52 protein-coding genes, 1 tRNA gene and 1 pseudogene (1 of these 54 only partly in view) are annotated in these 56,469 nt (G+C 66.2%); 31 read left to right on the forward strand and 23 right to left on the reverse strand.

Annotated elements, in window-relative coordinates; translation table 11 throughout:
- Nucleotides 1–669 precede the first annotated feature (669 nt).
- The gene (locus AC1DXK_RS02080) at nt 670–1,608 is read left to right on the forward strand and encodes a LysR family transcriptional regulator (protein ID WP_457105688.1); all 939 of its coding nucleotides are present in this window, start codon (nt 670–672) and stop codon (nt 1,606–1,608) included.
- 9 nt (nt 1,609–1,617) lie between these two features.
- Here AC1DXK_RS02080 and AC1DXK_RS02085 read toward each other — a convergent pair whose 3' ends face one another.
- On the reverse strand, nt 1,618–3,102 hold the full coding sequence (locus tag AC1DXK_RS02085) for a DUF2252 domain-containing protein (protein WP_477296652.1): 1,485 nt from the start codon (nt 3,100–3,102) through the stop codon (nt 1,618–1,620).
- Nucleotides 3,103–3,369: 267 nt separating this feature from the next.
- Here AC1DXK_RS02085 and AC1DXK_RS02090 point away from each other — a divergent pair, with 267 nt between their 5' ends.
- The 6 genes from AC1DXK_RS02090 (at nt 3,370) to AC1DXK_RS02115 (ending at nt 12,214) form a co-directional block, all read left to right on the forward strand.
- Nucleotides 3,370–5,022, forward strand: coding sequence for an acetolactate synthase large subunit (locus AC1DXK_RS02090; protein WP_457105690.1), 1,653 nt, complete (start codon nt 3,370–3,372; stop codon nt 5,020–5,022).
- 43 nt (nt 5,023–5,065) lie between these two features.
- On the forward strand, nt 5,066–6,241 hold the full coding sequence (locus AC1DXK_RS02095; RefSeq protein ID WP_457105691.1) for an iron-containing alcohol dehydrogenase: 1,176 nt from the start codon (nt 5,066–5,068) through the stop codon (nt 6,239–6,241).
- Between the two features lie 151 nt (nt 6,242–6,392).
- The gene (locus AC1DXK_RS02100) at nt 6,393–7,217 is read left to right on the forward strand and encodes a poly(R)-hydroxyalkanoic acid synthase subunit PhaE (protein ID WP_457105692.1); all 825 of its coding nucleotides are present in this window, start codon (nt 6,393–6,395) and stop codon (nt 7,215–7,217) included.
- Complete coding sequence (gene phaC, locus AC1DXK_RS02105) at nt 7,210–8,355, forward strand: class III poly(R)-hydroxyalkanoic acid synthase subunit PhaC (protein WP_457105693.1); 1,146 nt, start codon at nt 7,210–7,212, stop codon at nt 8,353–8,355. The genes AC1DXK_RS02100 and phaC overlap by 8 nt, the downstream gene beginning before the upstream one ends.
- Nucleotides 8,356–8,736: 381 nt before the next feature.
- Nucleotides 8,737–10,749 (forward strand): acyl CoA:acetate/3-ketoacid CoA transferase, encoded by a 2,013-nt coding sequence (locus tag AC1DXK_RS02110; RefSeq protein ID WP_457105694.1) that lies wholly within the window; start codon nt 8,737–8,739, stop codon nt 10,747–10,749.
- Entirely contained in the window at nt 10,742–12,214 is a 1,473-nt protein-coding gene (locus tag AC1DXK_RS02115; RefSeq protein ID WP_477296655.1) for an NAD-dependent succinate-semialdehyde dehydrogenase, read from the forward strand. The genes AC1DXK_RS02110 and AC1DXK_RS02115 overlap by 8 nt, the downstream gene beginning before the upstream one ends.
- Nucleotides 12,215–14,089: 1,875 nt before the next feature.
- Here the strand turns inward: AC1DXK_RS02115 and AC1DXK_RS02120 are convergent.
- The gene (locus AC1DXK_RS02120; RefSeq protein WP_477296657.1) at nt 14,090–14,497 is read right to left on the reverse strand and encodes a hypothetical protein; all 408 of its coding nucleotides are present in this window, start codon (nt 14,495–14,497) and stop codon (nt 14,090–14,092) included.
- A gap of 141 nt (nt 14,498–14,638) precedes the next feature.
- On the opposite strand from AC1DXK_RS02120, the gene AC1DXK_RS02125 reads away from it, so the two are divergent.
- The gene (locus tag AC1DXK_RS02125; RefSeq protein WP_477296659.1) at nt 14,639–14,977 is read left to right on the forward strand and encodes a hypothetical protein; all 339 of its coding nucleotides are present in this window, start codon (nt 14,639–14,641) and stop codon (nt 14,975–14,977) included.
- A 276-nt stretch (nt 14,978–15,253) separates the two neighbouring features.
- Here the strand turns inward: AC1DXK_RS02125 and AC1DXK_RS02130 are convergent, their stop codons facing one another.
- Entirely contained in the window at nt 15,254–15,511 is a 258-nt protein-coding gene (locus AC1DXK_RS02130) for a hypothetical protein (RefSeq protein ID WP_477296660.1), read from the reverse strand.
- A 142-nt stretch (nt 15,512–15,653) separates the two neighbouring features.
- On the reverse strand, nt 15,654–15,791 hold the full coding sequence (locus tag AC1DXK_RS02135) for a hypothetical protein (protein WP_477296662.1): 138 nt from the start codon (nt 15,789–15,791) through the stop codon (nt 15,654–15,656).
- Between the two features lie 438 nt (nt 15,792–16,229).
- On the opposite strand from AC1DXK_RS02135, the gene AC1DXK_RS02140 reads away from it, so the two are divergent.
- From AC1DXK_RS02140 to AC1DXK_RS02155, 4 genes are all read left to right on the forward strand, one after another.
- Complete coding sequence (locus AC1DXK_RS02140; protein ID WP_477296663.1) at nt 16,230–17,669, forward strand: hypothetical protein; 1,440 nt, start codon at nt 16,230–16,232, stop codon at nt 17,667–17,669.
- A gap of 742 nt (nt 17,670–18,411) precedes the next feature.
- Nucleotides 18,412–18,654, forward strand: coding sequence for a hypothetical protein (locus AC1DXK_RS02145; RefSeq protein WP_477296665.1), 243 nt, complete (start codon nt 18,412–18,414; stop codon nt 18,652–18,654).
- Nucleotides 18,655–18,748: 94 nt separating this feature from the next.
- Nucleotides 18,749–19,045 carry a hypothetical protein gene (locus AC1DXK_RS02150; protein ID WP_477296667.1) on the forward strand — a complete coding sequence of 99 codons (297 nt, stop codon included), beginning with the start codon at nt 18,749–18,751 and terminating at the stop codon, nt 19,043–19,045.
- Nucleotides 19,042–19,638, forward strand: a complete 597-nt coding sequence (locus tag AC1DXK_RS02155; protein ID WP_477296669.1) for a hypothetical protein — start codon at nt 19,042–19,044, stop codon at nt 19,636–19,638. Before AC1DXK_RS02150 ends, AC1DXK_RS02155 begins: the two co-directional genes overlap by 4 nt.
- A gap of 78 nt (nt 19,639–19,716) precedes the next feature.
- Here AC1DXK_RS02155 and AC1DXK_RS02160 read toward each other — a convergent pair whose 3' ends face one another.
- Entirely contained in the window at nt 19,717–20,268 is a 552-nt protein-coding gene (locus AC1DXK_RS02160) for a recombinase family protein (RefSeq protein ID WP_477296670.1), read from the reverse strand.
- Between the two features lie 1,239 nt (nt 20,269–21,507).
- On the opposite strand from AC1DXK_RS02160, the gene AC1DXK_RS02165 reads away from it, so the two are divergent.
- The 4 genes from AC1DXK_RS02165 to AC1DXK_RS02180 all read left to right on the forward strand — a co-directional run bounded on the left by AC1DXK_RS02165 (nt 21,508) and on the right by AC1DXK_RS02180 (nt 23,468).
- A complete protein-coding gene (locus AC1DXK_RS02165) occupies nt 21,508–21,834 on the forward strand; it encodes a hypothetical protein (RefSeq protein ID WP_477296672.1) in 327 nt (108 codons plus the stop codon).
- A gap of 43 nt (nt 21,835–21,877) precedes the next feature.
- The gene (locus AC1DXK_RS02170; protein ID WP_477296674.1) at nt 21,878–22,396 is read left to right on the forward strand and encodes a hypothetical protein; all 519 of its coding nucleotides are present in this window, start codon (nt 21,878–21,880) and stop codon (nt 22,394–22,396) included.
- Between the two features lie 374 nt (nt 22,397–22,770).
- The gene (locus AC1DXK_RS02175) at nt 22,771–23,091 is read left to right on the forward strand and encodes a plasmid partition protein (protein ID WP_477296676.1); all 321 of its coding nucleotides are present in this window, start codon (nt 22,771–22,773) and stop codon (nt 23,089–23,091) included.
- Nucleotides 23,092–23,309: 218 nt separating this feature from the next.
- Nucleotides 23,310–23,468: a hypothetical protein gene (locus tag AC1DXK_RS02180; RefSeq protein ID WP_477296678.1), complete on the forward strand. Its 159-nt coding sequence runs from the start codon at nt 23,310–23,312 to the stop codon at nt 23,466–23,468.
- A gap of 86 nt (nt 23,469–23,554) precedes the next feature.
- On the opposite strand, the gene AC1DXK_RS02185 is transcribed toward AC1DXK_RS02180, so the two are convergent.
- On the reverse strand, nt 23,555–24,940 hold the full coding sequence (locus tag AC1DXK_RS02185; RefSeq protein ID WP_477296680.1) for a hypothetical protein: 1,386 nt from the start codon (nt 24,938–24,940) through the stop codon (nt 23,555–23,557).
- A 255-nt stretch (nt 24,941–25,195) separates the two neighbouring features.
- Between AC1DXK_RS02185 and AC1DXK_RS02190 the strand changes: the two genes are divergently transcribed.
- A protein-coding gene (locus AC1DXK_RS02190) for an IS3 family transposase (RefSeq protein ID WP_477296682.1) occupies nt 25,196–26,307 on the forward strand; the annotation gives its coding sequence in 2 pieces (ribosomal slippage) (nt 25,196–25,445 and nt 25,445–26,307; 1,113 coding nt in all).
- 220 nt (nt 26,308–26,527) lie between these two features.
- Here AC1DXK_RS02190 and AC1DXK_RS02195 read toward each other — a convergent pair.
- Nucleotides 26,528–27,478 carry a hypothetical protein gene (locus AC1DXK_RS02195; RefSeq protein ID WP_477296684.1) on the reverse strand — a complete coding sequence of 317 codons (951 nt, stop codon included), beginning with the start codon at nt 27,476–27,478 and terminating at the stop codon, nt 26,528–26,530.
- 334 nt (nt 27,479–27,812) lie between these two features.
- Between AC1DXK_RS02195 and AC1DXK_RS02200 the strand changes: the two genes are divergently transcribed.
- The gene (locus tag AC1DXK_RS02200; RefSeq protein ID WP_477296686.1) at nt 27,813–28,685 is read left to right on the forward strand and encodes a hypothetical protein; all 873 of its coding nucleotides are present in this window, start codon (nt 27,813–27,815) and stop codon (nt 28,683–28,685) included.
- Nucleotides 28,686–29,070: 385 nt separating this feature from the next.
- Here the strand turns inward: AC1DXK_RS02200 and AC1DXK_RS02205 are convergent.
- A pseudogene (locus tag AC1DXK_RS02205) lies at nt 29,071–29,316 on the reverse strand (IS6 family transposase); the annotation flags it as partial.
- Between the two features lie 299 nt (nt 29,317–29,615).
- Between AC1DXK_RS02205 and AC1DXK_RS02210 the strand changes: the two are divergent.
- Complete coding sequence (locus AC1DXK_RS02210; protein WP_477296688.1) at nt 29,616–30,074, forward strand: hypothetical protein; 459 nt, start codon at nt 29,616–29,618, stop codon at nt 30,072–30,074.
- Between the two features lie 187 nt (nt 30,075–30,261).
- Here the strand turns inward: AC1DXK_RS02210 and AC1DXK_RS02215 are convergent, their stop codons facing one another.
- The gene (locus AC1DXK_RS02215; RefSeq protein WP_477296690.1) at nt 30,262–30,672 is read right to left on the reverse strand and encodes a hypothetical protein; all 411 of its coding nucleotides are present in this window, start codon (nt 30,670–30,672) and stop codon (nt 30,262–30,264) included.
- A 946-nt stretch (nt 30,673–31,618) separates the two neighbouring features.
- Here AC1DXK_RS02215 and AC1DXK_RS02220 point away from each other — a divergent pair.
- Nucleotides 31,619–32,200: a hypothetical protein gene (locus AC1DXK_RS02220; protein WP_477296692.1), complete on the forward strand. Its 582-nt coding sequence runs from the start codon at nt 31,619–31,621 to the stop codon at nt 32,198–32,200.
- Nucleotides 32,201–32,861: 661 nt separating this feature from the next.
- Here the strand turns inward: AC1DXK_RS02220 and AC1DXK_RS02225 are convergent.
- The 4 genes from AC1DXK_RS02225 to leuC form a co-directional block, all read right to left on the reverse strand.
- Entirely contained in the window at nt 32,862–33,257 is a 396-nt protein-coding gene (locus AC1DXK_RS02225) for an HNH endonuclease (RefSeq protein ID WP_477296694.1), read from the reverse strand.
- Between the two features lie 434 nt (nt 33,258–33,691).
- Nucleotides 33,692–35,344 carry a tyrosine-type recombinase/integrase gene (locus AC1DXK_RS02230; RefSeq protein WP_477296696.1) on the reverse strand — a complete coding sequence of 551 codons (1,653 nt, stop codon included), beginning with the start codon at nt 35,342–35,344 and terminating at the stop codon, nt 33,692–33,694.
- A 93-nt stretch (nt 35,345–35,437) separates the two neighbouring features.
- Nucleotides 35,438–35,522, reverse strand: a tRNA-Leu gene (locus AC1DXK_RS02235).
- A 67-nt stretch (nt 35,523–35,589) separates the two neighbouring features.
- Nucleotides 35,590–37,002, reverse strand: coding sequence for a 3-isopropylmalate dehydratase large subunit (gene leuC, locus AC1DXK_RS02240; RefSeq protein ID WP_477296698.1), 1,413 nt, complete (start codon nt 37,000–37,002; stop codon nt 35,590–35,592).
- A 239-nt stretch (nt 37,003–37,241) separates the two neighbouring features.
- On the opposite strand from leuC, the gene AC1DXK_RS02245 reads away from it, so the two are divergent.
- Nucleotides 37,242–38,213, forward strand: a complete 972-nt coding sequence (locus tag AC1DXK_RS02245) for a 2-hydroxyacid dehydrogenase (protein WP_457105697.1) — start codon at nt 37,242–37,244, stop codon at nt 38,211–38,213.
- On the forward strand, nt 38,210–39,112 hold the full coding sequence (locus tag AC1DXK_RS02250) for an AprI/Inh family metalloprotease inhibitor (protein ID WP_457105698.1): 903 nt from the start codon (nt 38,210–38,212) through the stop codon (nt 39,110–39,112). Before AC1DXK_RS02245 ends, AC1DXK_RS02250 begins: the two co-directional genes overlap by 4 nt.
- 31 nt (nt 39,113–39,143) lie before the next feature.
- Here AC1DXK_RS02250 and AC1DXK_RS02255 read toward each other — a convergent pair whose 3' ends face one another.
- The 4 genes from AC1DXK_RS02255 to AC1DXK_RS02270 form a co-directional block, all read right to left on the reverse strand.
- The gene (locus AC1DXK_RS02255) at nt 39,144–39,761 is read right to left on the reverse strand and encodes a cytochrome b (RefSeq protein ID WP_457105699.1); all 618 of its coding nucleotides are present in this window, start codon (nt 39,759–39,761) and stop codon (nt 39,144–39,146) included.
- 67 nt (nt 39,762–39,828) lie between these two features.
- On the reverse strand, nt 39,829–40,416 hold the full coding sequence (locus AC1DXK_RS02260; RefSeq protein ID WP_457105700.1) for an NAD(P)H-dependent oxidoreductase: 588 nt from the start codon (nt 40,414–40,416) through the stop codon (nt 39,829–39,831).
- A gap of 166 nt (nt 40,417–40,582) precedes the next feature.
- Nucleotides 40,583–41,239 carry a class I SAM-dependent methyltransferase gene (locus AC1DXK_RS02265; RefSeq protein ID WP_457105701.1) on the reverse strand — a complete coding sequence of 219 codons (657 nt, stop codon included), beginning with the start codon at nt 41,237–41,239 and terminating at the stop codon, nt 40,583–40,585.
- 2 nt (nt 41,240–41,241) lie between these two features.
- Nucleotides 41,242–42,405, reverse strand: a complete 1,164-nt coding sequence (locus AC1DXK_RS02270) for a glycosyltransferase (RefSeq protein WP_477296701.1) — start codon at nt 42,403–42,405, stop codon at nt 41,242–41,244.
- A 136-nt stretch (nt 42,406–42,541) separates the two neighbouring features.
- Between AC1DXK_RS02270 and AC1DXK_RS02275 the strand changes: the two genes are divergently transcribed.
- Entirely contained in the window at nt 42,542–43,825 is a 1,284-nt protein-coding gene (locus tag AC1DXK_RS02275; RefSeq protein ID WP_457105703.1) for a DNA topoisomerase IB, read from the forward strand.
- A 35-nt stretch (nt 43,826–43,860) separates the two neighbouring features.
- Here AC1DXK_RS02275 and AC1DXK_RS02280 read toward each other — a convergent pair whose 3' ends face one another.
- Together AC1DXK_RS02280 and AC1DXK_RS02285 are read right to left on the reverse strand one after the other, a co-directional pair.
- Nucleotides 43,861–44,547: a LuxR C-terminal-related transcriptional regulator gene (locus tag AC1DXK_RS02280; RefSeq protein WP_477296704.1), complete on the reverse strand. Its 687-nt coding sequence runs from the start codon at nt 44,545–44,547 to the stop codon at nt 43,861–43,863.
- A 212-nt stretch (nt 44,548–44,759) separates the two neighbouring features.
- On the reverse strand, nt 44,760–45,656 hold the full coding sequence (locus tag AC1DXK_RS02285; protein WP_457105705.1) for a GGDEF domain-containing protein: 897 nt from the start codon (nt 45,654–45,656) through the stop codon (nt 44,760–44,762).
- Between the two features lie 73 nt (nt 45,657–45,729).
- On the opposite strand from AC1DXK_RS02285, the gene AC1DXK_RS02290 reads away from it, so the two are divergent.
- Entirely contained in the window at nt 45,730–46,086 is a 357-nt protein-coding gene (locus tag AC1DXK_RS02290; protein ID WP_457105706.1) for a hypothetical protein, read from the forward strand.
- Here the strand turns inward: AC1DXK_RS02290 and AC1DXK_RS02295 are convergent.
- Nucleotides 46,058–46,450 (reverse strand): hypothetical protein, encoded by a 393-nt coding sequence (locus AC1DXK_RS02295; protein WP_457105707.1) that lies wholly within the window; start codon nt 46,448–46,450, stop codon nt 46,058–46,060. The genes AC1DXK_RS02290 and AC1DXK_RS02295 overlap by 29 nt on opposite strands.
- Nucleotides 46,451–46,602: 152 nt before the next feature.
- Nucleotides 46,603–46,833, reverse strand: a complete 231-nt coding sequence (locus AC1DXK_RS02300) for a hypothetical protein (RefSeq protein ID WP_457105708.1) — start codon at nt 46,831–46,833, stop codon at nt 46,603–46,605.
- A 231-nt stretch (nt 46,834–47,064) separates the two neighbouring features.
- Here AC1DXK_RS02300 and ruvB point away from each other — a divergent pair, with 231 nt between their 5' ends.
- From ruvB to ybgC, 3 genes are all read left to right on the forward strand, one after another.
- A complete protein-coding gene (gene ruvB, locus AC1DXK_RS02305; protein WP_457105709.1) occupies nt 47,065–48,120 on the forward strand; it encodes a Holliday junction branch migration DNA helicase RuvB in 1,056 nt (351 codons plus the stop codon).
- Between the two features lie 367 nt (nt 48,121–48,487).
- Nucleotides 48,488–49,213, forward strand: a complete 726-nt coding sequence (locus AC1DXK_RS02310; RefSeq protein ID WP_477296707.1) for a DUF4142 domain-containing protein — start codon at nt 48,488–48,490, stop codon at nt 49,211–49,213.
- Between the two features lie 93 nt (nt 49,214–49,306).
- Complete coding sequence (gene ybgC / locus AC1DXK_RS02315; protein ID WP_457105711.1) at nt 49,307–49,759, forward strand: tol-pal system-associated acyl-CoA thioesterase; 453 nt, start codon at nt 49,307–49,309, stop codon at nt 49,757–49,759.
- Nucleotides 49,760–49,768: 9 nt separating this feature from the next.
- Here ybgC and AC1DXK_RS02320 read toward each other — a convergent pair whose 3' ends face one another.
- A complete protein-coding gene (locus tag AC1DXK_RS02320; RefSeq protein ID WP_477296710.1) occupies nt 49,769–50,557 on the reverse strand; it encodes an HpcH/HpaI aldolase family protein in 789 nt (262 codons plus the stop codon).
- Nucleotides 50,558–50,864: 307 nt separating this feature from the next.
- On the opposite strand from AC1DXK_RS02320, the gene tolQ reads away from it, so the two are divergent.
- The 4 genes from tolQ to tolB all read left to right on the forward strand — a co-directional run bounded on the left by tolQ (nt 50,865) and on the right by tolB (nt 54,782).
- Nucleotides 50,865–51,581, forward strand: a complete 717-nt coding sequence (tolQ, locus tag AC1DXK_RS02325) for a protein TolQ (RefSeq protein ID WP_457105713.1) — start codon at nt 50,865–50,867, stop codon at nt 51,579–51,581.
- 24 nt (nt 51,582–51,605) lie between these two features.
- On the forward strand, nt 51,606–52,052 hold the full coding sequence (locus AC1DXK_RS02330; RefSeq protein WP_244045393.1) for an ExbD/TolR family protein: 447 nt from the start codon (nt 51,606–51,608) through the stop codon (nt 52,050–52,052).
- A gap of 9 nt (nt 52,053–52,061) precedes the next feature.
- Entirely contained in the window at nt 52,062–53,378 is a 1,317-nt protein-coding gene (gene tolA, locus AC1DXK_RS02335; RefSeq protein ID WP_457105714.1) for a cell envelope integrity protein TolA, read from the forward strand.
- A 66-nt stretch (nt 53,379–53,444) separates the two neighbouring features.
- The gene (tolB, locus tag AC1DXK_RS02340) at nt 53,445–54,782 is read left to right on the forward strand and encodes a Tol-Pal system beta propeller repeat protein TolB (RefSeq protein ID WP_457105715.1); all 1,338 of its coding nucleotides are present in this window, start codon (nt 53,445–53,447) and stop codon (nt 54,780–54,782) included.
- Nucleotides 54,783–55,265: 483 nt separating this feature from the next.
- On the opposite strand, the gene AC1DXK_RS02345 is transcribed toward tolB, so the two are convergent.
- On the reverse strand, nt 55,266–56,469 hold the 3' portion of the coding sequence (locus tag AC1DXK_RS02345) for an MFS transporter (protein WP_477296713.1). Its footprint extends 29 nt past the window's final position; 1,204 of the gene's 1,233 nt are visible here — the last part of the coding sequence; its start codon lies beyond the right edge, outside the window; the stop codon is at nt 55,266–55,268.

A 56,469-nucleotide genomic window follows, 5' to 3' on the forward strand; every position in this document is an offset into this window, starting at 1 on the left:
GGTCAGCCACCGCACGGACCCCCGAAGGGTCAGCCACCGCACGGACCCCCGAAGGACGCCCCGGGATCGCTCCCGAAGCGCCGTGGACAGGTCAGGGCTTATGGGCACAAAATAGGAACATTGTCAAGATCGAGGGACGGTGGGACGCCGCGACGACGGGGTGCGAGACGCCGTTCCACTCCCCCGGGCGGGCCGCGATGGTCACGCATCCGAGTCGGACACGGGCGCCGGCGCCGGCGGCGGAGCGCGACGCGCCCCTCTCTCCTGCGGGAGAGGGTTGGGGTGAGGGGCAAGACGCGTCAGATCGAGCACGCGGTCGACGGGCGAGTCCGTCGCGCTTTCTGCGGATGACGCCCATCCCTCACCCTGTCCCTCTCCTGCACGGGAGAGGGGACCCGCGCCTCATCCTCAAGCCGCGTTGCCGCGGCAGATGTTGGAATTCGCCAGGCCGCTCGGGAGAGGGGGCATGGCGCGCCTGACCCGACCGGAAACGCCCGCGGTCCCGGTCGTTGCCGCACCATCGGGATCGGCCGGAGAGCCGCCGTCCGAGCCGGGTCCCGGCCTGGTGGCGCGTCCGGATCCCGGGCTCTACTGTGCGAACCCGGGATGACGGGGAAGCGGCCGGGTCTGCTATGTCGGGCGTCCGAGCCCTCATCGATCGCGACGCCCGTGGCCATCGACCATATCGATCTCAGCCGGATCGACCTAAACCTGCTGGTCGCCCTCGACGCCCTGCTCGATGAGCGCAGTGTCACCCGGGCTGCGGCCCGGATCGGGATCGGCCAGTCGGCCATGAGTTCGAGCCTCGCCCGCCTGCGGCGCCTGTTCGACGACGAACTCCTGACCCGGGCTCCGGACGGGATGCGGCCGACGCCGCGCGCCCTCAAGATCGCCGAGCCGCTGCGCGCCACCCTTCGGCAGGTGCAGGCGCTGGTGCACCGGGAGGAGCGCTTCGACCCGGCCACCGTCGAGCGGACGTTCACGTTGAGCCTGCCCGACAGCGTCGAGGTCCTGCTCGGACCCCGCCTAATCGCGCAGCTCCGCCGGGAGGCGCCCGGCATCCGGCTGCTGCTGCGCTCGGTCGACCGGACGCGCATCCTCGACGAACTCGACGCCGACCGGGTGGACCTCGCCATCGGTCTGTTCTCCGAGGGCCAGCTCCATCACAAGCAGCGGCTGCTCTACCGGGACAGCTACGTGGTGCTGTTCAACGCCGCGTTGATCGGCTTGCAGCCGCCGATCGGCCTCGATGACTACCTGCGGTTCCCGCACGTCCTGACGTCCCTGCGCGAGACCGCCCACGGGGTCGTCGACGACGCGCTGGCGCTCATCGGCCGGTCCCGCACCCTGGCGGTGACGACCCCGCGCTTCCTGGTCGTCCCGTTCATGGTGCGGGCGGCGCCGGTGATCGCCACGATGCATGCGCGGCTGGCGACCGCCTTCGCCAGCGCCTTGGCGCTCAGCGTCAGCCCGGTGCCGGTGGCCCTCGACGACGTGGCCGTCTCGATGCTGTGGCACGCCTCCTACGACCACGACCCGGCCCATCGCTGGCTGCGGGATCTTCTGGTGCGCCTGGCCAACGGGGCGCCGGAATTCGGCGTCCTCTGACGGCCGGCCTCACAGGCACGGATCGTCGGCGGCCGCGAGGCGGCCGCTCGCGATCGCCGCGCGAAACAGGCCGAAATCGGCGGCGTTCCGCTCCGCATAGGCCGCCGCCCAGTCGGCGATCGCCCCGCTCAGGTCGTGGTGCTTGCCGCTGCCGCAATAGCCGGCGATCGCCGCCGCATCGCCGGTCCGGGCATGGGCGCGGGCCAGCAGCGCCCCGTAGGCGTACGAGAAGTTCAGGAGCGGCGCGCCCGACATCCGCGCCAGGGGGATGGCCCCCTTCAGGTTCTTCATCTGCCGCACGTAGAACGGGCGGCCCTCGATGCTGGTCCACCCGAGCAGGGGATCGCCCACCGCCTGGAGGAGGCGCTGGCCGTAGATCACGCGCTCGCCCTCGTGATCGGCAAAGGGGGCGGGCGCGTCCGCCAGATACGGCGCGTGCGCCGGCTTCACCGCTTCCTTCACCTGCAGGAAGAGCGCGTCCGCGTCGGAATTGCCGAAGAGCAGCGCAAGGTAGGCGCGGGTCCCGACGCTGCCGACCCCGACGACCCGGTGGGCCACGTCGACCACGTGGTAGCGGTCGAGCATGAAGCGGCGCTCGCGCGGCAGGGTCTCGGCGTAGCGCTCCAGTCCGGTGACGACGCCCTCGCGAGTCGCATCGTCCACGGGCGTGAGGATCGGCGGATCGGTCTGCAGGCGCCAGCTGCCGTCGGTGCGCCGCTCGGCGACCTGGGCGAGGAGGCTGCGGTTGTTCCGCCGCCGCGCCTTGTCGACCGCCTGCCGAACGACGGCCCGGGCCTCCGCGTCCATGCGCAGCCCGGCGATGCGGGGAACGTCGGCCCGCGTGGTCTGATACCAGACGTCCAGGGAGCCCTGCGGCGCGAGGCGGCGCATGGTGTGCTGGTAGCCGAAGACCGCCTCCATGACGGCCTCGCGCCGCTCGCGCGCCGACGCGCCCGCGTCCTCGATGGCGATGGCGAGGCCGGCGGCCAGCCGCTTCAGATCCCATTCCCACGGGCCGATCGTGACCTCGTCGAAATCGTTGAGATCGAGCACGATGTCACGCTGGGGCGTGCCGAACAGTCCGAAATTGTCGATATGCGCATCGCCGTTCATCACCACGTCGATGCCGCTGCGCGGCCCGCGCGACAGATCCCACGCCATGACGTGCGCGGCCCCGCGCAGGAAAGCGAAGGGCGAGGTCGCCATCCGGGCGACCCGCAGCGGGATCAGCTCGGGCTGCCGTCCCCGATGCGCGGCCTCGATCAGGGCGACCGGGTCGGGCCGGTCCGGATCGGCCGCAAGCGCGGCCTGGCCCGCGTGGGGGACGTCGGCGCGCAGCCGCTTGCCGGCCCTGCGGCGCTTGTCCCAGGCTTCGACGCCCGCGCGGAGGTCGATCCGGGGAAAATCCGCGATCGGCGCAAGCACCGCCTCGACGCCCGGGGCCTCTGTGTCCCCGTCCTCGGGGGCAGCCTTATCGCTTTCGACGCGATCCATCGATGTCCCACCACTGACGTCCGGCCGACCCCGGCCGTCGAAGCCTCGTCCTCGGACCGGGACAGACGGCCGGACGATAGCATCCGCCCGGCTCTGTGACCTATCGAGCCCGAAGCACCCTTGACCACCCTACGGGCGAGCCTTCTAACGAATCGGGTATTCTAAGGCCGCCCGTCCGTCCCGGACCGTGCCGTTTCAGGCCTCACGACGCGCAGGCCGGGGACGGCCCAGGCACCTCAGGCGCGCCGAGCATCAGCGAGACTTCGCATGCCCAAGGGTTCAGATCTCCTCGTCGCCGCCCTCGAGAACGAGGGTGTGGACCGTATCTTCGGCATCCCCGGCGAGGAGAATCTCGACGTCGTCGAGTCGCTGCGCCATTCCAAGATCGAGCTGGTCCTGACCCGCCACGAGCAGGCGGCGAGCTTCATGGCCGCCACCCACGGCCGCCTCACCGGCCGTCCCGGCGTCTGCCTCTCGACTTTGGGTCCGGGCGCGCTGAACTTCTCCACCGGCGCCGCCTACGCCCATCTCGGCGCGATGCCGATGATCATCATCACCGGCCAGAAGGGCATCCTGTCCTCGCGGCAGGCGAAGTTCCAGATCGTCGACGTGATCTCGTCGATGAAGCCGATCACCAAGATGGCCCGGCAGATCGTCTCCGCCTCCTCGATTCCCACCATCGTGCGCGACGCCTTCCGGGTCGCCACCGAGGAGCGGCCCGGGCCGGTGCTTCTGGAGCTGCCCGAGGACATCGCCGCCGAGGAGGCCGAGGCGCATCTGGTGCCCTCGCATCCGATCGACATCCCGGTCGCCCACCCGGCCGCGATCGACCGTGCCGCCGCCATGATCCTGGGGGCCAAGCGCCCGCTGGTCATGCTCGGCGCCGCCGCCAGCCGCCCCCGCGCCACGGGCGAACTCGGCGGCTTCGTGCAGCGCACCGGCATCCCGTTCTTCACCACCCAGATGGGCAAGGGCACGGTGGCGGGCGGGACCGACCTCTACATGGGCACCGCGGCGCTCTCGGAGCGCGACTACGTCCACGAGGCGATCGACAAGGCCGACCTGATCATCGCCATCGGCCACGACACGATCGAGAAGCCGCCCTTCTTCATGGGCCAGGCCGACCAGAAGGTCCTGCACATCAGCTACATGCCGGCGAACGTCGAGCAGGTCTACTACCCCGATGCCGAGGTGGTCGGCGACCTCGGCCCGACCCTGAAGCTGCTGGCCGACAAGCTCGACGGCAAGCTGCCGAACGCGGGCGCGCTGCTGCACCTGCGCGAGCACATCCTCAGCCACATCGCCGACCGGGCCGGCGAGGACCGCTTCCCGGTGACGCCGCAGCGCCTCGTGCGCGACGTGCGCCGGGTCATCCCCGAGGACGGGATCGTCTGCCTCGACAACGGGATGTACAAGATCTGGTTCGCCCGGAACTACCGCACCTACGTCGCCAACACGCTGCTCCTCGACAACGCGCTGGCCACCATGGGCGCCGGCCTGCCCTCGGCCATGATGGCGGCGATGCTCTACCCGAACCGCCGCGTCATGGCGGTGTGCGGCGACGGCGGCTTCATGATGAACAGCCAGGAGATGGAGACCGCGGTGCGGTTGAAGCTCAATCTCGTGGTGCTGGTGCTCGACGACTCGGCCTACGGGATGATCCGCTGGAAGCAGGCGGTCGACAAGTTCGCCGATTACGGCATGACCTTCAACAACCCGGACTTCGTGCTCTACGCCAAGTCGTACGGGGCCACCGGCCACCGGGTCGAGTCGGTCAACGACCTCGTGCCGACCCTCGATAAGGCCTTCGCGGCGGGCGGCGTCCACCTCGTCGCGGTGCCGATCGACTATTCCGAGAACACCCGCGTGCTGGTCGATGAGCTGCGCGCCAAGGTGAAGGATTTCGAGCCCGCCGAGTGAGTTCGGTTTCGCAGATGGTCGGCATGCAAGACAGGGCAGCGCGATGAACCCGTTCACCTTCCAGACCACGCCGAACGTGCTGTTCGAGGCGGGCGCCTCCCGGAAGCTGCCGGACATCGTCGGCAGCTTCGGGGCCAAGCGCGTCCTGCTGGTCACCGACAAGGGCGTGCGCAGCGCCGGGCTGACCCAGGCCGCCGAGGCGGCTCTGGCCGCCGCGGGAATCACCCTCGACGTCTACGAGGACGTGGTCGCCGACCCGCCCTCCACGGTGATCGAGGCAGCGGCCCAGCGCGCCCGGGACCTCGGGACCGACCTCGTCCTGTCGATCGGCGGCGGCTCGGCACTCGATACCGCCAAGCTCGTGGCCTACCTCGCCAAGTCGGACGAGCCGCTGGATTCGATCTACGGCGTCGGCCTCGCCAAGGGCGACCGGCTGCCGCTGATCCTCGTGCCGACCACCGCCGGCACTGGCTCGGAGGTGACGCCGATCTCGATCGTCACCACGCCCACCACCGAGAAGAAGGGCGTCGTCGCGCCGAAATTGCTGCCCGACTGGGCGGTGCTCGACCCGGAACTGACCCTCGGCCTGCCGTCGCACGTCACGGCGGCCACCGGCATCGACGCCATGGTCCACGCGATCGAGGCCTTCACCAGCAAGAACAAGAAGAACCCGATCTCCGACCAGCTCGCCAAGCAGGCCCTGGCGCTGCTCTCGGCCAACATCCGCACAGCCTGCACGGACGGCAAGAACCTCGAGGCGCGCTCCGGCATGCTGCTCGGCTCGATGCTGGCCGGCATGGCCTTCGCCAACGCGCCGGTCGCGGCGGTTCACGCCCTGGCCTATCCGGTGGGCGCGATCTTCCACGTTCCGCACGGGCTCTCGAACGCCCTGGTGCTGATGGGGGTGATGCGCTTCAACCTCTCCCACGCGGAGGGGCTCTACGCCGAGCTGGCGCCGATCCTCGATCCCGCGGCCGCAGATCTGCCCCCGGCCCAGGCCGCCGCCCGGTTCGTGGAGAGCCTCGACGCGATCTGCCGGGACTGCAAGGTGCCGGCGTCCCTCGCCGAGGTCGGCGTCGCCCGGCAGGACCTGGAGCGCATGGCGTCCGACGCGATGAAGCAGACGCGGCTCCTCGTGAACAACCCGCGCGAGGTCACCTACGACGACGCCTTCGCGATCTACGCCCAGGCCCTCGGGGACGCGCGCCCGGCGGCGTGAAGACGGGTCGCCGGCTCCGTCATCACGAGCGCAGCGAAGTGACCCAGGGTCGCGCGAGGTTGTCAGACGTGGCGCGACTGGATTGCGTCGCTCCGCTCGCAAAGACGGAGGCGGCGTTTTCAGCCTCGGGGCCATGAGGAGAAACGCCAGCATGGACCAGTTCGACGCGTTCCGGGCGATGGGCGAGTTCTGGACCCGGGCCGGCGCGGGCTTCCTCACCCCCGGCGCCGGACAGGCCGCCCCCGGCTTCGGCTGGCCGACCTTTCCGACCACCGATCTCGCCGGCCTCGCCACGGCGCAGGCCAAGCTCACCGAGGCCTGGACTTCCGCCACCGCCCTTTCGCAGACCCTCGCGAAATCCCTCCAGGGCGGCCCCGGCGCGCCGAACCCGACCGCCGGGGCGGTGCTGGCCCGGATCTTCGATCCCCAGGCCTGGCTCGGCGGTTCGGGCGAGTTCGACGCCGCCCTCACCCGCATGGCCGAGGGTCCGCAACTCGCCGACCTGTGGCAGACCGAGCGGCGCTACGCGGCCCTGTTCACCGCCTGGGCGAGCCTGCGGCGGGCACAGAGCGAGCATCAGGCCGTGATGCTGGAGGCCTGGACGCGGGCGGCCGGGACCTTCGCCCAGGAGGCCAATGCCCGCGCCGAGCGCGGCGAGAGCTTCGCCTCCGCCCGGGACATGATGACCCGCTGGATCGAGACCGCCAACGCGGTCCTGCTGGAGGTCCAGCGCTCGGAGACATTCCTGACCTCGCAGCGGGCGGTGCTGCGGGCCTCCACCGACCTTCGCCTCGCCCAGCAGGACGTGGCAGCCTACCTGTCCGAATTCTACGGCCAGCCGACCCGGGCCGAGCTCGACGATGTCCACAAGAGCCTGACCGAGCTGCGCCGCGAGGTGCGGGCGCTTCGCCGCGAGCGCCGCGCGGCCCGAGCCAAGGCGGACGGCGCGCGCCCCGCGGAGGAAGCCCATGGCTGATCAGGAGTGCCCCAAACCGGAGAGCCTGCAGGCGCCGGCCGCGCCGCTCGCCCTCACCCCGGCCGAGATGCTGGCCGAGATCGGCACCCTCGGCCAGCGCATCAGCGCCGGCGCCAAGCTGTTCTCGGAGGTCCGCGACGCGGATGTCGCGATCGCCACCACGCCGAAGGACTTGGTCTGGAGCCAGGACAAGGTCCGGCTCTACCGCTACCGGCCGCTCGCCGAGAGCAAGGGCCTGCCGCCGGTGCTGATCGTCTACGGGCTGATCGGCCGCTACACGATGGCCGACCTGCAGGAGGACCGCTCGCTCGTCCGCAACCTCCTGAATCTCGGCCTCGACCTCTACGTGGTCGACTGGGGCAATCCGGGCCGGGCCGACCGCTACGTCACCATCGACGACTACGTGGACGGCTACCTCGCCGAGTGCGTCGCCTTCATCCAGGAGGCGGCAGGGCGGGAGAAAATCAGCCTGCTCGGCATCTGCGAGGGCGGCGTCTTCACCACCTGCTACGCGGCGCTCTACCCCGAGACCGTCAACGCGATGGTCCTGACCATCACGCCGATCGACTTCCACGCCGATGCCCAGGATGCCCGCGCCGGCCACGGCTTCATCAACGTCTGGACCCGCTCGCTCACGCCCGAGGACGTGGACCGGATGATCGATGCGCAGGGCTCCCTGCCCGGCGCCTTCATGGGCTCGGTCTTCTCCATGATGACGCCGATGCGCACCATGACGAAGTACAACCTCGACCTGCTGGACGCCCTCGACGACAAGAAGAAGTTTTTGAATTTTTTGCGGATGGAGAAGTGGATCGCCGACCGGCCGGACCATCCCGGCGAGGCGGCCAAGCAGTGGCTGAAAGACCTCTACCAGGACAACAAGCTGGTCCAGAGCGCCTTCGAGCTCGGCGGCCGGAGGGTGGATCTGAAGGCCATCACCTGCCCGGTGCTGAACGTGTTCGCCCAGGACGACCACATCATCCCGCCCGCCACCTCGCAGGCGCTGAAAGATAAGATCGGCACCACCGATTACACCGAGATGGGGCTGCCCGGCGGCCATGTCGGGGTTTTCGTCGGCGGCAAGGCGCAGAAGTTGCTGGGGTCGGGCATCGCCGACTGGCTCGGCCAGCGGGGGTAGGATGGTCGCGCGAAGGCTCTCGCACAACGCGACGCCCCTCCCCTACCCCCGTCGCGGGGCCGGCTGCCGGAGACACACATCGTGCGCCACGCCGCGGCGGCAGGATGAAGCGCGGGTCCCCTCTCCCGTGCGGGAGAGGGACAGGGTGAGGGATCAGGTCTGTCCGGAGAAGGTGCAACCCGACGGCGCTTCGAGGGCGTGCTCCATCCTGACGCGCTTAGTCCCTCACCCCAACCCTCTCCCGCACGGGAGAGGGGGCTCGTCGCGCTCAAGCGCCGGCGCCGTTGTCCCACTCCGCTCCGTCAATAGCGCAGCCCGCACAGGTTTGTGTGCGACGCGCCGAGCCGTTCCAGCCGTATCCCGGGCGCCGAGGACCACCCCATGGGCAGCCTGAAGAACAAGATCGTCAGCGCCGACGAGGCGGTCGCCATCCTGCAGGACGGCGACATGGTGGCCGTCTCCGGGTTCGTGGGCATCGGCACCCCCGACGAGCTGATCCTGGCGCTGGCCCGGCGCTTCTCATCCGGCGCCGGCCCGCACGGGCTCGGGCTGATGTTCGCCGCCGCCCCCGGCGACGGCAAGGAGCGCGGCCTCAACCAATTGGCCCTTCCGGGCCTCGTCCGCCGCGTCGTCGGCGGCCACTGGGCGCTCGTGCCCAAGCTCGGCGCGATGGCGGTCGAGGGCCTGATCGAGGCCTACAACCTGCCGCTCGGCGTGGTCTCGCACCTCTACCGGGAGATCGCCGCCCACACCCCCGGCCACATCACCAAGGTCGGCCTGCGCACCTTCGTCGATCCGCGCCTGGAGGGTGGCAAGCTCAACGCCGTGACGCAGGAGGACCTCGTCAGCGTGGTCGAACTCGGCGGCGAATCCTGGCTCCACTACAAGGCCTTCCCGGTGAACGTCGCGCTGATCCGCGGCACCACGGCCGACCCCGCCGGCAACATCACCATGGAGCGCGAAGCGCTCACCCTCGACAACCTCGCCGCCGCCATGGCGGCGAAGAACTCGGGCGGCTTCGTCATCGCGCAGGTCGAGCGACTGGCCGAGGCCGGGTCCCTCAACCCGCGCGAGGTGCAGGTGCCCGGCGTGCTGGTCGATTGCGTGGTCCTGAGCCAGCCCGAGAATCACCGCCAGACCTACGGCACGCCCTACAACCACGCCTTCACGGGCCGCCAGCGGGTGCCGCTCGACCGGATCGCCCCGATGGCGCTCGATACCCGCAAGGTCATCGCCCGGCGCTGCGCCTTCGAGCTGCCGCCCGGCGGCGTGGTCAATCTCGGCATCGGCATGCCCGAGGGCGTCGCGGCGGTCGCCGCCGAGGAGCGGGTGCTGAAGTACCTGACGCTGACCGCCGAGCCCGGCGTGATCGGCGGCCTGCCGCAGGGCGGGCTCGATTTCGGTGCGGCACTCAACCCGGCCGCCGTGCTGCACCAGAACCAGCAGTTCGACTTCTACGACGGCGGCGGCCTCGATCTCGCCTGCCTGGGCCTCGCCCAGTGCGACGCCGAGGGCAACGTCAACGTCAGCCGGTTCGGCAAGAGGCTCGCGGGCGCGGGCGGGTTCATCAACATCTCGCAGAACGCCAAGAGCCTCGTCTTCGCCGGCACCTTCACGGCCGACGGCCTCAAGGTGGCGGTGCAGGATGGCGGCATCCGCATCCTCGCCGAGGGCCGCTCCCAAAAGTTCATCGCCGCGGTGGAACAGGTGACCTTCTCGGGGGCCTACGCGGCCGAGCGCGGCCAGCCGGTGCTCTACGTGACCGAGCGCTGCGTGTTCCGGCGGACGCGGGCCGGCATGGAGCTGGTCGAGGTCGCGCCCGGCATCGACATCGCGCGCGACATCCTGGGCCAGATGGGCTTCACGCCGATCGTGCAGGACCCAAAGCCGATGGATCCGCGCCTGTTCCGCGAGTCCGTCATGGCGCTGGAGCCCTGGCTGCTGGGCCTCTCGCTGTCGGAGCGGATCAGCTATGACCCGGAGCGCAACATCCTGTTCTCGAACCTCGAGGGTTTCCAGGTCCGGACCATCGACGACGTCGAGCTGGTGCGCCGCGAATACGAGCGCGCCTGCCAGGAGATCGGCCGCAAGGTCCACCTGATCGCCAATTACGACGGGTTCGAGATCGATCCGACGGTGAGCGACGCCTACTTCTCGGCGATCGCCTATCTCGAAAACCGCTATTACGAGACCGCGTCCCGGTATACCACGAGCGCGTTCTTGCGATTGAAACTCGGCGCCTCGTTGGCGAGCCGCGACCTGGCTCCCCATGTCTTCGAGACAAAAGCCGAGGCGCAGGCGAGGAATACGGCCCAGAGCGTGCCTCTCAAGCCGCGGCCCGGCCTGTCCCAGTCCGACATGCCGCGGCCGCCGAAGGAACCGTTGGATGCCTGAGTTCGAGACCCCCTCCCTGAAGGACCGCGCCCTGCTGGTCGATGCCTGCCTGATCGGCGGCGCATGGTCGAAGGCCGGTTCCGGCAGCATCGACGTCACCAACCCGGCGACCGGCGCGCTGATCGCCCGGGTGCCGAATGCCGGCGCCGACGAGACCCGCCAGGCGATCAAGGCCGCTCACGCGGCCTATCCGGCCTGGCGCGCCAGGACCGCCAACGAGCGCGCCGTGCTTCTGCGCAAGCTCGCCGCCCTGGTGACCGAGCACCAGGAGGATCTGGCTCAGATCCTCACCGCCGAGCAGGGCAAGTCGCTGACCGAGTCCCGCGGCGAGGTCGCCATGTCGGCGGCCTACGTGCTGTGGTTCGCGGAAGAAGCGCGCCGCGTCTACGGCGACGTGATCCCCTCCCCCTGGGGCGACCGCAAGATCCTCGTCACCAAGGAGCCGGTCGGCGTCGTGGCGGCGATCACGCCGTGGAACTTCCCGTCCTCGATGATCGCCCGCAAGATCGCCCCGGCGCTCGCCGCCGGCTGCCCGATCGTGATCAAGCCCGCCTCGCAGACCCCGCTCTCGGGCCTCGCCTGGGGCGTGCTGTGCGAGCGCGCCGGCTTCCCGGCCGGCACGGTCTCGATCCTCACCGGCTCGGCCCGGGCGATCGGCGCCGAGATGACCGGCAACCCGCTCGTCAAGAAGATCACCTTCACGGGCTCGACCGAGGTCGGCAAGGTGCTGCTGGAGCAGGCAGCAGGCACGGTGAAGAAGGTCTCGATGGAGCTGGGCGGCAACGCGCCCTTCATCGTGTTCGACGACGCCGACCTCGACAGGGCGGTCGCCGGCGCGATGCTCGCCAAGTACCGCAATTCCGGCCAGACCTGCATCTGCACCAACCGCTTCCTCGTGCAGGACGGGATCTACGACGCCTTCGCGGAGAGGATGGCCGAGGCGGTCAACCGCCTGAAGGTCGGCAACGGCGTCGAGGACGGCGTCGCGCAGGGGCCGCTGATCGACATGGCCGCGGTGGAGAAGACCGAGGCGCATATCCGCGACGCCGTCGAGAAGGGCGGCCGGGTGATCGCGGGCGGCCACCGCCACGCGCTGGGCGGCCAGTTCTTCGAGCCGACGGTGATCACCGGCGCCACCCCCGCCATGGCGGTGGCCCGGGAGGAGACCTTCGGGCCGCTGGCGCCGCTGTTCCGCTTCCGCGACGAGGCGGAGGCGATCCGCATGGCCAACGACACCGAGTACGGGCTGGCCTGCTACTTCTACACCCGCGACCTCGGCCGCACCTTCCGGGTCGCGGAGGCGCTGGAATACGGCATGGTCGGGATCAACGAGGGGATCATCACCACCGAGGTGGCGCCCTTCGGCGGCGTGAAGGAATCCGGCCTCGGCCGCGAGGGCTCGTACCAGGGCATCGAGGATTACCTGAACACGAAGTACCTGTGCGTCGGAGGGCTGGGCGCGTAGGGGCTCGGCGGATGTGCGGGAAACCAGAATTTGCACATTCAGCCCATACCTGAGACGGGCTGAGCCTATATCCCGTCACCGGGGGCCTGCGTTCGACGCCGCACTTGAATCCGCCTGAGGTCGCCCGGTCCGGAACGGTCCAGCCGCGATCCCTGGCGGATCGCACCACCTTCAGGCGCCGGTTCAGGAGGTCGCGCCGGCGGCCTGACGCTTGCCACCAAACCGGTGCGACGCGCCCGCRCACGGCGGGCCACGCCAGTTGGGATTTGCGTATGCCGGCGGCCCGCAATCGGGTCCGACTAGGGTGTGAGCCAAGCGAAGCTGATGCCGGACGGGTCGAAAGTGCAGGCCACGTCCTGAAGGAATCGACGAGATCGTTCGGCCGCGCGATTTTGACAGGACTTCTCTAGTCTTTGCGCTCTATATAGCACGAAGTTCGAGCCTGCCGCATCGAACACAGCGCCAAGCCGAAACGGGTCTCCGGCTATTCTCGAGCTTTTCGCGCTCGATTTTCGACGCCTGAGCGTCGGGTCCCCATCCAAAAACGTTTTTCCCTTGCGGGCCGTTCAATCCAGGAATGATCTCGACCCATTCGATCGGGAACGTCTGTTGTTTGACGTTGAGGCGCCCTTCCTGCATGAACTCGCCACAGGAGCTGCATGTCGGCTCGAATTCAGACATTTGAGAGCTGATCCGGTAATTTTTTCGAATATGGGCGACACGAGCCACGGGTATTCATGATGTGCGGTAAGTAATTAAGCAGTGTTTATTTTCATGGATCTGAATTTAATTCTCGGGCTTTCGATGCGGGCGCATCCTTAATCCATCGGTGCTCACATCAATCGGACGGCGCTATATGTCGTTCGTCGCTGCGCGATGACAGTGTCGCCGATGCAGGGCCGAGTACCCCGGCGATCCTGGCCGCGCTCCAACCCTTCGACCCGCTGCGGCCGCTGAACCTCGCCGAAGGCCGTGCGCTTCGCGGTGAATGACCATCTGCACACTGGTCTGATCGACAAAGCGTCCCTATCAGCCGATCGGTCCGGGGAAGGGTGCCGGGATCGTTGCCCTCGCGATCACCGGTGCGCCCGTCGCGAGCGCCCTGCCTGTCGACGGCGAATTGGCCATCACGACCGCGAGGGCCGCGAGCATCAATCCGACGCTTCCGATCGATGCGAAATAGATCGGTCGATGTGCCGAGTTGTGCTGCCCATTCTGGGTGGAATGTCTCTCCGCCAAGGGTGTGCTTCGCAAGTCCTGGAACAGATCTAAGAGGAGAACAGGCCGCAGATCTCAAAGGTCCAGCCCTGTGGCGTTATCGTCCCGATCCGGCGGATCGGGGATCGGCGGCTTCAGCCCGCGGCGTCATCGCGTATCGGCGGCTGGACTGGCGCGCCGCCTGGTGCCGTCCGACCCCACCCATGGCGCGTCGCGCCTGTCCGGCCGGAACAATGCGGCGAGCTTCCGCGCCGGGGCCGAGGCAGGGCGGGCGCGGTTCGAGGCCCGCTGGCCGGGTTCGGCCCACGGGCCGTGGAGGGCCGGGGCGCGCCGTGCGGCCGAGGACGGGCCGAAAGAGGCGCAGTGCAACACCGTGTTCGGCTGGGCCGAGGGCAGTGGGGACAGCGCAACCGGCACGCGGACGGTCAACCGGGCTCGGATGGCCCGTGATGCACGAAGAACTCCCGCGCCCTCGGCCCAGGAATTCCGCACCCTAGACACAACAAAGCCCGCCAATGCGTTGGCGGGCTGCTGTCAGGCATTTGGTGCCCAGGAAAGGACTCGCCTGGAATTCGCCTAACGTATTGATTTTGTTCAGGACGATCGAGCGCCCGGCGCCCATTTGTGTACCGGTCCTGTGCCCCGCCGTCTAGGCGTTCAGAACGTCTTTGCTACGCGGTCGCGCTCAACCAGCCGGGCTGCAAACCACGCGCTGCCTGCGACGGCGATTGCACGCGTGAGCGAGAGGTAGGCCAGCAGGTCCTGCATCGCGTCACTCCCCATGATGGCCATGCCGAGCGATGAGATGACGACGAAATAGGCTGTGACCACCCACGCCACTCCACGCGGTGACGAGCGTCGCAGTGTGCGGAGCGTCAGCCACGTGGCGATTAGGCCGCTGGCAAATCCGGTGATCGCTGCGGGGATGAAGAATGCGAACAGCTTGGCGCCGGGACCCGCAAGGCGGAACGCGAAGATGTTGCTCACCGGGTAGAACAGAGAGAGGGCGAAGGTGGTCACGCTCAGGAGCAACCACGCGCCTATGACTGAGACGATGGCCGCCACAACGGTCTGAACCCTCCCCGGCATCGTCCTAGCAAATCCTCACCTTCCGAAACTCACAAACGCCGCCTGTGACGCTCCTACGCGATCCTGCGGCCTATCCAGCTCCACCCCCTCACCATGATCAGAGAGAGATACATTCACATGCCCCACCGTCAGCCCAGGCCCAAGCCCGTGCGCTTCGTGTTCGCCCCGCCGGTCTCGAACGAATTTCCGCTCTGGGATGTTGAGCCGGGCGATGTCGAGGAGCTTGAGGCGAACCTCATCGAGGGCGCCGCCTTGCTCACCCGCTGCCGCGACCACGTGTTGCGCCGTCACGCGCCGCTGTCCCGGATCGCCGCTTACAAGCCCACCGGGGCCGATCGTCCGCTGTCGGAGATGTCGGCGACGGAACTGGCGCTGCTTGTGGATGAACTCCGCGAAAAAGCCGCCAAGGCACGTGCCCTGGCCGCGATCCAGGCCGAAATGGTGGCGGCCGAATAGACCGAATCACGAGGGACACCGGCTAAGTTTTCAGCCGATCCCACTCTTAAATTGGCGAACGCCGAATAACTCTGTCTGGCAGTCGGTTACGGCCGGCACCTACAGTGGGACGTGAAGCCGCTCCTCGGGAGTCAGCCAGGGTCGACTTGGAACCACATCGTCGGCTCAGAATTTCTGGAACCAGTTGGATCGGGGAAGGTGCTCGACAAACCCCTCAATTGCGCCTTGGGCCGCTCCACGAAAGCCGCCGCGACCGCAAAGTCCCGTGGTGGGCTACTATTCGACGGTTCTCCACCATACGGGCGGCAGGGTCTCCCCTGGCGTAGTCATGTCCTTCTGGAAGAACCGCCGCCGATCCCCTGTGACCACCTCTGCTACGTCGTCGATGCCGTCCACGATGCGGGAGACAGCCACGTAGAGCTGCCCCTGAGGTTTTGCCCTGGACAGCACTTCGACGCACTGCCGCCGCCACCGAGCAGCCTCCTCGAGGAACGCCACCTCCTCGGCTCGAACGAAGATGCCGCGACCCGCCATGGCCTATCCTGTCCGATCAAATGATGATCGAGGATCTAGAACGGACCATGAACGAGACCAGGGTTTGAGATCCCCATACCGGGGGACCTCAACGGGACGGGGGCTTTGAGCGGTAATTGAGGACGATCTGGTCTGTGGCTTGTCAGCCCTGTTTGAGCAGGAACAAGCCGATCCCGACCATCACGAGAGCAGCGGCAGCAAGGGTTTCTTGGTTCTGTGTCTTGCGCAGCAACGTGAAGCCGCCGAGCCCTAGACCACCGTACAATAGCAGCTCACCCATGACCGTATCCGCCGGACCGCTCTGCGTCGACATACGGCCTCGCTTAGTAGCTGTCACTTGACGTATGTCGTCGCCCCGAACCGCAAAAGGCTGGTATTTGGTATACCACATGCCAAAATCCCCATTTCCGCTCGGAAAACAGGGTTCTGATAAATCGAATAACTGACGCTGATAATCTATTTACGCCCTCGTAAATGGGCGCACGTTTTCAGACCCCGCTGATTTGCGGAGTCAATGGAATCTGTGCTATGCACGCGATGCAACGCCCATAGATCGGGCATCATTAGGGGATAGCGGACATGATCAGGAAGGGCAACGAAAATTTCCTGACTGTCCGTGCCTCTTTCGTCAAAACCAATTTGAAGAAGGCCAACAACCCCCGCTGCGCTTGCGTCCCGGCAGGTCTGCTCAGCGCGAACGGGGGTCGGATCAAACTGAATGTATCACTTCCACAACGAACGTTATAACGATGCTAAGCCGCTCGCGCAAGGGGAAATCTCTGACTTTGGTCAGGTAATCGCTTCGACTCCGGTCAAGGCAGCCAAGGCCAAGGCCAAGCGGCGCGGCGACCTACCCTACATCCTGTCGGCCATGCGCGTGCTGTGGCGGGCCGGCATATCGCTGGATGCTCACAACGAATGCCTGAAGCTCTACACCTTCGCAGTTGCGGAGCTGTCCGACCTCAACGGCGAACTCGGTAAGACCGACCACGAACGGATAAATGAGATCGCCGCCGTGTTCGGGCTCACCCCGGATGCCGTCGATTTCCTCTGGTACCTCGCAGCGACCGAGATCGAGGACAATAACCGCAAGAACGATGCTGCCTCTGAGAAGGCAAGAAAAGCCGGCAAGCTCAACGTCATCGCGCACACGCCGCTGTTCGATACGGCCGATGCAGCGCGGGCCTTCAACAAGACGAAGGAGCGCCGCAAGGCACTGTTTCCCAAGAAGCAAGGGCAGAAGCGCAGCCCATACACCGGCCTGCCCGACTATCATCCGGGCTGTGTCGTCGTGCGCGTCGTGCCGGACGGGCCGGGCACGGATCGGTTCACCACCACCGAGCGCAAGGCCATGGCCCGCGAACTGGGCGTGACCACCGAGACGGTGCGCACCTACGAGCGCGACAAGTCAGAGGCCGAATTCGACGCGTGGCGGGAGCGCCGCCGCAAGATCATGGCGAAGCGGGCAGAGAAGGCCAGGAAAGCAGCCGAGAAGGCCGCTAGGCTGCCTAGGCCTAAGCGTTGGCAGCGCGAGCGCAAGCCCGGCAAGACCGAGGCCGTGCATAGGTTCGCGGCGCGCTTGGACTACAGCATCAGCCACGCATGGCGCCTGTGTAAGGACCTGACCACGGAGCAGCTTGAGGCTCAACTCGCGGCCGGCGATCTCGCTTACATCGGCGGATATGATCCCCGACCCGGACGAAATGAGAGCGATAAGAGCGCCGAAAATCCTGCATTCCAGAGCGAGGGCAACACGGCCGAACTGCTGTCTGCGGGGGGCGTCAGCCCGCCGCATGAGAGTGAAGATGAGAGCGATAAGAGCGCCGAAAATCCTGCGTTTTGCTGTAGTTTCAAGCAGGATACCGACACCGATAGCCCTCTCACCGATAGCCGGTTTCAGACTGCATCCGCAGACCTACAAGCCAACCTCGACGCCATGGCCCGTCTACGCTCGATCCCTGACACGGAAGCAATGATCGCGGGGGCCGAGAAGGTGGCTCGCTGGCACGCCTACATCGACCAGAACCGCGCCTCGTACGTCTATGGCCACCAGCGCCTGACCTCACCGCATGAGCCCCGCGGGATCATGACGGACCTCGAGTCTAAGGTACGTGCTGATGAGGCATGGGCCGACTTCGGGCGTGCAGTGGGCTTCTAAAGGACGCTGCTCGGGGAAGTGATTATCAGCAGCAGCGGCCCTTCCCCGATCACGTCGCGCTCGACGGCCCTGTCCCTGGCACTGCGGCCGCTATCAACCTCATCCTCCCGAAAGCGATCCCAACGGCCAGGACAAGCACGACCCTGACGTGGTGCACAGGACCCTCCGCATCTGCGACCGCAGACGCTACGGCTCCCACCGGGTCCAGTGATCAGACGAACGGTCGGAGCCATCGCTTGTCGCCGCGTGGGGCGGCTCCTCACGAGATGAACGGGGAGCCTATACGGCGTCGAGACTGGACACGGACTGATGATGACGGGCGTGCGATCGTTGCCCTATTGACATTTTCCGACACCCGGCAGACGACAAGTGTATACGCTGCGGAAATTTCGTAGCCAATCGTGTCTGACTTGACTCAGGTCTTGCCGGCGTGCATAGTGCTAGCATTACATTGCCATGTCCTCGCGTTGAGGATGGCAGGTTCCCGGCGGGATGATTTCTAACCCTCGCCGCTATCGCGTCCAGTCTGACGACAGAYGCCCCTCTCTACCTAAGGAAAACCAATGTCTACCCGACCGCTCGCGTCACAACGCGTAGCGACGGTTCTCAGTGCGCGCGATGTGCTCGCTCTGGACGCCATCGCTATGCGCGAAGACATGTCCCGATCCACGTTCCTGCGCCGCATGATCCGCCAACGCCTCCGTGAGGAGAAGGCGAGCGCCGCTGCCGCCGAGGCCGTGGCGTGATCGTTCTGGACTTGCCCGAACCCGTTGCCGGCACCGTCGAGACCATGGCCGCCCGCGCGGGAATGACCGCCAGTTCCTGGCTTGCTGATCAGATCGTCCACGCATTCGGCACGGGCCGAGTCGTCACCGATCCTAACCAGCCCCACCGCCGCACGCATCGAGGCCGCCGGTCACGCGCCGCCATCGCACGCGCTGCCGCCCGCAAAGCCGCCACCATCGAGACCCCGACCAATGAGTGATCCCTACGCTTCCGCCCGCGCACACGTTGCACTGGYCGCTCAGAACCTGCCCGAGGAGGCTGCCGAACGCCTCCGGTGGCGACTCGAGGCCAACATGGTCCTGAACCCGCAGACCGGCACCGTGGGCTTCCTCGACGGCTCGACATCGACCGCAGAATGGCTCCGTCGCCTGGAAAAGGCCGAGCCCGACTTGCTGCGGAAGCCAGCCGCCGAGACCGCCGCAGCCGTGGAGCCCTCCAAGCCCGCCACCGCGCGGATGCCGGACCCGTGGCAGCACGCCACGAAGCACATCACGGCCAAGCCTGACACCGTTTCCGCCGCCATGGCAGCCGCGAAGGCCAATCCTGCCGCCCGTGCCGCTCTTATGAAATCTCTCGGACTGACGAAATGACCGCCTCATCCCCGCTCCACCGCGCGGCCCCTGTGCCCCTCACCTCCTCTGGCTGGACCACCCGCCGTGCCGAGGCAGAGCGTCGCCGCGACGCATGGCGAGAGAGCGATGCCGATCCGCGTCTCGTTGCCATCCGCCGCGTGCGTGCCGCCGGTGCCGCCCTGCACGAGGCTGAGGGCCGTGGCTCCATGGAATGGCACGCTTTGAACGATCCGGCTGCCTGCCCGATCACGGGCCGCCCGGCCGCCATGCACCCGCAGAAAGCCGCTGCGCTGCGTGAATTCATCGCGTCGCAGGGATGGGGGTCCGATCCGCTGGCGCCGATCACGCCCACCGCCACGAAGGCCGAGTTCCAGGCCAAGCACAGCGCCGCCTTGCGGGCTGATTACGAAGCCGCAGGGCGGGATCTAGAGGCGCTAGAGGCCGAGATGCACGAGACCCGGCCGGTGCCTGTGGCGCCCGCTGTGAAGGCTGCTGCGCCCGTGGCCGCCCTCACCACCATTCCCGAGGAGCCCGTGAAGCGCGGTCGCGGAAGGCCCCCGAAGGCCCTTGCTGCGGCCCTGGCCGCTGAAGGTCTCGACACGGACGATTGAGTTTCACGACGGGAGCGGGCTTCCCCTGTCGTGATGGCGGGGCCGGTCCATGGGATGCGCGCCGGCCCTGCCAACCTACTACGCCGCTGCCTTCAATGCCCGGTGGACGCTGCCGACGCCGATGCCGAGCTGTGCGGCGATCTTGGCCATGCTCACCCCCTGTGCGGACAGGGCCTTGATCTCGTCTGACTTCGCCCGCGCGGTGGGCTTGCGGCCCTTGTAGGCGCCTTCTGACTTCGCCTTGGCGATACCCTCGCGCTGGCGCTCTAACATCATCTCACGCTCGAACTGAGCCACGCCACCGAGAACGTTGAGCATCAGCTTGCCCGTGGGTGTGCTGGTATCGACGCCGAGGTTGACGATCCGCAGGGCCACGCCCTTGGCCTCAAGCGCTTCGATGATCTTGCCCAGGTGGACGACCGACCGCGCCAACCTGTCGAGCTTCGTCACAACCAGCGTGTCACCCTCGCGGCAGAATTCCAGCGCGGACTCGAGCGCCTTGCGGGTGCCGACCGAGCTGACCTGTTCCTGAAACAGCTTCTCGCATCCGAGGGCCTTCAGGTCCCGAACCTGAGCCTCAAGGCCGGCTTCCTGCTCAAGGGTGCTGGTGCGGGCGTAGCCGATGAGCATGGCGTGAAATCCGGGGCCGATTCATTCCACTAGCGTCTTAGACGTTGGAACACGGCTCGTTCCAAAACTCAATACCACTTATGTGGAAAGGCTTTCGAGCCACCCTGGAATGTTCCGATAGGCCAAGCCCTGTGGAACGCCCTCCCCCTCTCCGATCACCACCGACAATGCCTGAAACGAATCCTATTCCGTCACCAGATCAATGGGGACCGTGGGCCTGGGGCCTCGACGCGATCGAGCGCATTGGCCGCCTTCGCGCACTCCAGGCCCTGGCACGCGTTCTCGGTGGCCCTGTCGCTGCCGACTTATGCGAAGCCCTACGGCAGGCCGAGACCGACCCTGCGGCCAACGGCGCTGCCCTGGCCGAGCTAAAACGCCTGCCCTCGAAAAGATATCGCAGCGTGCTCGCCTCGTTCGGGGCGATGCATTGCCCATCGTGGAACAGATAGACTTCTTGAACTCATCCCGAAGCGCAATTCCACGATAGCCGGGCGCGGTCCCACGCCGCACCCGGCAACTCTTGTGTGTCTACGATAGCAAAGACGTCGTTTGACATCGTCCACAACATAGTCGTCTGTACAACAATGCAATCTATCACATCTTGAACTCCCACAAAGCCCAATCTCGAGTGACGTAAGCCTTTTTTTGTAGGGAAATACCCCCTAGATCGATAAGCCTGCCTCTGAATCGTGCATCCAGCAAGCCAAATTATGCATCTGGAAAGTAGAGGCCCTATCTCACTTGGTCCGCCCTGGTGCAGCAACTCTAAAAGCCGAATTCCAACCTGCTCCGGTATTAGCTGCTTGTACTTTGGCGTTGCCCAGCAGCGAAGGCATTGTCATTATAGCCAAGCTTTCGGAGATCGAGCCGTGCGTATCCGTAAACATGCATTACCCGGCTGGCGAACCTCGCAGCGGCCTTGCTTGGGAGCGTCCAGGAGAGGCGATAGGGGGGTGTTCTCCGCGAAGTGGAGGAGCAGCGTCTATAGGTTCAGGCCGGATAGGGGTACGCCGCGATTGGGCCTGAGAGCCCTACAGACTACCGGGAAAAGAAACTATGGCATCAAGAGCAGCAGGCGGGATGTTGCCCCGTAATTAGTGGCTACATGCAGAGGCCGTCCACCGCAGTACGTGGCAGTAGAAATTGCCGCTCATTCACATGCCGTACAGCTTGAAACAGTATAGCTTGGCGTCGATCAGCGGKCCGGCATTGCGTGCGGGCCGCCGTCGGAGTAGCCCCATGGGCTGGATCATCGTGGTCTGCGTCGCAGCGCTCGCCATCTACGCTCTCAGCAGAGAGCGCAAGACGGATCCATCCCCGCAGTCGGCCGCCACCGGCGCTGTGCCCCTGCCAACGTCGGTGACGCTATCCGTTCCTGTCGCGGTACCGGTGGTCGTAGAGGATCAGCAGGTCGAGCTCGAATTCCGGAACGTCTTTGCAATCATGCCCGAAGCGCGGAGAGAGCGGTTGCTCTCGTTCTATATCGGCCGGCACCGGTGCTCCCGGAACGAAGCCATGCGGATGGCCATCCTCGATAGGGAGAAGGACGCCAACCGGGCGTTCTGAAACCAACCACCACGCGTTTCCCACCTCATCCAGAGGTCGCGCCATGTCTGAACCACACGATCCCCGCCTATGCTATGACAAGAAGGCGGACGACCCGCTACGGGTCTACTACTGCGACCCCGGGTGCAGTCTGCTTGAGGTACCCAACGCCTCGGCTGTCGCTAGCAGGTTCCTGTCTCCGGACTGGGCAAAAAAGCTCGGCGCCCTGCATGCATTCTTTAAGACCAACCACATGATTGAGGACGCGGCGTCCGTCTACGATGTGCGCTACCGCGGTAAGCCCAATGCGTCAGAACTCTACGATATTTTATTCCTGCCGAATGTCCACCGGACGGCCATGAAACTCACTCTGGCTGTCAAGCAAAGTAGCATCTCTAAGCTGGACTGGTCGGTCTTCATGTCGAAGGCTTTCTCGCCGATCGAACCAAGCCTCTACCTGCAAAGGTTCCTCATCCTGAAAGAAGATCTTCCTGCGATCCGACTTTCGTATATCGATATCCTCAAGGACCGCCTGACCCCGCCGGTCTTCGACGCGTGGCTTGAGGAAACCCGGTTCAACTGACGAACACCCACCGCTACGGTGTAGCCTGGCGCGCGAGGCCGCGGCCGGCGGCTTGTCCGTCAAAATTCGCGGACCTGGACCATGAGCAGGGTACCGCGACGAACTGGGCGCGGCGCCGAATGGCGGCCAGCTTGGAGCCGGTGGTCCCCGTGGAGCCGTTCCGGACGGCGGCAGACGCCTTCAAGGCCGCCGCCCACTTCGATCTCATGATCATAGACGGTCCAGCCCGCGCGTCGGCGGGGACGCTAGTGCACAGACGCCGACGAACGCAGCACGAGCCCGTCCGCTAACTCGCTGCTGTCGCTGCGAAAACGGCGCTGCCTTGTGTACGCTTTGTCGGCGTCAGAGCACTAGAGATAGCGAAGGGCGCTGCGTTGATCGTGCAACCATCCAGCACGTCGGTGGATGATCTGGAACCGGCCGCGATCATATTCAACAGCTTGGTTCGTGCCGGCATACCTCGATCGAAGCTGGCCGTGGCCCTCGTGCGAGTCGGGGCTGAAGCGGAGGAAGCCTTCGCCCGGAGCTACATGGGGGAGGCCGGCTATGATGTGCTGGCCGGCGCGCTCCTGGAGCGGCCCGCATATCGGCAAGCTCAGAATGAGGGGCAGGCGGTTAGCGAAGTCTGCTTCAAGGGCTTGAGCGAACGCGCCGATGCCCTGGTGCAAGCGATTATCGACTGCGCCGGCCTGTAAGTAGAAACTCACACGATCTAACGAGCGCAAGCATGGCAACCTTTGCGAAGCGGCCTCCTGCCCCGAAACCGCCCCCGCCGGATGCGGCCGTAGATCTGACGGCGCTTGCGGAGACCATCATACCGTCTGCTCCTACCGCCGTTCCCGATCCGGCTCCCGCTCCTATCGAGGAACCGGCACGGCGCACCAAGGGACGGCCGCCGAGCCCGGAAGCACGGGTGGTATTCGGCACCCAGCCGAAGGCCGACACCATCGCGGATGTCGAAGCGATCGAGCGCGCGATGACCTTCTACCGGGCACACCTCATCGCCAAGACCCGCGCCGGGCTTCGTCTAGGCCCGGAGATCGATGATGAAGCCGCTGCTGAAGGCCTTTAAGGTGGACGATTGAGGAAGGCTCGATCGACAGCCGAGGAGGTGCAGGCCGGATCCAACGTCGATGCGCGTCGAACCCGACCGGGCCGTCAATTGGCCTTGATCACCGGGCCGTTGGGCGGCATCTCGGTCGGGATCACCGACAAGCGCTTCAGGTCGAAGCGCTTGTCCAGGAAGGCGTCGAGCTTCTCGTGGAGCAGTCGTTTCTGGTGCTCGCGGGCCGCGGCCTGGCCGTCGCCTACCACCGTCTCGGAGAGGGCGGCGTCCCTGAGGGTAGTAAGAGCCTTGCGCACTATCTCGGACGGGGGCTTCAACTTAATCAGGTCGATGACCGCGTCCTTGTAGAGCTTGTTCGGAAGGTTCTTACGTTCCTCCTGCTGCTTCCTGTTGGCCGCGTCGGCGGCGGAGTCCGGAATGCGACCGACCTCGTCTATCGCGTCGAGTAGCTTCTCCTCCGCGGGAGACAGCCTATTCAGGTGGTCGTCGGGCTTGAACGTCTCGACCAGCCGCTCGCGCTCGATCCAATCTAGCACGCCCATGCCGTACTTAAGCCGGGCATCGACCTCGGTTAACTTGGGCGATACGTTCAGGACCGGAGGGCTGACGCGAACCGGTGGCTGTGCACCGGCCGGTTGTGTCGCGGCCGGCTGCTGGGCCGGCAAGGTGACAGTCGGTCGCCCGATGGTGGTCTCCATCGTGCCCTGGTTGCCGGGTCCTGAGGCCATAGCAGGAGTGCTCGCGCCGTAGGCGAGGGTGCCAGCGCCGGTGGCCATTGTCGCCCCGCCCGTCCATGCGCCGCCATGGATGATCGGGATGGAAGCTTCCCCGACCTGGAGTGCGAACACGAAGTCCTGAAAAATGATGAGGTAACCTCCGCCTGCGACTAACGCAACGGCGAGGGCGAATTCCAGAGGATGCTGTTCAGCGTAGTGGCCAACGTCGTGCGCGGCGTTCTCAACGACGTGCCCAGTCTGAGAAACCGCAGTCTCCACGGCCTTGCCGATGTCGTGAGCTCCTTGCTCCACGCCGTTGCCAACGTCGCCAACAGCCTTCTCGACTGCATGGCCGCCGTCGTGTGCGCCCTTCTCAACGGCCTTGCCGGCATCGTCGACGCCCGTCTCGATGGAATGTCCGAAGTCGTGGGCTCCCTTTTCAATGGCTTTGCCGGCGTCGCCGAAGCCCTTTTCGACGGCTTGGCCAATACCACGGGCGGCGCCCTCAATAGCCTTGAAAGGATTATTCCCCCCAGACCGAATTTCTATACGCATCGGCAGGACCTGCGGAACCGAACCTGAGGGCTCCGGGGTAACCGGCGCCTCTACCGGCTTCTCAGAGATGGGTGGTTTGAGCTTCAAGATAGCTGCGGGATTAGAAAAAATCGGGGATCCAGAAAATAAGCTATCAGCCTGCGCGAGCAGCGGAGTTAGTGCTGACCCAAGCATAACGGCGCAACGAATAGTTCTCTTGGTAGTCATGGAGCACTCCTAAGACTGACCGATTCGCTCACTGCTGTTGTTTAGATTTTCTGCTTGACAGTCTTAACCGGACTTGAACGAACTTAGCAGCTTAGGGCATGTGTGGAGTGGCATAGAGGCTGTTACGGGCTGCTGCGAAGTCGGCGGCCCTGCGTGGAAGCACGACGCTGAAGGCGACGAGGTGCAGTCCGTCTGACCTTACCCCCTGGCCTGCCCTCATTCTGAAGCGAGGGTCCGTCGATCAGGAGACGGACGATGAAGAACAGCCGGTTCAGCGAAGAGCAGATCATCGGCATCCTGAAGGAGCAGCAGGCTGGGCTGCCGGTGGCTGAGATCTGTCGCCGCCACGGCATCAGCGACGCGACGTTCTACACGTGGCGCTCGCGCTTCGGCGGCATGGAGGTCTCGGACGCGCGGCGTCTGAAGGCGCTCGACGAGGAGAACCGCAAGCTCAAGAAGCTCCTGGCCGAGGCGATGCTCGATGTGGCGACGCTGCGTGAGGCGCTGGGAAAAAACTTCTGACGCCCGGCGCACGGAGCATAGCCGTGAGCTGGGCCATCGAGGAGAAGGGCTACTCGCAGCGTCGCGCCTGCGGGCTGATTGGCCTGGAGCCGAAGACGTACCGCTACGCCTCGACCCGTGGTGACGATGCGGCCGTGCGGGTACGCCTGCGCGGCCTGGCCGGCGAGCGCCGCCGCTTCGGCTACCGGCGCCTGCTCATCCTGCTGCGGCGGGAGGGCCTCACGCTGAATCACAAGACGCTGTTCCGCCTCTATCGGGAGGAGCGGCTGTCGGTGCGCAGGCGGGGTGGGCGCAAACGAGCCCTTGGCACGCGGGCACCGGCCGCCGTGCCGCAAAAGCCGAACCAGCGCTGGAGCCTCGACTTCGTCTCCGACACGCTCGACGACGGGCGCCGCTTCCGCATCCTCGTCGTAGTCGATGACTGCACGCGGGAGTGCCTGGCGCTGGTGGTCGACACGTCGCTGTCCGGCCAGCGCGTCGCGCGCGAACTCGACCGGATCATCGCGGGCCGGGGCAAGCCGCTGATGATCGTCTCCGACAACGGCACCGAGCTGATCTCGCACGCCATCCTGCGCTGGCAGGAGGAGCGTGCGGTCGAGTGGCACTCCATCGCCCCCGGCAAGCCGCAGCAGAACGGTTTTGTCGAAAGCCTCAAGGGGCGCTTGCGCGACGCGTGCCTGAACGAGCATCTGTTCCGGAGCCTGCCGGCGGCCCGGACCATCATCGAGGCGTGGCGGGTCGACGATAACACCTGCCGTCCGCACACGAGCCTCGGCGGGCTCACCCCGAACGCGTTTGCAACCCGGTCCAAGCAGGACCAGAACCAGAACGGACTCTGGTTATGAACGGGGGCAAACAGGGGGCAAGGTCAGCATGACTACCTACTCCACGTACTGGATGGGTCTGTAGGTGCGGCGCATTTCGGGGAGTCGCGAGGGCTTCACGAGGCCATCTTCCACGAATTAGTAGCCGGTAGCAGTCAAGTCCTTGGGACAGGGGCACAAACGGCAAACGACATGAGCCCGCGGACGCATCCGCGGGCCCTCAAGATCATATGCGTGTTAATCAGGCGGGAGGATTCACCCCCTTGGCGATCTCCGCGTCGAGGGTAGCCAGCGCCGTCGTCCGCTGCTGCTCCAGGTTCTGACGTTCAGCGAGCAGATTGTGCGTCTCGCCATCATCGTTCTTAATCTGAGCGGGATCGCCTCCGGCCTTCTTAATCATCTCGATGCCATCATCGAGCTGCTTGGCCGCGATATCGAAGGCAGCGACAACTTCTCCGCGGCGCACCGTGAAATCCTCAGCGACGGCCTTGGCGATCTCTTCTTTCTGCTTCCGCTGGAGTTCGGTGGCGCGCGTTTGAAGAGCCTCCCCCTCGTTGCGAACCTTCTTCATCTCCGCGTCGACGTCGCGGACAGTGATCTTGGGCAGATCGAATTTCCACGTCTGCAGCTTCATTGTAGTCTCGGGAAGATCGAGCTTAAATTCAGTATCAGCCCAAGTGATCTGCGGAAGGTCGAGCTTGGCCTCCCGACGAACCATGTTGATCACCGGCCGGTCACACTTGATGTCGCTCCACTTCATCTTGAAGGGGCCGTGCCACTCCGGATACTGACCGCACTTGACGGTCTTCATCGTGACTTCCGGGTTATCCCATACGATGCGCTTCAGTTTCATGGAAACCTGCGGAAGATGCAGGCGAATCTTCTGCGTCCGCATCACGAACTCGGGGATATGGAGCTTCAGCTCCACACGGTTCGTGCCGACCTCCACCTTGACCTTCGTCATCGCTTCGACCTCGGTGGGACGCTTATGCGAGTTCGCGAGGCCTTCTCCATCCTGCTCGATGCGCTTGTACTCCGTGGTGTAACGATCGTTGATCTGAGCGACCGTGGTCTCGAGATCCGATGCCTTCGCGGCATTCGCCATCGAAATAGCCGCCACGCTGCACAGGAAAGTGCAGCCGACGATCTGGCGGATGAGCCGGGTGCGGCGGGTGGGGTTGATATGGCGCATCGTAAATCTCCTGTCGATTTGTCCCGTTAGAGCTACGAGGCGCGATCGCCTCGCTCATTCTCGATCGGACTGACAGTTAAATACTTATGATGCGCAGTCGGTTCAACGTCCATAGAAAGATACACTTGCCAATATTTGCCGAGATGTCGTCGAAAGCTAACAAAATTTGAGAGGATATCCACATTTTCTTAAATTTTGCCAGAATTTTTGAGCAAAGAACATGAGGGAAGAAAGCCGCCAATATTCTACGTCATTTGTCCAAGCTTGACGGCTTTGCCAAAATTTGACGAATTTCGGCAGGATCCGCTTCCAGTGCACAGATCTGGCGAGAACCATGAGCACGCTTCAAGTTGTACAGGCGAGACAGCCAGATGAAGGCAAGCAGGTACCGAACAGTCCGCAGCCAGGAGAACCCTGCCTAAACCAAGCCTCTGGCGACTCGCTCCGTAACTTGTTGACCAATTTAAGCGACGTTCATAATTATAAATACTCGTTTTTGAGCAGAAACTTAAAGCTCAAGGCCGGATACATTTATGCTGTGACCAATAGACGGTCTAACGGTCATGAAAGCTTTAAGAAGTTGCTTATAAAATTCTGCGAGGAGAAGGGCATAGAATGGATAAGTTTTTTTTCGAACGATTATGGCGACCTTCATTCAGCATCAAGAGAAAATGGCATTTATATTAGACTTCCGCTTGATCTAGAAGATGTTCGAAATTCTATAAAACATCAAGCTGGTTGTTACCTAATGTACACTCTAGTAGAAAAAGAACAGATAAACGTCACATGGTATGATTTTATGAACCATGCCGAACCATCATCTCTGCCTAAGTTTTCTGCTTGGCGTCGAAACAAAGATGGTAGCATTAAAGAATTTTCTGGAGAATACTGTATTACGCAAAACTCTCTCTCGTTAATTGGAATAGGAGATCGAACTTTCCGGATTTCGACGCTGGTACTTGACTATAGCGCGCCAAATCACAAAGATCGCTATGGGTATACGTCGGGATATTCGGAGGTTGACGAATTAATAGCAGTACCGTGCTACATGGAAAAATTGCCCTTCAATGCAGATAAACAAGATTATATGGGTGTGATCGGCGAGCGTAATTTGTCTGAGGGACGAACCCTATTTCCAAATGTAGAGGAAATGCTTCAGAAACTCCGCAATATCCCGTTTAATATAAAGAGATTGGCAAGCATATAAACTAGCCGAACAACCCTTGTTCGGTCTGATCATGGATAGCGATCGGGCAGGTATATGCTCATTAAAAGGCGAAAGCGCCGTTGCCTGTGACGCAGCTTGCTCACGATCTCCTCGGGCTTGGATCGGTGGGCCATCGGTTCCGTCCTCTGGCGGCTCAAAAGCCATACCTCAGGGCGGACCACTCCCAAGGGGGCCGATCAGGAATAGGACCCGAGCCTGAGGCCCGGATCCTGGCTTTAGTTGCGCGGTGCCTGGGGCGGCGATACCCAAACCAGCATGTCGCAGGCCATGCGATCGGCCGCGTTTAGAAAACAGCTCGCTCAATCCGGGATAAAGTCTGACACTTTGCTCCCATCACCACTACTTGAAGGGTGTACGCCTCCGGTGGCCGACTGAACTGGCGCAGCCGCTTCTCGATCAGCGGCGCGTAGGTGAGCACCCAGCGGTTCAGGGTGCTGTGATCGACCTCCAGACCGCGTTTCAGGAACAGCTCCTCGATGTCGCGGTAGCTGAGCGGGTAGCGCAGGTACCAGGAGACCGCTTGGACGATCAGCGCCGCATCGAAATGCCGACCCTTGAAATCAGCCTTCGCGCGCTGCTTGAGCTTGGCGGTGATGGCGGACAGGATCATGGGCAGCCTCCGAAACGGGAGGCGCCTTGCGGGTCATATGGTCAACGCAGGGTAAACACCGGCGCGATCGCGTTTGCGACAGGCCCGCCTACGCCGCTGGCGTGGGTTCCGACCTGCTTGCTCCCGGCACTGGGCCGGTGGTCCGGCAGCAAATCCTGAACCACGGCTTCCCGAACGGCGGAGCGCGCTGAGCCTCGGCTCGATGTTGATGGCCCCCCCGGTCCCGCAGCGGGCCGGGGGCTTCTCAACCACATGGAGATCTGCCCTTGCAGGTTACTCCTTGAGAGAGGATCACACTGATGTTTGCTCGAAACATAGTCGCAGCCGGTATCGTCGGCGTGACCCTGTCGGCTGTGCCGTTGACTGCGGAAGCGGGTTTTAAGCTCTTCGGCGGGTCCGGAAGCGGTGCGGTGTTCCGGGGCTCCGTGGGCAAGTTCCTCGGGCCGTTTCAGGAGAAGGTGCTCACACCCGTCGTGCAGGCGGCTGTAGTCGTCGCCGCCACTGGTGGCGCTGTTGCCCTCGCTGGGCCGCTTGCCGCTCCGGTCGGTATAACCCTCGGCAACAGTATTAACGATCTGGCGGCGGGCGCCAGCGGCACCGAACCGGCGCCCACCCCGGTGCAGCAAGCTGCCGTGGGCGGTACATGTTCAACCGAGGTGGCGGGGGATTTCCCGCTCGCTAGTCCCGCGCCCCTCGGAACCCCATGTGGGATAAAATTGCCGAACGGAAAAGAACTTAGCGGTCAAGTTAAGCTATAACTATCTAATCGGCGTCCGCTCTTAACAGGGAGGACAACTATTTTTGTATTGTTCATTTTTTATTGACGCATATCAATTCAGTATTTCAATTATAAACTATCCTAAATCGAACATAAACTGTACCGCTATCGCGTTTTCTTTTGTCCAATAGACACACCCGTTAGAATTAGTAGAGATATTGATAGTCTTATATGTCATCCTGATTGTAACCTATCACCTCACCAACCGTCATAATCCACAAAATATTGTCGTACTCGTCAGCTATCCAATGCACCTCCAAGGGATCAGAGGACAAAGATAGTAGAATCTCCGTCTTACCGATTAAATCGTTAAGTTCGGCAGCTTCCTCAACTCTGCAATAGGTTTCTTTTTCTCTGACACGACCGCTAACATCCACCTTCTTGAGACCCTTGATTACACTAATACCCCCCGAGGATCTCAAAGAATTATATATTTTGTACTTCGCCATACCTCGCTCCCGTGGTGATTTTTGATGTATCAAATAAAATGGATAAATGACGTGCGGATCGATTTCCTCGTTTCCTGAGGCGAAGCGAGTATGAAACCACCCAACCGATGCAGCCAGGATATTCTGCATCGACTAAAACTTGGTGGCCACTAAAATCGCACAGCACACGCGTTGAAAGTCGGCCGTGCCCTCAAGCCCTCTGTCCGTCGAGGCCGAGTAGCACCGCGCAGCCGAAGCCAACCACCAACACGATTGTCTCCACCTCGCACCAATCGCGCAGCCCTTCGCACTTTCCGTTAGGACGTAGACGCTGCCGGTTATGACGCCCCAGCCTCCTAAAGAGGCGCTCCATGTTCGTGCAGCACCATCGACGCCGGGCGGCGGCCCGAATGTCGGTTTCGGACCGGCAGTCGGGACACTCAACGAGCGTCATGGCCGAGCCGCCTGCTCCACGCGCATCACCTGCGCGGAACTCCATCCGCCTCCGCGAGCAGCCGGAACACCTCGGGCATCGACGAGATCAAGGCGCGGATCGCCGCCCACAGAGCGGAAAGTGACCTGCTGCCGCCTAAACCGTAGCCCCCCGCGTCCTTCACCGGACGGAAACTGAAGGGTGATCTCAGCAGGAGAAGTAAAATGCGAGCTATAGCGGTATTTGCTTTTGTCAGTGCGGCCCTTGCCACTTTGCCGGCTGCGTCCGGTGAAGCCGAGCGGTCTGCTGTTATGAGCTGTGCTAACGGTTCCCCGGATCTGCCCCGTTCGCAGGATGCGTAGGGACAATCCTGACCACCAATGAGGCTGAGAAGTGCTTTCGGAGCAATTTCAAAGACTGTTATGGACCGAATAATACGCTTCTCCAAATTATCGAATGCAACATTGTCGGTCCTATCGATGACATCAAGAAAGGCGAACTTAGTGGTAGTTCTGAAACAGTCTGGCGGAAAATCGGTCTTCGTCGTGTCCGTCTTTGGTAACGGAGTGCCCTAGATTGGATTGACTGGCCGACCAGAGCTTCTTACATACTGAGCGGCTATGGTCGCGCCGACCGCAAGCTTAATCTGAGGGAGGGGCGCAGATGCTAGATCTCGAATTGATGAAGAGATTTCCTGAAGAAGACGGCGTCCTTAATTATTGCTACGGCGCTTTCAAGTTGGACCGTGGAGATATAGTCGAGGCGTTAGAAGACCTTAAATCAGTCAAGAATGCGGGACTTTCTAAAAGAAATACTCTAGGAGCCGCCGCCTGCGTCCTCTACTTGGCGCATGATGATTCGCCACGGAGCGCACCACTTACCCAGCAAGCTTATTCAATGTTTATTGATTTGGCGGATAAAGAAATCGCGACGACATCTCAGTGCTGGAATTTGGTCGAAGAATTGTCTCGCCACTATCTCGATATTGCAGAATTATTTCAAAATGTTGTCCGGTTTTCAGCTTTAAATATCGGACGTGCTCCGGCTAGTGCGTATGCTAATTTTGATGCGATGCTTAGATCAGGCAATGTTTCGTCTATGATATTGGAGATTATTGGTAGGCTTTATTTAAGAAGATCGTCTCGGGATCTTGATTATATAGAATTTATTTCTAAGTCCTATTATTTTATGAAAGAAAATAGAAATCTTTATGGTGAAGACTGGTATTTTAGGAATTTTTATTAATTATACCTGTATGAATATTGTGCCGCTTGATTTTACGAGCTTCAATTGCAATGTCTCGTGTCAAGCCAGCCGCACAAGCCGCCGAAGGTCTCAACGATGACTCCGAAGGGCGTGCGGTCATGTGAGATGCAGACGCTGATGTCGCTCATGCCGACTGCGATCTCGGGGCCGTTCGGCCTACAAAAAGGGGGCATTTCGCACTCCTTGAAGTGGGTCGCCGGCGGCCCGTGCCAGAGCCATCAAACCCGGCCCGGCGGGGACGTGTCGCAAAAGTTTTGGTCGTAGATGATTATCCCGCAACGCGGCCGCACTCCGGTCCCATCGGTCGATCTCAGGCCCGTCAAGCCGCTCTATTTACCCCGTCCGAGGGGATGAGCAGGTCCTGTGTCGCGCCATTCACAGATGATTTTTTCGGGCGTTGTCCGGCAGTGACACTTTGGCCCTGCCGCTGGAACCACGGGCGTGGTCATCATGGCGCTGAAGGAGACTTCACAACGCATCGTCACGCGGTGGAACGGCCAGCCCGGCGGAAGGGCTTCATGGCCAACAAGGTGCAGCACCGGTTGCAGGAGACCACGAACTATCTCCCGCAGGATCTACCCGCGGCGATCTAATGGCCCGACAACGGGGGCGGTCTACGGGCCGCCCTCGCCTACTGGGCTCAGAGTGGTTTGCTGCAATGCGGACAGCATGCCTGGATGACCTCGGTCAGGTGCTCCTCGGCGTGTCTTACTCGCGTTAGCGGCTTCAGGTGGTCGGGATTGATGCAGGCCCGTCTCTCACATCGATGATGTAACTCGACTCCACGGGGGACCGGCCCCTTGATTAGGTGGTACAACCACTTGTGGGTGACCACGGTCTTACCGCCGACCTTGTTACGGCCGTATCCATCCTTCGGGGCTCCAGTCCAGATCCAGCACGAACCGGACAGGCCCTTTCCCTGCGGCGGGAGCTGGCCGACCACGAGACCCGGTTGCCTGCCTTTGATCAAAACGAGGGCGCGTCGGTCAGCCTCAGTCATACGAGCGCGCGCTTGGTCGATGTCAGAAGGGGGCATTGCGTTTGTACGCCTCCGAAGCTCGGCGACTTAAGATTCTACAGCTCAGCTTCAACCATCCAGCGCGGATGGAAAACCGCCCGTTCGGCATACTGATCAGGCTCAGACCATCAGCGCAAGGCTCTGCCCGTTCCACGACCCGCGCGGATTCTCGCGAGAACGGTTCCGCCAGGGTCAACCGCTGCCCCCCGGCAGCCTTTGGACGGCTCCGTTTTTCCCGATTCATGCAGTTCTAGAACACCAGTATGCGTGCGGTTCAGGGATTTGCACCCTCCCCCTTCAACCGAGGAGCGGGTCTCGCGTCGCGCCAACCGCGTCCAGGCCAGCCACTCGGCCGAGATGATGCGGACCACGTTCGTATCGTTGCGGAACCCCGTCAGGCGCCGTTCCTCAATTGTGAGGAGGCCAAACCGCCGGGCCTCGCGAATGGCATGTCAACGCGGCACCGGTATCCGACCAACGGCGTCTGCCAGCATCGGTATATCGAAGTGCCTGTAGGTGCCAGCACTCGATTTGTCGTTGTGCCCTTGGATGAAGTCCGCAACGGAATCTGCAACGCCGGCACGTGTTGCGGCCGGTTTGAACCGATGCCTGAGTGCGTGACAGGGCGCTTTCCTCGGATCGTTGAACCCTTGGCTTCGGATCCACGCGGCGAGATGGTTGGCCGTCCCCTTGCTGGCATGTCGAGCGGCGTCTCGGCGTCTGCTCCGACCGTAGAACAGCGGCCCCCCGCCCTTCTCTCGCACGAAGTCGAGAAAGCCCGCCCCGATCACCACCGGGTGTAGCGGCACCGTCCGTTCCGAGCCCTCATTCTTGAATGTGCCACCGTCCTCTGCCGGGCGTAGCTCCATCACATAGACGCCATCAATCATTTTGACCCGCTCAGCCCAGAGCTGCGCGACCTCTCCAACGCGTGCACCGCTGGTCGCGAGTAGCAACGGTATCCAGCGCCGGGCGGGAAGCGTCTCAGCCGCCGACAGCTTCAGGAGGCGGGCAATCTCCTCCTCGGTGTAGTGTTGCTTGCCCGTGCCGGCTTGGCGCTTGGCCGCGACCTTGATTCCGGTTGCCACGTTCTCGCGCAGCATCTTGTTCGAGACTGCGTAGTTCAGCAGCGCGCGTAGAGCGGTCAGGTACGTGTCGTTGATCGTCTTCGGGCTGAGCGGCTTCGGCGTGAGCGTGCCGGCCACGAGGCCGTCTTTCCAAGCCACTACGTCCTCAGCCCGCAGGCGTCCGACATCCTCGTGCTTGAGGTGCTTCTTGAGCGAGGCGACGACGCCCCGCCATGTTGTGACCGTCGACGCTGCAGGCTTGGTTTCCCGCTGCCAGCGGTCGAACAGGTCCGACAGCGTCAGGGACTTGGCCTTGGTGAATTCCGGGAAGCGAGCGGCCTGCGGGTCGGGACGATAGTCGCCGGTCGCGTTGCGCTTGAGCTGCCACCCTGCATCCTGAGCCGCTTCGGCGATCTGCTTGAGCAGCGTCGTCCGCGTGTCGCCGTCCACGTCGAGACCGTGGAGCGTCAGCACCCACGATGCGAGCCGTCCGAATCGCACTTCCAAGCCGCTCAAATCGTCCGTAGCGGGCAACGCGTTGATGCCGGCAGTCAGATCCGAGCCGAACGCCTCGGTGGCTGCAGACGCGTCCTGCAGGCGGTCCAGATCGATCGGTGGCGCGCTGGCAATCCGCCCCTCCTTTAACGCGCGGTTAAACGCCTTGAAGGCCGCCCAGTTGTCAGGCGTGCCGGGGTTCTCCTCGAATCGGCTGATGAAGAGCCGGTAGACCTCGCCAGCGAGTGYGACGAGCTGTTTGTGGCTCAGTGTAGCCGGACCGCCACGAACGGCCTGCCAACGCTTCTCGACGGCCGCGAGCGCGAGGAGACGCAGCACCGTCGCGGCGTCGCCGTCACGTGTCCGAAGCGAGAACTTGACCTCATCGCCGATCGTGACTGGCAGGCGCTGGGCGCGGACGCTGCCAATGGCCGGCAGGTCGATAACGAGGAGTTGCCCCCGGACGCGTTCAACGACGTCCGACGGAACCCGCTGTCTGAACTGATGCTGTGTGGAGTCGCTGCGCTTAGCGTGTCTGGCCATTCTCAGGACCATGGTCGGCTGTGCCCCGGTTTTGTGTACCGGTCCACGCTCGATTATCCTGAAAAATCAACACGTCAACGACTTAGCGGGCGGTGGTGCCCAGGAAAGGACTCGAACCTTCACCTCTCGCGAGACTGGTACCTGAAACCAGCGCGTCTACCAATTCCGCCACCTGGGCTCGCCGTCGGCCAATGGCCGGCGACGGCTTCGTTTAGGCAACGGAGCCGCCGCCGTCAATCGGGTTTTCAGACTTGCGGCCACTCCCGGATGTCGACGAAGCGACCGGCGACCGCCGCCGCCGCCGCCATGGCCGGGGATACGAGATGGGTGCGGCCGCGCGGACCCTGCCGCCCCTCGAAATTGCGGTTCGACGTCGACGCGCAGCGTTCGCCGGGGCGCAGTTTGTCCGGGTTCATGCCGAGGCACATGGAGCAGCCGGGCTCCCGCCAATCGAACCCCGCCGCCTTCAGGATCTTGTCCAGGCCCTCGGCTTCCGCCTGAGCCTTCACGAGGCCCGAGCCCGGTACGATCATCGCCGAGACGCCCGAATGCACCTTGCGGTCGCCGACGACCCGCGCAACCTCGCGCAGATCCTCGATGCGGCCGTTGGTGCAGGATCCGATGAAGATGCGGTCCAGGGTGATGTCGGTGATCCGGGTGCCCGGCGTCAGGCCCATGTAGGCGAGCGCCTTCTCCTTCGACTGCCGCTTGTTCTCGTCGGCGATCTCCGCCGGATCCGGCACACGCCCCTGGATCGAGATGACGTCCTCCGGGCTGGTGCCCCAGCTCACCAGCGGCGGCAGGTTGTTCGCGTCGAGGTGCACCTCCCGGTCGAAATGCGCGTCCGCGTCGGTGACGAGGCTCTCCCAATACCGCCGCGCCGCATCGTAGGCCGCACCCTTCGGCGCCTTCGGGCGGTCCTTCACGTACGCGAAGGTCGTCTCGTCGGGCGCGACCATGCCGGCCCGGGCTCCGCCCTCGATCGACATGTTGCAGATCGTCATSCGGCCYTCCATCGASAGCGCGCGGATCGCCKMGCCGGCATATTCCAGCACGTGGCCGGTGCCGCCGGCGGTGCCGATCTCGCCGATGATCGCCAGGATGATGTCCTTCGCAGTCACACCCGGCGGCAACGTGCCGTCGACCGTCACGCGCATGTTCTTGGCCTTGCGCTGCACCAGCGTCTGGGTGGCGAGGACGTGCTCGACCTCCGAGGTGCCGATGCCGTGCGCGAGCGCCCCGAAGGCGCCGTGCGTCGAGGTGTGGGAGTCGCCGCACACGATGGTCTGGCCGGGCAGCGTGAAGCCCTGCTCCGGCCCGATGATGTGGACGATGCCCTGGCGCCGGTCGAGGGCGTCGTAGAACTCGATTCCGAAATCGCGCACGTTCTCGGCCAGGGCCTCGAGCTGCGTGCGGCTGTCGGGGTCGTCGATGCCCTGGGTGCGATCCGTGGTCTGGACGTTGTGGTCCACCACGGCGAGGGTCTTCTCCGGGTGCCGCACCTTGCGGCCGGCCACGCGCAGCCCCTCGAACGCCTGCGGGCTCGTCACTTCGTGAACGAGGTGCCGGTCGATGTAGAGGAGGCTGGAGCCGTCCGGCTGGACATCGACGACGTGGTCGTCCCAGATCTTGTCGTAGAGGGTGCGCGGGCTGGTCATCGGTCTTCGTCTTCGGGAATGGAGTCGGGGCAGAACTCTCGCGATGATGCGTCGCTCTTAGTAGGCATCGCGCGCGGTTTTCGGAAGAGGCCAGCGCCGCGCCGGTCGAAAGGCTGCCCGGCGACGGCGCGCGGATGTCACCCCCGCCGGTGGGGTCCGCTGGCGCCGCACCCCGCGCAGGCTCTATGCCGGGGCGGGGAAGGCGGCCGCACGCGAACGGTCGAACGTGGGAGTGAACGATGGCTGAGGCTCCGGTCGAGATCCTGTTGCTTCGGAAGATGCATCCCCTCATCGAAGGGGCCTTCGAGGGACGGCATACGGTGCACAGGCTCGCGGGAGCCGCGGATCCGGAGGCGCTGCTGGCCGAGATCGGTCCGCGGATCCGTGCGCTCTGCGTCGGCGGTCAGGTCAGCGTGGACGGAGCCCTCATGGACCGGCTGCCGAACCTCGAACTCATCGCGAATTTCGGCGTGGGCTACGACGCCGTCGATGCCGTCGCGGCGCACGAGCGCGGCATCGTCGTCACCAACACGCCGGACGTCCTCACCGACGAGGTCGCCGACCTGGCGATCGGCCTCGTTCTGGCGACCCTGCGGCGGATCCCCCAGGCCGACCGCTACCTCCGCGCGGGCCATTGGCCCAAGGCCCCCTTCCCGCTGACGGCGTCCCTGCGCGGGCGGCGGGTCGGCATCCTCGGTCTCGGCCGGATCGGGCGGGCGATCGCCCATCGGCTCGAGAGCTTCGGCGTCGCGATCGACTATCACGGCCGCAGCCGCAAGGCGGACGTGCCCTACACCTATCACGACACCCTGACCGGTCTCGCCCGGGCGGTCCATATCCTGATCGTGGTGGCGCCCGGCGGAGCCGACACCCGCAACCTCGTGGATGCCGCCGTGCTCGAGGCGCTCGGTCCCGAGGGCATCCTGATCAACGTCGCCCGGGGCACGCTCGTCGACGAGGCGGCGCTGACCGCCGCGCTGAAGGCGGGCACGATCCTGGGGGCCGGTCTCGACGTGTTCGAGAACGAGCCGCATGTCCCCGCCGATCTCGCCGCCCTCGACAACACGGTGCTGCTGCCGCATGTCGGGTCCGCATCCGAGCACACCCGTGCCGCGATGGCCCAGCTCGTCGTCGACAACGTCGTCTCGTGGTTCGAGGGCCGGGGTCCGCTGACGCCCGTCGGCGAGACACCCTGGAGACCGACCGCGTGAGACTGGCCCTGGCCGCCCTGCTGTCCGCATCGGCCCTGATCGCCTTTCCCCCGGTCGTCCGCACGGCCGCTGCCCAGGACGTCCCCGCCCCCACGGTCGCACCGGACGCGCCCGCGCCGGACGCGCCCGCGGCGGAGACGCTCGCGGCCCCTCCGGTTGCGTCCGCTCGGCCCAGCCTGCCCGAGAAGCTCGGAGAGGTGCCCGGGACCTGGGACCTGTCCCGTGACGGCACCAACCGCCGCTGCGTGATGACCCTGGTGCTGGACAACGGCGACACGGGGCGGCGGCTGCGCTTTCCGGCCGGATGCCGGCGCGCCCTGCCGGTCCTGAATGGGGTCGCCGGCTGGCTGTTCGTCGACGGGGCCGTGCGCCTCGTCGACCGCAACGTCCGCCCGATCCTGGACTTCGCCCGTCGGCCGGACCAGCGCAGCCTCGTCGCCCGCGCCGAGGGCGGCGAGGGCTACAGCCTCGTCCCCCTCGACATCGTGGCGATGCGCCCGGCCGGTGCGGCGCCGCCCGCGGACGTCGAGCCGACCGACGTCCCGGCCGGGCCGGGTCCCACCCCGCTCCAGACCGTGGCGCCGGTTCCGGCCGGGCTGCAGCGGGCCACGACGGCGTCCGCCGGTCCCGCGCCGGGCGTCTATGCCCTCGACCGCTTCCAGGAACGCGACACCTGCCGGATCAACCTCGACGGCGCGGGCGGCGGTGTCCACATCGTTCCTGGCTGCCACGATAGCGGGCTCGAGGTGTTCGATCCGGTCCGCTGGCACTACGCCAACGGCCGCATGACGCTGACCGCCAAGCGCGGCCACAGCATCAGCCTCGTGCCGAACGCCGAGGGCTTCTGGCGGCGCGATCCCGAGGTCGGCACCACCTTCGTCCTCCGCCACGTCGACTGAGGGCGGTCCGCACCACCGGCGTTCCGCGACTTCAGCGCCGTGCGCCGCGGCCGTCCTGCACCGGCAGCATCCGCTCGAGGAGGCCGTCCCGGCGGATCAGTAGGTGCCACACCGTCCCGGCGACATGCAGCAGGACCAGGGCGTAGACGAGCCACTGTCCGAAGACGTGGATCGACTCGGCTACCTTCTGGGCCGACTCGTCCTTCGCCAGACCCGGAATCGTGAACAGCCAGAAATACGGGGTGTCGCGCCCGGAGAAGGCGCTCAACAGGTAGCCGCTGATCGGCATGACGAGGAAGATCGCGTAGAGCAGGTAGTGGTTGACCCGGCCGATCAGCGTCAGGAGCCGGGGCGCCTGCGGATCCGGCGGGGCCGGCCGGACCATCCGCCACACGATCCGCAGGACCACGATCGCCAGGATCGTGAGGCCCACCGACTTGTGGAGCACGAACAGGCTGCCCTTGGCCGGCGTCGGCGGCAGGCTGATCGCCACCCAGGCCAGCGGCAGCACCGCCAGGACGAGGGCGGCACTCAGCCAGTGCAGCGCCTGCGACACCGGATGGTAGCGCGGCAAGCCGGACGCCGTGACGTAGGTGGCGGGCAGCGGCGTCGCCGCCACCTTGCCGGCCGTGATCGGAGAACCTGACATGATCCCTCGCGGGTGAGCGTGGCCCGTGCCGGATCTAGGGGCCGCGACAGGTCCGGGGAGTCTCCGGTCAGGCGGACGCGCCACTCCCGGTGACCCGCGCGACATCGAGCAGTGCGGCGAGTTCCGCCGCCGCGGCGCGGATCCGGGCTCCCACGGTCTCGTCGACGATGCGGCCATCCACGAGGTCGTCGGAGCCGGCATAGACCGAGGTCGGGGCGACATGGGCCGAGAAGAAGCCGAACAGCGGCCGGAGCCCGTGCTCGACCACGAGGGCGTGACGCAGGCCGCCGCCCGTGGCGGTCAGTGCCACCGGCATGCCGACCATCCGCGCCGGATCGACGAAATCGAAGACGTGCTTGAACAGCCCGGCATAGCCGCCCTGGTACACCGGCGTGCCGACGATCAGGGCGTCCGCCCCCTCGATCGCCTCGACCAGGCGCAGGGCCGGTGCCGTCAACGCGCTGCGCTGGGTCGCACCGAGGCCCGGGCCGGCATCGATCAGGTCGTAGACGGCGAGGTCGATCCCGCGCAGCCGCGCGAGTTCGGCGCCCAGCGCCTCGACCAGGATGCGGGTGCGCGAGGGCCGCTTGGCGCTCCCCGAGAAAGCGACGATGCGGGCAAGGCGCGGCTTCGGACTCGACTCGACACTCACCACGAAACCTTCCGCCGCAGCACGCCCCGATCCAGGCGTTCGAACACTCTGGCGCATGCACGGCAAGCGCCACCCGCCGAATTGACGGTATCGCATTCCCGCGCCTGATAAACCGTTGCCGGATTTGCGCCGGAGGCGGCCGACACGGACCCTCGGGCGCGGAACCCCGTCACCGCAGCCGCCAGACATGGCTGCGCTTGATCTCCGCATCCTCGAGGGATCGCGAGACCGGCACTTCGTAGGTCGCGAGGCAGTCGAGCCGGTCGCGCGGCAGGTAGGTCCGGCCTGGATCGCCGATCAGCACCGCGACGCCCCGCGCCTGCAGCCCGGTGAGCCAAACGGTCACGGCCTCGGCGAGGTCCCGTTGGTAGAAGATGTCGGCGGCCAGGACGAGGTCGACCTGGGGATCGCTACCGAGGAGGTTGTCCGAGACCGGGCTGATGCGGCCGCTGACGCCGTTGGCGTCCGCATTGAGGCGGATTGCCGCCATGGCGAAGAGGTCGAGATCGCTGGCGACGACGTGCCGAGCCCCGGCGAGGGCCGCGGCGATCGCCACGAGGCCCGAGCCCGAGGCGAAGTCCAGCACCCGGACCCCGTCCACGATGGCCGGGTGATCGAGCACGTACCGGGCGAGGGCTTGGCCGCCGGCCCAGGCGAAGGCCCAGAAGGGCGGCGGCAATCCGAGTTCCTGCAATTCCTCCTCGGTCCGCTGCCACAGGGCCGTCGCCTCGTCGGCGACGTGCAGGCGGATCTCGGGCGCATGCGGTACGGGCAGCAGACGGGTGTTGGCCCGGATGAAGCCGGCGGGATCGTCCGGAGCACGCACGCTCAACCCTCCAGCAACGCGCGCCACACCGCGCGGACGCTGTCGGTGACCGCGTCCTCGGTGAAGCCGCCGGCTTCGATGCGGGACCGCGCAGCCGCGCCGAGGGCGGCGACGAGCCCGGCATCCCCACTCAGGCGCACGAGGGCGGCAGCCAGGGCCGGCGCGTCGTCCGGCGGGACCAGCAGACCCTCGACGCCGTCGCGCACGAGGCTTCGGCAGCCCGGCACATCCGACGCCACCAGGGCGCGGCCGCAGGATGCGGCCTCCAGCAGCGTCCRCGGCAAACCCTCGCCGCCCCGTGAGGGCAGGCAGGCGACGTGGTTGTCGGACCAGACCGCTGCCACGTCGCTCGTCGGGCCGTGCCAGGCGACGCCGTCGCGACTCCAGGCGCGCAGGGTCGCCTCATCGATCGCCCGCCGGTTGGAGGGGTCCGGTGCGCCGTACAGCGCGAGTTCGACCGGCGCGCCGCCCGCCCGGGCGAGGCGGGCCGCCTCGACCGCGACGTCGATCCCCTTCGACCAGAGCATGCGGGCGACCACGGCCACGCGCAGCGGCGGCATGGGCGGGAGCGGGCGCGGGACGAAGATCGCGGGATCGACCCCGGCGCCGCCGACCACGGTCACCGTGTGGTCCAGCGGATCGAGGCCCAGAGCCCGGGCATCGTCCGGGTTCTCGAACAGGAAGCGGGTGCGGGCCGAGGCCAGCGGGCCGCGGATCAGCGCCCGCAGGCCGAGGCGCGCCGCCCGTCCGACCCGGTCGGTCCGGGCGCCGACCAGGCCGAGGCCGGTCAGGGCGAAGACCCGGGACGGGATGCCCGCCATGGCGGCGGCGGTGCCGCCGACGAGGATCCCGCGCAGGGCGATGCAGTGGACGATGTCGGCCTTGAGGGCCTTCAGGATCCCGGCGAGCTGGCCGGCCGCGTAGCCCGCCGCCATCGGGTTGAGGCTTGCCCGCTCGGCTTCCAGGGGCACGACCTGCGCGCCGGTCGCCTCGATGACGGCGCGATGCGCCCGGACCCGCGTCACCACCGCCACCGAGAGGCCCATGGCGACGGCGGCCCGGGCCATCGGCAGGAAATGCGAGGCGAAGAACCAGTCCTCGGTCACCACGAAGACCAGACGGCGCATTGGAACGGGCCAGTTCCCGGGGGCGGCTTCGGACTGCATGCGGTCCCTCTAGCACGTCGGCGCGGATCGTCCTGCGACGGATGTGCCGCCCCGGAACGGCCATCCGGTGATGCCGGTTGACGGAGACCTTCCCGCCGGGTGGTCAGCCGGGCGGCGGAGATGGGAGGGGCGGCGCATGGCGGGTGTCGAGACGGCGGAATGCGGTGGAGACCTCCGCTCGGCGGCGGCGGAGGCCGGTCTCGTCTACGTGGACGACGGCCGGCCGGGCCTGACGCGGCGACGCAGCGGCGCCGGCTTCCGCTACCTCGACGCGAAGGGCGTGCCGGTCCGCGACAAGGCGAAGCTCGCCCGCATCCGCGCCCTGGCGATCCCGCCGGCCTACACGGATGTCTGGATCTGCCCCCGCGGCAACGGCCACATCCAGGCCACCGGCCGGGATGCCAAGGGCCGCAAGCAGTACCGCTACCATCCGGATTTCCGGGAGGCGCGGGAGGCCAACAAGTTCTCGCGGATCATGGCCTTCGCGGACGCGCTGCCGGGCATCCGCCGACGGGTCGATGCCGACATGAAGCGGCCCGGCCTGCCCCGTGAGAAGGTCTTGGCCACCGTGGTCCACCTCCTCGAGACCACGCTGATCCGCGTCGGCAACGACGATTATGCGCGGACCAACAAGAGCTACGGCCTGACGACCCTGCGCGATCCCCATGTGCGGATCGCGGGTTCGGCCCTGTCGTTCCGGTTCAAGGGCAAGAGCGGCAAGATCTGGGACGTGTCGCTGAAGGACCGGCGCGTCGCCCGGATCGTGAAGGCCTGCCAGGACCTGCCCGGGCAGGAGCTGTTCCAGTACCTCGACCCGGACGGCACGCAGCGCGATGTCACCTCCTCGGACGTCAACGCATATCTGCGGGAGATCACCGGGGAAGACTTCACCGCCAAGGATTTCCGGACGTGGGCCGGCACGGTTCTGGCCGCGCTGGCGCTGCGCGAGTTCGAGAGCTTCGACAGCGAGGCGGGCGCCAAGCGCAACGTGCGCGCGGCCATCGAGAGCGTCGCCGGTCGCCTCGGCAACACGCCGACGATCTGCCGCAAGTGCTACATCCATCCCCAGATCCTCGACTGCTACCTGGAGGGCGGCCTGCTCCTCCAGGTGAAGGGCGCCGTCGAGTCGGAACTCAGCGAGGATCTCTCCAGCCTCCGGCCCGAGGAGGCGGCGGTGCTCGGGCTGCTGCAGGCGCGGCTGTCCGCTGCCGAGACCTCGGTGAAGGTCGGGGCGCCGGCCAAGCGAGCGGGCGCGCTCGGGCGGGGCGCGAAGGCGGCGCGGGGCAAGGCCGCCGCGCAGAGGGCGACGGGGTCAGTCAAGTCCGAGCCGTCTGCCAAGCCCAAGTCGTCTGCCAAGACCAAGCCGTCCGCGAAGGTCGCGCGCGAGTCGCGCGTCCGTAAGCGGGAAGCGGCCGCCTGACGGGGGCGGCCCCGCGGGGCCGCCCGGATTCCCGATCAATGGCGGGACTGGTTGTCGTTGCCGGGCGACCGGCTGTCGGTCCCACGCCGGACCTGTTCGCCGCCCTCGACGACGGGGGCGAGCCCGAGCTGGCGGGCGAGGGAGACCAGGTCCTTCAGGCGGCCGGTCTGGGTCTTGCGCCGCAGGTTGAGACGGTGGGTCTCCACCGTGCGGACGCTGAGCGCCAAGCGTCGCGCGACCTCCTTGTTGCTGAACCCGGAGCTGAGGAAACGCAGCACCTCCGCCTCCCGAGGCGTGAGCCCCAGGCTGTCCCCCGCCTCCGCGGGCAGCGCCACCGGCGGATYGGGCGGGACGAGACAATCGGAGCCCTCCGCCAGGGCCAGCAGCGCCGCGCCGAGGTCCCGCGGCGACTTCGAGCGCGCCACGAAGGCGTCGGCGCCCGCGGCCAGGAGGGCGCGGAGGTCGTCGGCCGTGAGGGCACCGAAGGCCACCAGCGTGCGGAGATTGGGCTGCCGCTCCTTCAGCCCGACGATCCGGGCAATCCCATCGGCCAGCCGGATCTCGTCGAGAAAGACCAGGGCGACGACGCTGCCGGCTTCGGCGTTATCCAGATCGGCCTCGCCGATCGTGTGGAACTCCGGCATGTGCTCCAGGGTAGCGCGAACGGTCGCGCTCAGATCCTCCGGCTCATCCAGGATCAGGACGCCAACGGCCGTACTCATGACCTCGCACCTCGCTCTCCCGGCTTGATACAAGCGACCGGGATCGAAGGCGAAGTTCCAAGATCCGTTCCAGTAACGGTTGACGAATATTAAGCTTTATATTGGCCGAATCGATGCCCTGAGACGGATATTCGGCGAACCGGTGCGCCGATCTGGGACGGCCGCGGGACGTTACTCCGCGGCCTGTCCCGATTTGGGTCGGCGACCCTGTCTCAGCCCGCGACAGCGCGTCCGCTCTCGCCCTGATGGGGAACCACCCGGTTCCGGCCGCCGCCCTTGGCCGCGTAGAGGGCGATATCCGCCCGCTTCACCAGGGCCTCGACGGTGTCGCCGTCGCTCCACGTGCTGACGCCGAAACTGCAGCTCAGCCGGATCGGACGGTGTGCGCCGCAGATCCGCAGGGCCTGGATGCCCGTCCTGAGTTGCTCGGCCCGCGCCACCGCCTCGGAAAGGGTGCAACCCGCCAAGATGATAGCGAATTCCTCGCCCCCGAGCCGTCCGGCGATCCCCACCTCGCCGATCACCTCGGCCACGGCCTTGATCGCCACGTCGCCGACATCGTGACCGTGCTCGTCGTTGATGCGCTTGAAATGATCGATGTCGAGCAGGATCGCCGAGACACCGCCACGGCTCCCGTCCTGCTCCACGGCGGTGCGCGCGCGATTGAAGAAGGCGCGCCGATTGTAGGAGCCGGTCAGCGGATCGGTCTCGGCAAGGCGGATCAGCTCCTCCTGGAGGGTGGTCAGGCGTTCGGCCACGCGCAGCCGCGCGTTCAGCTCCTCGGCGCTCGGCGGCTTCTCGATGAAGTCGTCGGCACCGCTGTCGAGCGCCTCGGCGAGACTGCGGACATTGCGGGCCGACGACATGGTGATGACGTGCAGCGGCCCGCGCGACTCGGCGAGGAGCCGTGCGGACCAGCAGAGTTCGAGCCCGCAGAGCGGCCGGACCTCCAGGCTCGTGATCAGCACCCGGACCTTCGGGGTCGCTGCCAGGAATGCGAGGGCCTCCTCGGAGTCGGTGAAGGCGTGCACCGCGTGGCCCCGGGGCTCGATCAGGGATGCGATGATCTTCAGAACGACGCGGCTCGAGTCGACGATGACGATCTGCATGGCGTGACCCGGAACCGATATACGCGGTGTACGCTGGAAGACTTAATCCAATTCCAACGGACGTGACCCCGGGATGAGCGTGGCCATTACCACTCCGGACCAGCGCTATATCGTTGTCCGGGGACGTCTGTGGCGTCGCGCTGATCCGACGCTGACGCAGGATCGGCGCGACGCGTTGGTCGCATGTCTGATGGCTGCGCGGCGGGCGGTGAAGGCGGCCAAGCAGGCCGAACGGGCGGGCGAAGCGGGGGCATCGGCGGCGCTGGCCGCCGCCAGGGCCGCGGTCGATGCGGCCAAGACCGCGCTCGGCGAGCGCGGCGCTGTCTGGTGGACGGACGGAGCGCCCGATCTCAATCGGCGTCTCGTCCGCAACACGCCCTACGCCGCATGGTTCGCCGACCTCAGCGCCGCGGAACCTGAACCGCGATGACACGCGCCCCCGCGGTGCGGTCTGCCTCGACACGACCTGCCCCGCGGCGGCCTCGCGGTTCCGTGGCGTTGATGACGGTGATGGTCGGCGGCGCGGACGGAGCGGCCGCGATGCCCGTCACTGTCGGGACGCCGTAGGTGCCGTAGCTCCAGGGCGCCGGCACGATCTGGGTCGGGCGCGGCACGCGGGTCAGCGGGGCGCCGATGTAGGTCCCGTTCACGAAGGGGCCTGCGAAACCCTGCCCTTCGCCGTAGCCTTGGACGTAGGAAACCGGAGCATAGGGTTCGCCGCCGCGGTAGGTCTGCGCCGAAGCCGGCGCTGCCACAGCGAGGGCGAGCATCGCGGGAATCATCCGGTTCGCCATGGGGCCGGCTCCGAGGAAGGGGCGGCGCAAAAGGTTCGCGCCGCATGCTGAGCAACCGAACGGATCATTCACCGTTCCCTGCCTCCGGACGCGGAGAGTGCGTAACGATCCGCGCCAGATCCGCGGGATCCAGCCTCCGGAGGTCGCCGCGGTCACCGGCAGGTGGTGATCCGTCGGACCACCCAGCCCTCCCCCTCGATCCACAGGCGGCGGCGGGCGCGGCTGCATGTGGGGTCGTCGTCCCGCTCCACGGTCGCGGCGTGAACCTGGGGCGTAACCTCCGCGACCTTGGTTTCGGTGGCGCCGTTGGCGGCCTGCGCCGCGACCGAGGCGAGGAGAAAGGCTACGCCGGCCGCGCCGGCGGCAATCGTACGGATCATCATGGTGGGGCGATGCACTCTACGGCCGTGATTTCGGGATCGCTCCAGGAATGCACAGGCTGCCGTTTCGGTTTCATCGGCGTTGCACGGTGCGGCCGCCCCGTCATGGGCCGCCGCGCTTAGACTTCCGGGCGTTCGCGGGTAAGGAAGAACAAAACCGGACGCGCCCGCGCCCCGACGTCCTGCGAGGCCTCCGCGCGGTGCCGCGAGGTTCGGTCCACGAAGCCAGGGTCCATGAGCAAGCCGAAGCCCCCGACCAACGCGATGCTGACGCCGGAGAAGCGTGCCGAGGACGTGGATCAGACGATCCGTCCACTGAGCCTGTCCGAGTTCATCGGCCAGCGGGCTGCGCGGGCGAACATGCAGATCTTCATCGAGGCGGCGCGCAAGACCGGTCAGGCGCTGGACCACGTGCTGTTCGTCGGCCCGCCGGGCCTGGGCAAGACGACGCTCGCCCAGATCGTGGCGCGCGAATTGGGCGTGAACTTCCGGTCGACGTCAGGCCCGGTCATCGCCAAGGCCGGAGACCTCGCCGCGCAGCTCACCAACCTGGAAGAGCGCGATGTGCTGTTCATCGACGAGATCCACCGGCTCAACCCGGCGGTGGAGGAAATCCTCTACCCGGCCATGGAGGATTACCAGCTCGACCTGATCATCGGCGAAGGCCCGGCGGCGCGGTCCGTCAAGATCGAGCTGCCGAAGTTCACGCTGGTGGGCGCGACCACCCGGGCGGGACTTCTGACCACGCCCTTGCGCGACCGCTTCGGGATCCCGATCCGTCTGGAATTCTACGAGATCGACGAGCTGGAGCAGATCGTGGCGCGCGGCGCGCGGGTCCTTGGCATCGAAATGTCGGCCGAGGGCGCCAACGAGATCGCCCGGCGGGCGCGGGGGACGCCGCGGATCGCGGGGCGGCTGCTGCGGCGCGTGCGGGACTTCGCCGTCGTGGCGGAGGCCGAGACGGTGACGCGGTCGATTGCCGACCGGGCGCTGCAACTGCTCGACGTGGACGGGGCGGGCCTCGACGTGATGGACCGCAAGTACCTGAGTCTGATCGCGCGCTCGTTCGGGGGCGGACCCGTCGGGATCGAGACGATCGGGGCGGCCCTATCGGAGCCGCGCGACGCGATCGAGGACATCATCGAGCCCTACCTGATCCAGCGGGGCTTCGTGCAGCGCACACCGCGTGGCCGCGTCCTCACCCGCCACGCCTATCGCCACATGGGCTTGCCCGAGCCGCGACGGGAGACCCCCGGGCAGTTCGGGTTCTTCGGAAACGAGGAGCCGTAAGGCCGCCGATCTGCGACCCATGCACGGTGTTCGGGCCAGCGTTTCGCTCGCCTCATGGGAGTTTTCCGCGTCGCGCGCTGCCGCGATCCCGGTCCTTGTGCGCTGCTGCATGAACAAGTCTATGCTGCGCAATCGCTTTCCCGGATGCGCGCGCACAGTATTGCCAAGCTTGGCCCCGGCGGAATTCGATGATCTGCGGAAAAAAATCGACTCTCTGTGATGGAACAGCGCTCTGAGGCGCCTGTTGTGGAGGCAACCGCGCCTGAATTTGGAAGGCGGCGGCAAGACTGTCGGGGCCGAGGCCCTGTCTCTCGGATTGCGACAGATCTTTTTGCTTTAAAAATAACGTCAGGGATAAACTTCAGCCATGAAGACAATTACGCTCGCCGTGCTCGGCCTGTCCCTCGCCGCGCTCACCGCGCCGGCCTTCGCGCAGGACGCCCTGCCGATCCGCGTTCTCCCCTTCGCCAACCAGGATGGCGTCGGCGCCGCAGCGACCGAGACGCCCGCCTTCCGGGCCGAGGCGCTGCGTTCGGATGCCGCCAGCATCGAGGCGAGCCGCATCGCCCTTCAGCGGTCGCGGAACCCGCGGGTCCGCAACTATGCGAACCGCGTCCTCGTCGAGCGGAAGGCGACCACCGATGCGCTGCTCCCGCCGAACACCTTGCTGTCGCGTAACGGCTCGGTGGTGTCCGACAATCAGGGCATCCGCACCGACCTGAGCAACCCGGTCGGCCTGGTCCTCGCCCCGGTCACGGTGGCGGCCAGCATCGGCACCGGCATCGTCGGCGGCGCCCTCGGCGCGGTCGGCCTCGTGGACAACAACCCGACCGAGCCGGGCCGCCGCGTGGCCCTTGGCGAGCGCGGTCAGGCGCGCCTCGCCCAGCTTCAGTCCGCCCCGAACGGCCGTTCGTTCGACCGGACGTACATCGACCAGCAGGCGCGTTCGGACGCCCGGACCCTGGCGCTGTACGATGCCTACGCCAAGTCCGGCGACAACGCCCGGGGCCGTCAGTTCGCGAACGAAGCCCTGCCTTACATCGCCGATGAGCACGCCCATTCGGCGAGCCTCGCCGCCCGCATCGGCGGCTGAGCTGCACCGAAGCGTCTGATCTGGCCGAGGGCCGCCTGCAAGGGCGGCCCTCATCCTGTTGCGCCATCACGACCTGCGTCGCTAAAGGGGCGCATGCGCGCGATCGAGGCCGAGGCCGAACAGACCCGGGAGAGCGGCGGGACGCCGCATCGTCTCCCTGTGCGGGTCTACTACGAGGACACCGATTTCTCGGGCTACGTCTACCATGCGAGCTACCTGCGCTTCCTCGAGCGGGGGCGCACGGAACTGCTGCGCGAGTTGGCCGGCGACCAGTCGGATCTGCACCGCGAGGCCAGGGGGCTGGTCTTTGTGGTCCGGCGCATGAGCCTCGATTTCCTCCGGCCGGCCCAGATGGACGACCTTCTGACGATCGAGACCCGCACCCGCGCGCTGCGGGGGGCCTCGATGCATCTCGCCCAGGCGGTTCGAAGGGCCGACGCGCTGCTGGTCGCCGCGGAGGTCACTGTCGCCTGCGTGCGCGACGGTCGGGCCGTCCGCCTGCCGGAGACACTCCGGCAGCGTCTTGCTCCGGGTGACGCCGCCTAGGCCGTCACCTCAATCCGCCCGGGACGGGTCGGCTTCGCGCAGGACGCGGGCGAAGGCGTTCACGATGGTCATCGCATCGTATTCAATCGAGACCAGCTGATAGCCCATCCCGACCATCTCCCGCGCCCGGGCCGGCGACGGAGCGAAGGCGCACGGAATCTTGCCGGCAGCCCTGGTCTGGCGCGCGATCTCGCTGAGCGCCGCCGTGACCGCCGATCCAAACGGATCGATGACCGTTCCCTTCGACAGGGCAATCGACAGGTCCGCCGGGCCGACCAGGATTCCGTCGATGCCCGGCACGGCGAGGATCGCCTCGAGATCGGCGATCCCCGCCTCGGTCTCGCACATGGCGATCGTGAGGGCGCGGTCGTTGGCACCCGCGAGGTAGTCGGATCCGTTCCGGAGGCCCGACAGCCACATGGCCCAGTCCGGACCCCAGCTCCGTTCCCCGACGGGCGGGAACTTCGCTGCGGCGGCGAAGGCCCGTGCGTCCGCCACGGTGTTGATCATCGGCGCCACCACGCCGGCGGCACCCGCGTCGAGCATCCGCGAGACCATGGCGAAATCGCCGACGGGCACGCGCACCAGGGTCGACTTCCCGGCGAGCGCCACCTCGGTGATCGATGCGCAGCAGGAGCGGTAATCGTGGCCGCCGTGCTGCTGGTCCAGCAGCACGGCGTCGAAGCCGGCGCGGGCCAGGGCGCCGACCACCATCGGATCCGCGATCATGGACCAGCCCAGGAACCGTGCCGGGCCGGTGGGCAGCAGATCGGGCAGGCTGGGAACGGGAAGGGTCATGCACGTCCTGCACATCTCGGCGCTCGCGACTCCGCGGCGCAGGCCGGAACCATAACGGAGGCTCTTTCGGCCGGTCCAGTCCGCCGCCCCGATTCGGACGGAGGGACGCCTCAGGATCGCCCGGATCGAAACCGATCCTTAACCCTGTCGCGCCCTTAACGGCGTCGGCGCGGTGGCGTGGAGCCCAGGGCGAAGGCGGCCCTTACTTTCGACAGATTCGCAGGCGACAGCGTTGATATCGCTCACGGATCCGGCGAACGCGGGCTTCGCCCGGCGCATCGCGATCCGGAGCAGGAGATCTCGACAGATGAACCCAGCCGACGCGATGCAGGTTGCGCCTGTCGCCGACATGACGCTGCTCGGTCTGTTCCTGCAGGCCCACTTCGTCGTGAAGATCGTGATGATCGGGCTGCTCAGCGCCTCCATCTGGTGCTGGTCGATCATCGTCGACAAGACCCTGCTGTTCCGGCGCACCAAGGCCGAGATGGACGCGTTCGAGGACGCGTTCTGGTCCGGCCGTTCCCTGGAGGAGCTGTTCCGCTCGTTCAACGACCGCCCGGCCACCGGGCTGGCCGCCGTCTTCGTCGCCGCCATGCGCGAGTGGAAGCGGAGCTTCGAGGGCTCGGGGCGGCAGATCCAGTCCCTGTCGCAGCGCATCGAGAAGCAACTCGACGTCACCATCCACCGCGAGGTCGAGCGGCTGGAATCGCGTCTCCTGTTCCTGGCCTCCATCGGTTCGGCCGGCCCCTATATCGGCCTGTTCGGCACGGTCTGGGGCATTATGACCGCGTTCACCTCGATCGCCGCCTCCAAGAACACGTCGCTGGCCGTCGTCGCCCCCGGCATCGCCGAGGCGCTGTTCGCCACGGCCATCGGCCTGTTCGCGGCGATCCCGGCGGTGCTGGCCTACAACAAGCTCCAGGCCGAGGTCACCAAGGCGCAGTCGCGGCTCGAGGGCTTCGCCGACGAGTTCTCCGCCATCCTCTCCCGCCAGATCGACGAGCGGCTGCCGCTCGCCGCCTGAGGCCGATCCAGAGGAGACCGACCCATGGGTATGGCAGCAGGCGCATCGCAGGGCGGCAAGCGCCGCCGGCGCCGGAGCCGCCGCGGCGGCCCCATCAATGAGATCAACATGACGCCGTTCATCGACGTCGTGCTGGTGCTGCTGATCATCTTCATGGTCGCGGCGCCGATGATGACCGTCGGCGTGCCCCTCGACCTGCCGCAGTCGAAGGCCTCGCCGCTCAATTCCGACGTGAAGCCGATCACCCTGTCGATCCGCCAGACCGGCCAGATCTTCCTCGGCGAGGACGAATTGACCGACGACACGATCGTGCCGAAGCTCATGGAAACCGCCAAGACCGGAACCGAGGAGCGCGTCTTCGTGCGCGGCGACAAGCGGGTCGATTACGGCCGCGTGGCGCAGGTGATGGCGATCGTGACGGGCGGCGGCTTCAAGAAGGTCGCCCTCGTCACCGAACCCGAGCATCAGTAGGGCCGCGCCGTGGAGTTCCGCTTCGACCGCAGGGAACCGGGTGTCTGGATCTCCGCCGGCACCCATGTGGCGCTCCTCGCGCTGGCGCTGGTCAGCGTCGCGGCCCCGGCCCTGCCGGAGGCTCAGGAGGGCGTACCCGTCGAGGTGATTACCGAGAACCAGTTCTCCGAGATCACCAAGGGCGAGCGGCAGGCCGACAAGCCGATGCCGAACGCGACCTCGCGGGCCGATCGACAGGCGGAGAAGTTCGAGGATCGCGAGCCCGAGAACGCCAAGACCGACGCACCCACCGCACCCACCCGCACGGCCGACATGAAGCTCGCCGCCGCGGAGGAGATGCCGCTCCGCGGCGAGCCGGATCCGCAGGAGGCCGCTCAGGCCGCCAAGGCGGCGCAGGAGAAGCGCGACGCCGAGAAGGCGGCCGCCAAGGCCGCGGAAAAGGCCGCCGCCGAGAAGGCGGCAGCCGACAAGGCCGCAAAGGCGGAGGCGAAGGCCAAGTCCGAGGCGGCCGCCGCCAAGGCGGAAGCCGAGAAGCGCGAACAGCTGGAGAAGCTGATCGAGAAGCAGGAGGCCGAGGCCGAGGCTGCCGCTCAGAAGGCTGCCGCCGCGAAGGCCAAGGCCGAGGCCGCCGCCAAGGCGGAGGCGGCCAAAGAAGCCGCCAAGGAAGCCGCCAAGAAGGCCGCGGACGCCAAGGCGAAGGCCGAGGCGGAGGCCGAGCGCCAGAAAGAAATTGCCGAGGCGAAGGCCGAGGCGGAGCGCGAGAAGGCCGAGGCCGCCGCGAAGGCCAAGGCGGAGGCCGCCGCCAAGGCGAAGTCCAAGGCGATGGCGGATGCGAAGGCCAAGGCCGACGCCGAGGCCAAGGCGCGCAAGCAGGCCGAACTCGCCGAGAAGTTCAACGCGGGCGACATCCGCTCCATGCTGGCCTCGAAAGCGCCGTCGCAATCGACCGGCGCCACCGGCCACACGGTGCAGAAGGTGGCGGCGCTGGGCGCAGCGACCGGCACCGCGCAGCGCCTGTCGCCGTCGCTGCGCGACGCCCTGGTCGGCCTGCTCCAGCAGCAGATCGAGCGCTGCTATTCCGCACCCCCCGGGGCGGCGCAGGGCGTGGTCCTGCCGGTGCTCGACATCCGCCTGAATCCGAACGGCTCTCTGAGCACCGAGCCGCGGATCATGCGCGGCGGGGCGAGCGCGGTGGACCAGTCGATCGCACAAGCCGCGCTCCGGGCGGTCCGCCGCTGCGCGCCGTACAACATTCCGGCCACCTACGCGCCGTACTACAATGACTGGAAGGCCATCAACGCGGAGTTCGAGTTCACGGCGACCTGAGGTCTTCCAGCCCCTGTCCCGCCGTCCCCGCGTCCCTGTCTGATCGACACTCGGATCCGACCCATCATGCTGCACCTCTCCTCCGTCGGGCGCCAGCCGGCGTCCTATGCCGCGCGCCTGATCGCGCTTCTCGTGATGCTGACGGGCTTCCTCGCCGGGCCGGCCCAGGCGCAGCTGCAGCTGCGCATCGGCGGCGGCAACTTCCAGCCCCTGCCCATCGCCATCGCGGATTTCGGTGGCGACCCGAGCCTTGGCGGCCTCGTCTCCGGCGTGGTCACCAACAACCTGCGCCGCTCGGGCTACTTCACACCCCTCGACCACGCCCGCTTCCCCGAGCAGCCGGCCTTCGACGCGGCGCCGAACTTCGAGAAGTGGCGCGCCACCGGCGTCCAGGGTCTCGTCACCGGCCGCGTCGTCCGGGAGGGCGGACGTCTCAAGGTCGAGTTCCGGCTCTGGGACGTCACCTCGGGCCAGCAGATGGCCGGCCAGCAATACGGCACCGACGCCGCCAACGCCCGACGCACCGGCCACCTGATCTCCGACGCCGTCTACACCAAGATCACCGGCCTCGGGCCGTGGTTCGACAGCCGGATCGCCTTCGTGGACGAGACCGGCCCGAAGGAGAACCGGCGCAAGCGCCTCATGGTTATGGATCAGGACGGCGCCAACGTCCGAGCGATCACCACCGGGGAGATGTCGGTCGTGGCACCGCGCTACTCGCCGGCCACGCAGGACATCGCCTTCATGGCGCAGGCCACCGGCCACCAGCCGCGCGTGCAGATGATCAACCTGGAGACCGGCTCCCGCCAGGCGCTCGGCAACGTCGATTCGATGAGCGCGAGCCCGCGCTTCTCGCCGGACGGCCGCAAGATCGTGATGAGCGTCCAGCAGGGCGGCAACGCCGATATCGTGACGATGGACCTCGCCTCGAAGGCCCAGCGCTCGATCACCAACGGCATGGCGATCGACACCTCGCCGACCTACTCGCCGGACGGATCGCAGATCGCCTTCGAGTCCGACCGCGGCGGCTCGCAACAGGTCTACGTGATGGGGGCGGATGGCTCGAACCCGCACCGGATCACCTTCGGAGCGGGCTCGGCCTCGCAGCCGGCCTTCTCTCCTCGCGGCGACCTGATCGCCTATACCCGCCAGCGCAACGGCGGCTTCGCGATCTGCGTGTCGAAGCCCGACGGGTCCGGCGAGCGCGTCCTCACCGAGGGCTTCCACAACGAGGGGCCGACCTTCGCGCCGAATGGCCAGTACGTGCTGTTCTTCCGCGATCCCGGCGGCCAGGGCGGCGGCAAGCTGTTCATGGTCGACATCACCGGAAAGGTGGAGCAACCGGTCCCGACCCCCGCCTACGCGTCGGACCCGACCTGGTCGCCGCTGCTGGCCGGGCGCTGACAGCGTCGCGGAGCCCGGCTCACCGTCGGGCTCCAAAGCCGTTCCCGATCGTGTCGCAACGGTTTGGAAGGACGGCGATTCCGGTCGAGACAGCCGCGCCTTGCCCCCTCTCCCGTGCGGGAGAGGGTTGGGGTGAGGGACGAGAGGGTACAGGATTGAGCACGCCGCCAACGCGCGGTCAGAGCGAGCCTGATCCGGAAGCCGCACAGCCCTCACCCTGTCCCTCTCCCGCACGGGAGAGGGGACCCGCGCCTCGTTCGGCGTGGTTTCGGCGATCGCCTCCCCTCCCAACCCGATCGGGGACGGCTTATGAGCCGCGTCCGTGTCGCGCGCCGGTGCGCGGCACATGACACCCGGCGACCGAGAAGAAAATGCCTCGACTCTGGGCTAGGGGAACGCCGGGCGTTACGGCCGGGCTCGCGGGACGCCGTTTGACGCGCGGTCATCTGAGACTCGTCACGTCCGGAATTGCGTGACGGCGCGCTATCCGTTCACCATCAGCCGGTCGCGCGCCTTGAGGGCCGGGAACAGCCGACCCCAGAGCAGCGCCACGCCGATCGTCGCGCCGCCGCCGACCACCACCGCCGGAACCGCTCCGATCGCTGCGGCCAGCAGACCCGACTCGAACTCGCCGAGTTCGTTCGAGGCGCCGATGAACACCGTGTTCACCGCCGAGACCCGCCCGCGCATGGCGTCCGGCGTCTCGCCCTGCACGAAGGTCTGGCGCACGTAGACCGAGATCATGTCGGCGGCGCCGGTGACGAACAGGCAGGCCATCGACAGCGGAAGCGACGTCGAGAGCCCGAAGGCGACCGTGGCGGCGCCGAACACCGCGGCGGCCCTCAGCATGCGCAGTCCGGCATGGCGCCGCAGCGGCCGGTTTGCCAGCAGCACCGCCATGGTGACCGCACCGAACGCCGGCATGCTCCGGAGCGCCCCGAGGCCGAGGGGCCCGACATGAAGGACCTCTCCCGCATAGATCGGAAGCAAGGCCGTCGCACCGCCGAGCAGGACCGTGAACAGATCGAGGCTGATCGCCCCGAGCACCACGGGCTGCGAGCGGATATAGTCGATGCCCGCCGAGAGCGCCGCCCAGGTAATCGGCGGCCGCTCGCTCATCGGCGCCGGGCGGAAGCGGATCAGCAGGGTCAGAAGGCTCGCCACGGCGAAGCTGCCCCCTGCCCCGCCGAACACCACGGCCGGCCCCAGGGCGTAGAGGAAGCCGCCGAGCGCCGGTCCCATCACGGAGGCGCTCTGCCAGAGGGAGGCGTTCCACGCGATGGCCGCGCTGAATTGCTGGCCAGGCACCAGGGTCGGTAGCAGCGCCTGGAGCGCCGGGTTGGCGAAGGCCCGGGCCGTGCCCACCACGATGACGAGCGCGTAGATCGGCCAAACCGAGTCCACCCCCGACAGCGCGCAGGCGAGGAGGCCGAAGCTCGCCAGGCTCTGGAGGGCGAAGGCCGCGGCGCCGACGAGGCGCCGGTCGTAGGCATCCGCCACGTGGCCGGTGATCAGCGCGCAGAGCACCGCCGGCAGGAACCCGGCGAGGCCCACGAGGCCCAGCGCCAGGGCGGAGTGGGTCAGATCGTAGACGAACCAGCCGATCGCCACCGCCTGCATCTGATAGGCCAGACCGGTAAGAAAGCGGGCCGAGCCGAACAGGCGGAAGTCGCCGATGCCGAAGACG

It is taken from the genome of Methylobacterium sp. P3_A11 (assembly GCF_056403155.1).

Coding starts and splice junctions, on each gene's coding strand:
- AC1DXK_RS02130 (WP_477296660.1), bottom strand. CDS start 15,511: ATGGCGGGTCGCGGCATCTTCGTTCGAGCCGAGGAGGTGGCGTTCCTC.
- AC1DXK_RS02195 (WP_477296684.1), bottom strand. CDS start 27,478: ATGCGCCATATCAACCCCACCCGCCGCACCCGGCTCATCCGCCAGATC.
- AC1DXK_RS02210 (WP_477296688.1), top strand. CDS start 29,616: ATGTTTGCTCGAAACATAGTCGCAGCCGGTATCGTCGGCGTGACCCTG.
- tolQ (WP_457105713.1), top strand. CDS start 50,865: ATGAACCCAGCCGACGCGATGCAGGTTGCGCCTGTCGCCGACATGACG.
- AC1DXK_RS02090 (WP_457105690.1), top strand. CDS start 3,370: ATGCCCAAGGGTTCAGATCTCCTCGTCGCCGCCCTCGAGAACGAGGGT.
- AC1DXK_RS02290 (WP_457105706.1), top strand. CDS start 45,730: ATGAGCGTGGCCATTACCACTCCGGACCAGCGCTATATCGTTGTCCGG.
- AC1DXK_RS02220 (WP_477296692.1), top strand. CDS start 31,619: ATGCTAGATCTCGAATTGATGAAGAGATTTCCTGAAGAAGACGGCGTC.
- AC1DXK_RS02320 (WP_477296710.1), bottom strand. CDS start 50,557: ATGACCCTTCCCGTTCCCAGCCTGCCCGATCTGCTGCCCACCGGCCCG.
- AC1DXK_RS02185 (WP_477296680.1), bottom strand. CDS start 24,940: ATGACTACCAAGAGAACTATTCGTTGCGCCGTTATGCTTGGGTCAGCA.
- AC1DXK_RS02155 (WP_477296669.1), top strand. CDS start 19,042: ATGACCGCCTCATCCCCGCTCCACCGCGCGGCCCCTGTGCCCCTCACC.
- ybgC (WP_457105711.1), top strand. CDS start 49,307: ATGCGCGCGATCGAGGCCGAGGCCGAACAGACCCGGGAGAGCGGCGGG.
- AC1DXK_RS02140 (WP_477296663.1), top strand. CDS start 16,230: ATGTATCACTTCCACAACGAACGTTATAACGATGCTAAGCCGCTCGCG.
- AC1DXK_RS02110 (WP_457105694.1), top strand. CDS start 8,737: ATGGGCAGCCTGAAGAACAAGATCGTCAGCGCCGACGAGGCGGTCGCC.
- AC1DXK_RS02095 (WP_457105691.1), top strand. CDS start 5,066: ATGAACCCGTTCACCTTCCAGACCACGCCGAACGTGCTGTTCGAGGCG.
- phaC (WP_457105693.1), top strand. CDS start 7,210: ATGGCTGATCAGGAGTGCCCCAAACCGGAGAGCCTGCAGGCGCCGGCC.
- AC1DXK_RS02135 (WP_477296662.1), bottom strand. CDS start 15,791: ATGGGTGAGCTGCTATTGTACGGTGGTCTAGGGCTCGGCGGCTTCACG.
- AC1DXK_RS02215 (WP_477296690.1), bottom strand. CDS start 30,672: ATGCAGAATATCCTGGCTGCATCGGTTGGGTGGTTTCATACTCGCTTC.
- AC1DXK_RS02300 (WP_457105708.1), bottom strand. CDS start 46,833: ATGATGATCCGTACGATTGCCGCCGGCGCGGCCGGCGTAGCCTTTCTC.
- AC1DXK_RS02160 (WP_477296670.1), bottom strand. CDS start 20,268: ATGCTCATCGGCTACGCCCGCACCAGCACCCTTGAGCAGGAAGCCGGC.
- AC1DXK_RS02225 (WP_477296694.1), bottom strand. CDS start 33,257: ATGCCCCCTTCTGACATCGACCAAGCGCGCGCTCGTATGACTGAGGCT.
- AC1DXK_RS02150 (WP_477296667.1), top strand. CDS start 18,749: ATGGTCCTGAACCCGCAGACCGGCACCGTGGGCTTCCTCGACGGCTCG.
- AC1DXK_RS02310 (WP_477296707.1), top strand. CDS start 48,488: ATGAAGACAATTACGCTCGCCGTGCTCGGCCTGTCCCTCGCCGCGCTC.
- AC1DXK_RS02115 (WP_477296655.1), top strand. CDS start 10,742: ATGCCTGAGTTCGAGACCCCCTCCCTGAAGGACCGCGCCCTGCTGGTC.
- AC1DXK_RS02295 (WP_457105707.1), bottom strand. CDS start 46,450: ATGGCGAACCGGATGATTCCCGCGATGCTCGCCCTCGCTGTGGCAGCG.
- AC1DXK_RS02245 (WP_457105697.1), top strand. CDS start 37,242: ATGGCTGAGGCTCCGGTCGAGATCCTGTTGCTTCGGAAGATGCATCCC.
- AC1DXK_RS02330 (WP_244045393.1), top strand. CDS start 51,606: ATGGGTATGGCAGCAGGCGCATCGCAGGGCGGCAAGCGCCGCCGGCGC.
- AC1DXK_RS02125 (WP_477296659.1), top strand. CDS start 14,639: ATGCCCCACCGTCAGCCCAGGCCCAAGCCCGTGCGCTTCGTGTTCGCC.
- ruvB (WP_457105709.1), top strand. CDS start 47,065: ATGAGCAAGCCGAAGCCCCCGACCAACGCGATGCTGACGCCGGAGAAG.
- AC1DXK_RS02100 (WP_457105692.1), top strand. CDS start 6,393: ATGGACCAGTTCGACGCGTTCCGGGCGATGGGCGAGTTCTGGACCCGG.
- AC1DXK_RS02165 (WP_477296672.1), top strand. CDS start 21,508: ATGGGCTGGATCATCGTGGTCTGCGTCGCAGCGCTCGCCATCTACGCT.
- AC1DXK_RS02085 (WP_477296652.1), bottom strand. CDS start 3,102: ATGGATCGCGTCGAAAGCGATAAGGCTGCCCCCGAGGACGGGGACACA.
- AC1DXK_RS02200 (WP_477296686.1), top strand. CDS start 27,813: ATGAGCACGCTTCAAGTTGTACAGGCGAGACAGCCAGATGAAGGCAAG.
- AC1DXK_RS02285 (WP_457105705.1), bottom strand. CDS start 45,656: ATGCAGATCGTCATCGTCGACTCGAGCCGCGTCGTTCTGAAGATCATC.
- AC1DXK_RS02255 (WP_457105699.1), bottom strand. CDS start 39,761: ATGTCAGGTTCTCCGATCACGGCCGGCAAGGTGGCGGCGACGCCGCTG.
- AC1DXK_RS02275 (WP_457105703.1), top strand. CDS start 42,542: ATGGCGGGTGTCGAGACGGCGGAATGCGGTGGAGACCTCCGCTCGGCG.
- tolB (WP_457105715.1), top strand. CDS start 53,445: ATGCTGCACCTCTCCTCCGTCGGGCGCCAGCCGGCGTCCTATGCCGCG.
- AC1DXK_RS02170 (WP_477296674.1), top strand. CDS start 21,878: ATGTCTGAACCACACGATCCCCGCCTATGCTATGACAAGAAGGCGGAC.